Source organism: Bacillus sp. HMSC036E02, assembly GCF_001836235.1.
Lineage (GTDB): Bacteria > Bacillota > Bacilli > Bacillales > Bacillaceae_G > Bacillus_A > Bacillus_A cereus.
Map to the genome: position 1 here is coordinate 134,009 of NZ_KV827880.1, position 42,631 is coordinate 176,639.

Genomic DNA, 42,631 nt, shown 5'->3' on the forward strand with positions numbered 1-42,631 from the left:
CTAATGAGTGTGACAAATGTATGCTATGTCGATGAATATTTAACATATTATAGAATCTTATCCGAAGGAAATCTTTCTTCTAAATATAAAGATTACGAATTAAAAACAACTAAAGAACTAGAAGTATTCAATCGTATGAAAGACTGGGTACATAATAAATCTCAAGACTTCATTACGAAAGACCCTCAGTCACTTATTGAGATTCTTGAGACTTATTTATTCCCTTATACGGTTATCAATAATGCTTGTATATACATTAAAGAAAACTCTCAATTAAATAATGCCCAAGTCCAATTAATCAAAAAAGATATAAAGAAATATTGCCGTAAAATCTATTCAAAAAATGGAAAGCGTAGTAAAAAACTATATGCAATGCTTTGGTTTGTGCGAATTAAATTTCTGTTTTCTTAAACTGAAAATATAGTACTCATCTCTCTTTCCGTAAACAAATCAAATTTACAAATAGGACAAACGAAAAAGGTCCTAAAGAATAGAAAGGTTTTTTCTCATGAAAACAAATAAGATTCTTAAAAATGCCTCCTACCTATTTGTAGGAAATATTACTGTTCGATTTGTACTTGCTATCGCGACGATTCTCTTCGCAAGATACGTTTCTCCCAGTGAGTATGGGATGTTTACAACTGCATTAGCTGTTTCCGCTGTTATTTGTTATTTCACAGATGCAGGTTTGACACATACGTTTATGCGTGAAGGAACGAGAAAGGATGCAAATATTAGCGTACTAATCAGTAGTTATTTACGCATTCGTTTCGTATTAGCTGTCGTAATTTCTGTACTCTTCGCTATTTTTGCTCAGTTCTTCTATACTGATGCCTACTTACGCGCCATGGTATATTGGGTTGTACTACCAACAATGTTTGGAGCAACTTTACAAGGTGTTGGAATGGCTTACTTCCAAGTAACAGAACGTATGCAATTTACAGCGATTATTTCTGTACTACAAGGTGTAACAGCCGCAGCTGCGCTTCTACTAGGAATGTCGTTGAAATGGTCACTTATGACGGTCGCTGCTATGTATGGGATATCTAGTCTTGTAACAGGAGTCATCGCCTTCATAATGGTACTCCGCCATACGACAGTTCATAAGGGCTGGGACAAAGGGATTTTAGATCAACTGCTGATTTTCACAATCAATGGCATTATTATTATGCTTTTACCGCAGTTAGGCCCTATTATATTAGAAAAAGTTTCGACGTATGAGCAAGTTGGATTCTTTGGAGCTGCATCGAAAATACCTGCAGTCCTTTATCAAATACCTGGTGTAATTGCAGCAGCCTTCTACCCAAAATTATTTACTTTTGGAAATGAAAAGAATATTGATGAACATAGAAAACTATCTCAGTTTGAATTAAAACTAATGTCTTTCTTAGGGATGGGAATCTCCATTCCATTTATCGCTGATCCAAGTTTTTGGATTGTTACTTTATTAGGCGAAGAGTATGCGCCAGCTGGTGATGCTCTTGCCATTTTAGCCTTTATGGTCATTTTACAATCTATTAACTATCCACTTGCTGATAATTTAACGACCATTGGTCAACAATGGAAACGTGCAACAACAATGGGAATCGGACTAGCTGTTGCCATTATAAGTTACATCGTCTTAGGTAGTCAGTTCGGAATGATGGGAGCCGCTATTGCCGCTATCCTTACCGAGATTACGTTATTAATCGGATTCACTCTATTTGTTCGTAAAGGCTTCTCGTTACTATTTAAAGGGATTATATTCAATACCTTAGCCTTTATATTAAGCTATATTCTATACCGTACAATATTAATTACCTTACCGCCACTAATTGCTTTAACAATTACTGGTATATTATACGGTATTATCGGTCTTGCAATTGATCCACAAATACGAGGATTGATTTTAGGATTTATAAATAAAAAGCTGGCTCGAAAATAAATAAAAATAAAAACTTCAAATTAAATTTGAAGTTTTTATTTTTATCTTCTTCACTTAGAAAATGGGCTTTTTTTCAATCTATATCTTAAATTGACTTGCCTTTCTGGAATGATTATACTTGGAAACGAACAGCACTAGATGTAAAACACCTATTATTAAGGTAATTCATAGTTAATTTTTCATGTAAATATTAACTACAAACACCCTAAATTTACTATAAATTACACAAATAAACACTTTATTAATACTATTAAAAATCGACGATTCATACATAGTTTTTCTTCATCCTAAAAAGATAACCAGAGATGAAGAATGTGGCAATTGAATTTAAGGAGGCTTATTTATTTAATGACTTCAGAAGTAAATAAAAGAACATTTTTCACTAAAAGCACACTTATTATTATTCCATTATTAATAATATGTGCATTTGCTTTTCATTACTTTTTCCTAAAATCAGACAGTGTATTTTCTAGTACGGGAGATGCATTATCACAATTCAGTTTCTTTACATTCCTTTTACAACACGCATTTAAAGATGGAAATTTATTTTGGTCTTGGGATTATGGCTTAGGTGGAGATTTATTCGGAGAATTTAGTTATTACTATAGTACAGCACCATTTTTCTGGCTTACGCTTCTACTTCCTAAACTAAATTTTGACCAAATCTTTGAGCTGAAACTATATATGAGTGTTTTAAAAAGTACATTAGCTATGTTATTCATGTATGGTTCTTTACGTTATCACAATAAAACTATTTTTTCTTCTTTTATTTCTGCCATTATATATGGAGGATGTATAACTTTCATTCGCCATTCTTTATTATGGGATTTCATGGCAGATGCTATAGTGTTTTTACCTTTAGTAATATGGGGATTAGATAAATATATTTTAGAGCGAAAAAAAGGATTATTCCTGTTTGCAACAGCACTTATGCTTGCATCAAATTTCTATTTCGCTTTCATTACTAGTATTTTTATCTATATTTATGCCTTTTTCCAATATTTCGCTACACAGCAGAACAAAACAATTAAAACATTTATAATTTATTATATTAGAATTGCTTTTCTATATGTTTTATCACTAGGTTTATCTGCTGTTTGCTTTATACCATCTGTAAATGGTGTATTTAGTTCCGACCGACTCGCTACAAAATTTACTATACCGTTATTTTTTGAAGATACGTTTTATAAAAACTTAATGGAAAGTATCTTTTTCATTAATAATACAGAGGAGTATCAGCTTGCATTCCCTGTTTTCATCCTCTTCCTTATTACTAGCGCGCTTCTAATACGCAATAAACTTGTCACAAATAAATTACTCTTTACTGGGTTTATGTTAGTGCTATATATGCTTCCATATACGTATTCCGTATTTAATGGCTTTTCTGCCATGCAACACAGATGGTTTTACTTATTTGCATTTGTGGTTGCGCAAACTGTTGCCTACATTTTAGATTGGATGCTACTCCACAAAAAGAAGGTCAATTATTTAATAGGTCCTTTGCTAGCAACAGCATTATTTATTTACGCATTCTATAGAAAAGTAAATATAAACGCACAGCCACTACAAACGATTGATAACATTTTAATTTGCATTACTGTATTATCTATTATTACCATATTACTATGGCGCTATTTATCAAAAGTAGCCTTACAATGTTTCATTGTATTAAATGTACTCGTCAATGTAATATTTATTAATTACTTCTATTCAGATTTTGCTCTTAGTAAACATTTTAATCAAGCAGGCGTGACAAAAGAATCATTACACGGGCCAGGTCTTGATAATAAGGATGAAATTGACGCAATTCGTTATATACAAAATCAAGATAAAGATTTTTATCGAATTATCAATCCAAACAATAATTATAAAAATACGCCGATGTTGCAAGGTTATCATGGTACAAGTACTTATCAAAGCTTAGTCAATTATCATGTTCATGACTTTATGAAAAATAAGTATAATGTTTTCCAAGGATATGATAGCCCATCCATGTTCTTCCAGTTAGATAAACGATTATTCCTTGAGAACATGCTAGGGGTAAAATATTATATACTAAGTGAAGGTGCTAATAAAACCGAAATTCCTTATGGCTATACACATTTACAACAAGTAGGTCCTTACAACATTTATAAAAATGAATTTGCACTACCATTAGGCTATGTATACGAAGCTGGAATAAGTGATGAAGAATTTTCAAAACTTAATTTTGCCGAGAAAGATCAACTTTTATTAGATGCTGTAGTTGTAAATGATGTTGGAAGTCTCCCACTAAAACAATTTAATACAAAACAGCTAGATTCAAAACAAATTAAGATTAATCCAAATAAAATGAAGTGGGAAAATATAGAGAAAGAGAAAGATATACTCACTGTTCATGAAAATGGGCGTATAATAGTACCTATTGATAATAACGATATGTTAGGTGATCTTCTTGTTGAAATTAAAATTAGAAATATAAACAAGGAATCATTTGGGGTTACCGTGAATGACAAATCTATGATAAAAGGTAATGAGGATGGAGCTTATGCTTATCCTTTAGAAAGATTTGTTTACAACTTAGGAAAAGATGCGAAGCCAACCGAGCTAATCATCTCTATTCCTACTCCTGGTCAATATGAGTTGAAAGATTTACAAATCAACAGTACTAACTATCAGACTGTCCCGAAAAAAGTAAATACTATAAAAGAAAATAGTCTACAAAACATTTACTATGAAGGTAACTACTTAAAAGGTGATATTAATTCCACTAAAGATGGATTACTATATTTATCGGTACCATATAGTAAAGGATGGTCAATAAAAGTTGATGGTAAAGAAACGGAATTTATGAAGGCTAATTCCGCCTTTATTGGCGTTCCTATTTCCAAAGGGCAACATGTAGTTGAAATGAAATACGTCACACCTTATTTCAAAATGGGTCTCGTTATTTCTATCATTTCATTTATCATTTGCATCTCGCTTCTAGTTCTTGGAGATACGAAAAGATATTCAAAATTAAAAAATCGTTTTAAAAAAAGTTATTAAAATGAAGTGAAGTAAAAGTTGAAGATGATTGCTTCACTTTTACTTTATGCCCACTTTAAAATTACACCTAAGGAGGTCCTAACATGACCCTTTCAATAGTTGTACCATGCTACAATGAAGAAAAGGTGCTTCGATCCTTTTATTCAGAGACTTCTCTTGAAATTCATAAATTAACTACCGATTATGAATTTGTTTTTGTTAATGATGGTAGTAAAGATGATACTTTAAATATTTTACGTGATTTAGCTAGTTCAGATTCGTCAGTACACTACATATCATTTAGTCGAAACTTCGGAAAAGAAGCTGCAATGTTAGCTGGTTTAAAATATGCTACAGGCGATGCAATTGTTATTATGGATGCTGACTTACAACACCCTCCTACGTTAATAAAAGAACTGTTAGAAGGATATAACGACGGCTACGACCAAGTCATTGCAAAAAGAACAAGAACTGGTGATTCACCCGTTCGCTCTTTCGTCTCTCGTCTTTACTATAAAGTGATGAATAAATTTGTAGATATTGAATTAGTAGACGGTATTGGTGACTTTAGACTTTTAAGTCGAAGAGCAGTAGATTCTTTATTATCTTTAAGTGAATACAACCGATTTTCAAAAGGCTTATTTTCTTGGATCGGTTATAACGAATTAATCATTGAATATGAAAATGTATTACGTTCTGATGGAGAAAGTAAATGGACCTTCTCGAAATTATTAAATTACGGAATTGATGGTGTAATTTCATTTAATAATAAACCGTTACGTCTATCTATATATCTCGGATTACTAACAACCATTTTAGGACTTTTATACGTAATCACTACGTTCGTTCAAATCATCCTTGGTGGTGTGGAAGTTCCTGGTTACTTTACTCTCATTTCCGCTATACTATTTATTGGCGGTATTCAACTCATATTCCTAGGTGTTATTGGTGAATATATCGGTCGTATTTATTATGAAACAAAACGTAGACCGCATTTTATTGTAGCTGAAAAGAAAGTTAGTGAAGTTAAACAAAAGGCATAACCAAAAAGTTACTTCTGTAGGTAGAAGTAACTTTTTTATATACTAACATTTACAAACACTTCTTTTGAAAAAATATACATTTTGAAATGATGGCATTATATGAAAGAATTTAGTATCATGATTCAAGGTACTATTTCAAGTTGGACGGAGGATACTATGAGCTTATTAACAGTTGAAAAATTAGGACATACATTTGGTGATCGTACATTATTTAAAGATGTATCTATGCGATTATTAGCAGGTGAGCACGTTGGATTAGTTGGTGCAAACGGTGTTGGTAAATCAACATTCATGAATATCATTACTGGTCAGCTTATTCATGACCAAGGTCGTGTAGAATGGACACCGGGCACACATTACGGCTACTTAGATCAGCATACTGTTTTAACGCCTGGACGTACAATCCGTGACGTACTAGCGGATGCATTTTTACCGTTATTCGAAAAGGAAAAAGCTTTAAATGAAGTTACAGAAAAAATGGGAACTGCTACACCAGAAGAACTAGAAGAACTTCTTGAACAAATGGCAGAAATACAAGATGCACTTGAAGCAGGTGGTTTCTATTTACTAGATATGAAAATTGAAGAGGCTGCACGTGGTCTTGGAATTGATGCAATTGGTTTAGATCGTGATGTTTCAGCACTAAGTGGTGGACAACGTACAAAGGTATTGCTTGCAAAGCTATTACTTGAACAGCCAGAAGTGTTATTGCTTGATGAACCTACTAACTATTTAGACGTTGAACATATTCATTGGTTAACAAATTATTTAAAAGAATACCCACATGCATTCTTATTAATTTCTCATGATACGGAATTTATGAACAAATGTGTTGATGTTATTTTCCATCTAGAATTCACAAAAATGACACGCTATACAGCGACATATGAAAAATTCCTAGAACTAGCAGAAATCAATAAAAATCAACATATAAACGCTTATGAAAAGCAGCGCGAGTTTATCAAAAAGCAAGAAGACTTCATTGCAAAAAACAAGGCTCGTTATTCAACGACAGGTCGTGCAAAGAGTCGTCAAAAGCAACTTGATCGCATGGAACTTATTGATCGCCCAGAAACAGCAATTAAACCTGAATTCTCATTTAAAGAAAGTCGCGCAAGTAGTCGCTTCGTCTTTGAAGGTGAAAATGTAGAAATCGGATATACACATCCGCTACTACCAAAGCTATCAATGACGATCGAACGTGGTGAAAAAATTGCTATTGTTGGATGTAACGGTGTTGGTAAATCAACGTTACTAAAAACAATCTTAGGTAAAATTAAACCTTTAAGCGGTAAAACAAGTCTTGGGGACTTCTTAGAGCCTGCATACTTTGAACAAGAAGTTAAAGCTGACAATATAACACCAATTGATGATGTATGGAATACATTCCCTGGTTTAGACCAGCATCAAATTCGTGCGATGTTAGCAAAATGCGGTTTAAAAAATGAACATATTTCTCGCCCATTAAGTCAATTAAGTGGTGGAGAACAAGCAAAAGTTCGTTTATGTAAGCTAATGGGTGAGGAAAGTAACTGGTTACTATTTGATGAGCCGACAAACCATCTTGATGTTACAGCAAAAGCGGAACTTAAGAAGGCTATGAAAGCATATAAAGGAACAATCCTCCTTGTATGTCACGAACCGGACTTCTATGAAGATTGGATCACAAAAGTTTGGGATGTCGAAGAATGGTCTCAAAATAGTAAGTAGTCTTTAAGTAAAAACTCCTTGTGTAGACAAGGAGTTTTTACTTGTTTTTATTAAGAATTTTTTATATTGTAGTATCCTATAAGGCGTAATCGAAATTCTTTTAATTCCGGATACGCCTCTAAATTTGCTAACATACCTCTAATTACCGGAATTCTTGGATTAAGCAATCGTATTTCTGCCTCTAAAACATCTAACGTTACTAGCAACTCATCATCCTCTAATTGATCAGCTAAAGTGCGCTTAAATACAATAATCTCCTTTAAAAAATGTTCTTTAACTTGTTCCTTAATGAGCTCTGATTTACAAAGAAATTCTCCAAGCTTTTCTTCATGTAAAATAGGTTCTTCCGAAGATTCTACTAAGCCATCTACTAAATGATCTACTCTTTTTAAAATAAAAGCAGCGACATACGATAAATCAATTTCTGGTGCTTGTAAAATAATTAACTCTAAATAACCACGGCATATGCCTTCTACTATAATTACTAAATCCAATAAATATGGCATAATCTTTTCACCATAAATGGACAATAAACTATTCCGATAAAATGCATGAGACTCTAACTTCATCCGCATCATAAATTCTTCTACTTCTTTATTAAACGGAATTGCATTTTCTCTCGCATGCATAATAATAAATTCTTTATGTTTTTGTATATCATTAAACTGACAATGTAATTGTTTTGCAAATTTTTCACGTGGTAATAAAGACTCTTGTTCAATATCCAGCATTTTCTTTTGGATTTTGTCATAATAATATCGAAGTGTCGCTAATAAAAGCTCATCTTTCGATTTAAAATATAAGTAAAAAGCTCCCTTAGATATACCACTAGCTGTCACAATTTCCTGCACTGATGTCGCATTTACACCCTTAGTAGCAAATAACTTCATAGCCGATTCTATAATTAAACGCTCTTTTTCTTTCATATCTTCTCTCCTAAATTTAATCTCGCATCTTATTATAAATGTATTATACCATCCCTTTTTATTGACGATTGACCGAACGGTCAGTTATATTATGTATTAGACTGACCAGTTGGTCAATATAATACAAAGGGAGCGCAAACATGAACAAAATCATCAATTTCTCGTTAAAAAATAAGTTCGCAGTTTGGCTACTAACCATTATTGTTACTATTGCGGGGATCTACTCTGGACTCAATATGAAGCTGGAAACAATTCCTGATATTACAACACCGATTGTGACAGTAACTACGGTCTATCCTGGTGCTACACCAGAAGAAGTAGCTGATAAAGTTTCAAAGCCGATGGAAGAACAACTACAAAATTTAAGCGGTGTTAACGTTGTGAGTTCATCATCTTTTCAAAACGCATCTTCTATTCAAGTAGAATACGATTTTGACAAAAATATGGAAAAAGCAGAAACAGAAATTAAAGAAGCTCTCACAAATGTAAAACTCCCAGAAGGTGTTAAAGATCCTAAAGTTTCACGAGTAAACTTCAATGCTTTTCCCGTTATTTCGTTAAGCGTAGCAAGCAAGAATGAATCTTTAGCTACTTTAACTGAAAATGTAGAAAAAAATGTTGTACCGGGATTAAAAGGACTTGATGGTGTTGCATCTGTTCAAATTGCTGGTCAACAAGTAGATGAAGTACAGCTTGTCTTCAAGAAAGATAAAATGAAAGAACTAGGACTAAGTGAAGATACTGTAAAAAATGTGATTAAAGGATCGGATGTATCTTTACCACTTGGCTTATACACATTTAAAGACACGGAAAAATCAGTTGTTGTAGATGGCAATATTACAACGATTAAAGCATTAAAAGAACTTAAAATCCCAGCTATCCCTTCCTCACCTAACGGTCAAGGTAGTCAAAATGCTGGCGCTGGTGCGCAAACGCCACAAATGAATCCAGCCGCTATGAACGGGATTCCAACAGTTACATTAGATGAAATTGCTGACATTAAAGAAGTTGGGAAAGCAGAATCCATTTCTCGAACAAATGGAAAAGAAGCAATTGGAATTCAAATTGTGAAGGCCTCTGATGCAAATACAGTTGATGTTGTAAATGCAGTAAAAGATAAAGTAAAAGAACTTGAGAAAAAGTATAAAGACTTAGAGATTATTTCAACATTCGATCAAGGTGCACCTATTGAAAAATCAGTAGAAACAATGCTGAGCAAAGCAATTTTCGGTGCTATCTTTGCGATCGTTATTATTATGCTGTTCCTACGAAATATTCGAACAACGTTAATCTCTGTCGTTTCAATACCACTTTCTTTATTAATTGCTGTTTTAGTCATAAAGCAAATGGATATTACGCTTAACATTATGACACTTGGAGCAATGACCGTTGCTATAGGCCGCGTTGTCGATGACTCAATTGTTGTTATTGAAAATATTTACCGACGTATGTCGTTATCAGAAGAGAAATTGCGCGGAAAAGATTTAATTCGTGAAGCTACGAAAGAAATGTTTATCCCAATTATGTCTTCTACCATCGTAACAATTGCTGTATTTTTACCACTTGGACTAGTAAAAGGTATGATTGGTGAAATGTTCTTACCATTCGCCTTAACTATCGTCTTCGCTTTATTAGCATCATTACTAGTAGCAGTTACAATCGTACCGATGCTAGCTCATTCCTTATTTAAGAAAGAGAGCATGAGGGAAAAAGAAGTACATCATGAAGAAAAACCAAGTAAATTAGCAAATGGGTATAAACGCATACTTGCATGGGCTTTAAATCACAAAATTATTACATCAAGTATCGCTGTCCTTCTATTAGTTGGTAGTCTTGCACTTGTACCAGTTATCGGTGTAAGTTTCTTACCTTCTGAAGAAGAAAAAATGATTATCGCAACATACAACCCTGAACCAGGTCAAACGTTAGAAGACGTTGAAAAAATTGCAACAAAAGCTGAGAAGCACTTCCAAAATAATAAAGACGTCAAAACAATTCAATTCTCATTAGGTGGCGAAAACCCAATGAGTCCTGGTCAATCAAACCAAGCAATGTTCTTCGTGCAATATGATAACGACACGAAAAACTTTGAAAAAGAGAAAGAACAAGTCGTTAAAGATTTACAGAAGATGTCTGGCAAAGGTGAATGGAAAAACCAAGACTTCGGAGCAAGTGGCGGTAGTAACGAAATTAAACTATACGTTTACGGAGATAGCTCAGAAGACATTAAGCCTGTTGTAAAAAATATTCAAAATATCATGAAGAAAAATAAAGACTTAAAAGATATAGATTCTAGTATTGCAAAAACATATGCAGAGTACACTTTAGTCGCAGATCAAGAAAAGCTGAGTAAAATGGGCTTAACGGCTGCTCAAATTGGAATGGGACTTTCTAATCAACATGATCGCCCTGTTCTGACAACAATTAAAAAAGACGGTAAAGATATCAATGTATATGTAGAAGCTGAAAAACAAAATTATGAAACAATCGATGACTTAACAAATCGTAAAATTACAACACCACTTGGTAATGAAGTGGCTGTGAAAGATGTTATGACTGTAAAAGAAGGTGAAACTTCGAATACAGTGAAACACCGCGATGGCCGTGTTTATGCAGAAGTAAGTGCAAAACTAACATCTGATGACGTTTCAAAAGCATCTGCCGCTGTTCAAAAAGAAGTAGATAAAATGGATCTTCCTTCTGGCGTAGATGTTTCTATGGGCGGCGTTACAAAAGATATTGAAGAATCATTTAAGCAACTTGGCTTAGCGATGTTAGCTGCGATTGCCATTGTATACTTCGTTCTTGTCGTTACATTTGGCGGTGCCCTTGCACCATTCGCAATTTTATTCTCGCTACCATTTACAATTATCGGAGCTCTTGTTGCCTTACTAATCTCCGGTGAAACATTAAGTGTGTCTGCAATGATTGGTGCGCTTATGTTAATCGGTATCGTTGTAACAAACGCAATCGTGCTTATCGACCGCGTTATTCATAAAGAAAATGAAGGACTATCAACACGTGAAGCTTTATTAGAAGCTGGTGCAACACGCCTTCGTCCAATTTTAATGACTGCAATTGCAACAATCGGTGCTCTTATCCCGCTTGCATTAGGATTTGAAGGTAGTGGCTTAATTTCTAAAGGACTTGGTGTAACGGTAATTGGTGGATTAACAAGTTCAACGTTATTAACACTTCTTATTGTTCCAATCGTTTATGAAGTATTAAGCAAATTTAAAAAGAAAAAAACAAAATAACAAAAAATAACCTCGCTAACTGCGAGGTTATTTTTTATTTCCAAACAAGATTAGGAAATCACCATAGCCTTCTTTCTCTAATTCCTCTTTTGGAATAAATCGAAGAGCTGCGGAATTAATACAGTAACGAAGGCCATTTGGTCCTGGACCGTCTGGAAATACGTGCCCAAGATGTGAGTCTCCTTCTTTACTTCTCACTTCTGTACGTGTCATATTATGACTCACATCCATCTTTTCTTTCACACTTGCTGACATAACTGGTTTTGTAAAACTAGGCCATCCACATCCACTATCAAATTTGTCTAGAGAAGTAAATAGCGGCTCACCTGAAACGATGTCTACATAAAGACCTTCCTCTTTATGGTTCCAATACTCATTTCGAAATGGTGGTTCTGTACCATTTTCCTGCGTTACATAAAACTGCATCTCATTGAGTTTTTCTTTTAAATGAGCATTATCCTTTGGCCAATGTTGCTTAATAAAAGCATCTCGTCCTGAGCCTTTACGATATAACTCATAGCGGAATGTGTTTTTCTTATGATATCCTTGGTGATATTCTTCAGCTGGATAAAATGTAGCTGCTGGTAGTATTTTTGTCGCAATTGGTTTTGAAAAGCGCCCACTCTGCTCAAGTTCTTCTTTTGAGGCTTCTGCTTTTTTACGTTGTTCTTCATTATGATAAAAAATCACTGTTTCATAAGACTGTCCGCGGTCGTGGAATTGTCCTCCAATATCGGTCGGATCAATTTGTCTCCAATATATATTTAACAATTCCTCATACGACATTTTATTTGCATCAAATGTAATTTGTACCGCTTCATAATGTCCTGTTGTTTCTGAGCACACTTCTTTATACGTTGGGTCCTCTTTATGACCGCCTGTATAACCTGAAATAACCTGTATAATGCCCTCCATCTCTTCAAATGGAGAAACCATACACCAGAAACACCCTCCAGCAAATGTAGCTAACTCTACCTTTTCATTTACAGCCATTCTTTCACCCCTATTCTATGTTCTTCTTACAGTATGGCATAAGGAACATCATGTTATAAAAGAAAAAGCATCGAACATCGATGCTTTTTCTTACTTCACTTTATTTTTTCCAACATCCTTCTCCATTTCATCACTTGTCACGTCTAAAACATCTAGTAAGAAAATGAAGATTGGAATACCGATAATCAGTCCCCATACACCTAAGAAGTGCTCTGAGAAAATTAATACCATAAAAGTATAGAAAATCGGTAAATTTGTTTTTTGCGACATAAACTTCGGATTTAATACGTAACTTTCAAGCGCATGAATCACTGTTACGATAACTAAAATATAAACAACGTACATAATACCGCCAATATTGTAAGCAATCATACAAAGTGGGAATAACGAAATGATAACCCCCGCTACTGGAATTAATCCAAGCAAGAAAATCATTAATGCTAAACCTAATAATTGCGGGAATCCTAATATCCATAATGCGATAACTGAAAGAACACAGTTAACAACAGCAATTAAAAATTGTGCTTCGATTACCTTTCCAAATGAACGTGCAAATTTCTTTCCGAAGTACTCAATTTCAGTATAGAAAATTGCAAGCCTGCTTTCTTTAAACTTTGCAGTAAAACCAACAATACGAGATTTTTCTAATAAGAAAAACAAACTCAAAATTAAAGAAAGTAAAACCTGAAGGCCAAATTTACCAACATTCGTAATCGATTTATACAAAATGTCTACGCCTTGTCCTACATATTTAGAAAGCTCCATATGATTGACAGCATTAACTGCATACTTAATTAGTTCACTATCTGGTGGGTTTCTTAAAAATACATTGAATTGGTAAATCAGTTGTGAAATTTGTATCGTCAATACTGGTAAATATTTAAATAGCGTAATAGCAATTCCACCAATTAACATTACATATAGAAATGCTATAATAATTTTTCGATTAATAGGCATGAAATGATCTAATTTGCGGGAAATAAACTTTTGGAATCGATCCATTAAATACGTGAGAATAAACGTAATTAATATTAAATTCAACATACTTTGCAGCCCGTATAACACGAGAGCAAGTATTACTAATACGAGTAACCTCTGAAATCCTTTACTTTGAAACAGGTTTTTTATTTGCATAATCGACGAATACTCTCTCCTGTCCTATAAACTAAAACGTTACTAAGTAGATTTCTCTCTCTTTTCTACTTTTAATTATTCATTCATATTAAGATTTTTATAAACTCATTATATGCCTACCTTAACAGGTATACAGTAGCTTACTTCTTATTTTACAATACAATGACCTAATTCAAAACGTATTCTACATAGTATTAATGAAGATTTAAGGAAACTTACATTTTTTTAAATAGGTCTTACCACTACTGTAACATAAAAAGCAAGCTATCAGTAGAAATCTGTCCTACAAATAGCTTGCTTTTCTTGTTTTTTAAGTAAGTTTTACTATCCAATGAATGGTATGAACATTGGGATGACAACTACTGTTACAACCCCAACTACCGTTACAGCAATACTTGCCATTGCTGCCTCTACCTCACCCATTTCAATTCCTACCGCAACTCCTAATGCATGACCCGCTGTTCCAAGCGCTAAACCTTTTGCAATCGGATGTTTCACTCTAAATGTTTTTAAGAATAATGCTCCTAATGCGTATACGATAACTGCGTTGAAAATAACTGCAAACGATGTAATTGCTGGAATACCACCAATACTTTCTGAAATTGGTAACGCAATTGCTGTTGTTGCTGCTTGTGGTAGCATTGAATTCATTACTGCTGTATCTAAACCGATTGCTTTTGCAACAATGAACACGACAATTACTGAGCAAATAGATCCAACCACGATAGCTGATAAAATTTGCCACCAATATTTTTTCAACTTATCAACTTGTTTATAGAGTGGGATAGCAAATGCAATGGTTGCTGGCTCTAAGAAGAAACTAATCATTTTTCCGCCAGTATTATATTCTTCAAAAGTAAAGTTACCTACCTTTAGAAAGACAATCCCTAATACCATCGCTACGAATAATGGCGTAAATAGGAAGAACCCTTTTGAATGCTTGAATAATAATGTTCCGATTCCGTATGCGATTAATGAAACGACGATTCCGAAATATGGAGACATTGTGCTTGCCATGTTCATTACCTCCTAACAATATATAAATGCAATGGTTACGCAACCTTTCCGTGCTTGCGTCCTTTATTTACTACTTTCAATTCTTTTGTATCTTCTGTTTCTTTTTCATCTTTTCCTAAAATAAATTGTGCAAATAACCCTGTTACAGCGAGTAAAATAACTGTTGCTACAACAATTACAGTTAAAATTTGTACAAAGTATTGCCCCATTACACCAAGAGAATTAATAACTGAAATACCTGATGGGACGAATAAGAATCCAATAATACCTGTTAAAGCTGTTCCGAGTGATTCAACTTGCTCCAATTTAATAACTTTTAAACATAATAGACTAAATAAAATAACTAACCCAATTACCGATGAAGGCATTGGAATTGGTAAATGTGTTGCAATAATATTAGAAATTAACATAATAGCTGAGAATATGAATGCTTGTGATAAGAAACTATATACTTTTTTCGTACTCATTTTGGCCACCTCTTTCGATTTGGTACCTTTATTGTATAGGATACAAACGTATAAGTAAGCGTTTACATAACAGAACGTCAAATATACAGAATCAGTTACAAATATAAAAGGATGAAATACAAAAGCTGCTTCTTAAATACGAAGCAGCTTCTTGAGTTCTTTTGCATATGTACGGCTAACAGGTACTTTCGATCCTTCTTTCATGATTAAATTATAAGTAGAATTAAACCATGGCTGAATTTCAGTAATATGATTAATATTCGCAATAAAGCTACGGTGTACGCGCATGAAGCTTGCTTGTGGTAACTTCTTCTCTAAAATTACAAGTGTATCATGTGTTACATACGTTTCCCTCATTGTTTTTACTGTGACTTTCCCATCTACAAGCCCTACATATATAATATCTTCAATATTCACAAGTACGATTGATTCTTCAATTGGTAATGCTAATTTATGCATCTCTGCTGTTACATCTGTCCCCTTTATTTCGTGCTTCGTTTCTATTTGCGCTTGTTTTTGTTTTTTATACTTCTTTAATGTCTGCACAATACGCTCTTCATCAAATGGTTTTAAAATGTAGTCTAACGCATCTACTTCAAATGCTTGCAGCGCATATTGATCATAGGCAGTAGCAAATACAATTGCAGGTGGATTTTTCATCTTCTTTAATATATTCGCGATTTCAAATCCGTTATCATCGGATAATTGAATATCTAAAAACACAATATCTGGTCTACTTTGCATTAGTTCTTCTAATGCGTCTTCCACACAATCAGCCTCACCAATTATCTCAACTTCTTTCGTTCTCTCTAATAAATACTTTAGTTCATCACGTGCTAACATTTCATCGTCAACTACTAGTACTTTTAACAATCTGCTCTTCCTCCCCTACTTTTTTTGGAATAACAAAAGTAATCTCTGTCCCCTCATTTAATTCACTTTCGATATGAAGCATCGTTTCTTTTCCAAATAATCCAATAAGACGTTCATTAATATTATATAAAGCTGTTCCAGTCCCTTTCTTTGACGAAACTACCATCTTTCCTAATTGTTCTAAACGTTCTTCCTCAATTCCCTGTCCATTATCTTTTACTTCAAAGTGAACCATACCCTCTTTTTCAAAAACATGCACTTCCACTTCGCATACTGGTTGCTTCTTCGGAAAAGCATGTCGCAATGCATTTTCAACCAATAGTTGAAGAACAAATGGTGGTACTAAAGTTGTCTTTAGCTCATCCTGAATATACATCTTTACCTCATACTTATTTGGGAACCTTGCTTGTTCTAGTGATAAGTATGCCTGTACATGGTTTAATTCTTGTTCTAGTGGAATCAATAACTGACGTGCCCCTTGCAAATTACAACGGAAATATACGCTAAGCTGTAATAATAACTTCCTTGCTTTTTCTACATCTGTTCGGCATAAAGCTGATACTGTATTAATCGCATTAAATAAAAAGTGTGGGTTAATTTGCGCTTGTAATGCTTTTATCTCCGCATCTTGAAGTAATTTACTTTGCAACTCAGCTTCTCCTAACTCTAACTGCGTGGAGAATATTTTTGCTAACCCTTCTGCTAATTCCTCTTCCACACGACTTAACTGGTTAGGATTTTTGAAATAGAGTTTTAATGTCCCTATCGTATTTCCATGCGAAGTTAGTGGAATTACAATCGCCGCTTGCAAAGGGCAGCCTTCATGTTGACAATTAATAACCTCACGTGATTTCGCTTTCATTATTTTCCCTGTGTTTAACACTTCTTTCGACAAACCGGTTATTAAACTATGTGAAGGAATATGGTGATCTGATGCTAATCCAACATGAGCTAATATTTTCTCTGTATCTGTTAAGGATACCGCATCTGTTCCTGTAAAACGGTGAATAATTTGTGCCACATGCTTACATGATTCTTCTGTTAAGCCTTGGCGGAAATACGGTAACGTTTTATCTGCAATACGTAATACTTTATGAGTCTGAAGTGCCTTTGCATTCTCCTCCTGACGCAAAATAGCTTGTATCATAGAAAGTAAAATAAAACTTCCAAAACTATTTACAAGAATCATTGGTATCGCTATTGTTTTCACAACGCTAATTCCATCCTCTATAATTAATAAAATCATAAGCATTTCTAAAGATACGATAAAAACACTTAAAACTGCTGAAAATTTAGGAGTAATTGTACGATTATATTTTTTGAAAATATATCCGATATAACCAGTTATAATCCCAGCTAAAATAGAAGAGATTGCGCAGCTTAGCGCTGTCGTACCACCAAGCATATAACGATGAATACCAGCAATAAATCCTACTCCAACCCCTACGATAGGGCCACCAAGTAAGCCGCTAATACCGACACCCATAATACGCGTATTCGCAATTGTACTTGACGAAGAAACACCTTGTAACCAGTTTTCATTCATAATCGTATTTCCTGCTATTTCAATCCCAGTGTAATTGCTTACAATTGTAAATACCGAAAAAATACAAATAAGCTTCAGCTTATCTACATAGCCATCCTGTTTATGAAGGAGGCGTCTGAAAGTTTTAATATGAGAGAGTAAAAATCCTAAAATAACTATAAGTCCGACTCGTTCAATCATCATGAGTACTAAATTTAGCATCTTTGATTCATTCCTTTTTATTTAGTTAGTTTTATTATGGGAAAATAATGAAGTCAGCGTCAAGAAGAACGAAATATTTTTTGAAATATTTTACACATAATAACTTCCTCTTTATTTGACAATACAATAGAAGAGTGCTAAAAATAAAGTAATATAATACAGTCCTTTAACCCAACCCCGTGAGGTTGAGAAGGAAGTCGGAATATAATATACGTATGTTCTTTTTGGGGGATACGTATGCTTTTTTGGCCTTCTCATCATATCAGGTGAGAAGGCCTTTTGTTATTCTTCCATAGCGACTGTAGAAAATAAGGAGGAGTAATAATGAACGTCACTACTGATGTACAACAAATAACAGAGGAGACGAAAGCGAAAAGATATAAAACATTATTTGGTTCTGCGCTAGGATATGCAGCAGAAGGTTTAGATATGTTGCTATTATCTTTCGTACTTGTCTATATTTTAAAAGAGTTTCACTTAAGTCCTGTTGAAGGTGGAAACTTAACATTAGCTACCACAATAGGGATGTTAATTGGTTCTTATTTATTTGGATTTATTGCTGATTTATTTGGCCGTATTCGTACAATGGCCTTCACAATCTTACTGTTTTCACTAGCAACCGCACTCATTTATTTCGCAACAGACTACTGGCAATTATTAATTCTGCGCTTTTTAGTTGGAATGGGGGTTGGTGGTGAATTCGGAATCGGAATGGCCATTGTAACAGAAACATGGTCTAAAGAAATGCGCGCTAAAGCGACATCTGTTGTTGCACTTGGATGGCAATTTGGTGTACTGGTTGCTTCACTCCTTCCAGCATTTATTGTCCCGCACTTTGGATGGAGAGCCGTTTTCTTATTTGGATTAATTCCAGCTTTACTAGCTGTCTATGTCCGTAAAAGTTTAAGTGAACCGAAAATATGGGAGCAAAAACAACGCTACAAAAAGGAACTGTTGCAAAAAGAAGCTACAGGTAAATTAACAACTACTGAAGCAGAACAACTAAAACATATAAAAAAATTCCCACTTCGAAAGTTATTTGCCAATAAAAAAGTAACAATTACAACAATCGGTCTCATTATTATGTCGTTTATCCAAAACTTCGGATATTACGGAATCTTCACATGGATGCCCACTATTTTAGCAAATAAATATAACTATACATTAGCAAAAGCAAGTGGCTGGATGTTCATTTCTACCATCGGTATGCTAATTGGAATTGCAATCTTTGGTATTCTAGCTGATAAAATTGGTCGCCGTAAAACTTTTGCAATCTATTATATTGGCGGTACAGTATACTGTCTCATTTACTTCTTCTTATTCACAGATTCAACATTATTATTATGGGGAAGTGCATTGCTTGGATTTTTTGCAAATGGAATGATGGGAGGATTTGGGGCAATTTTAGCTGAAAACTATCCTGCTGAAGCTCGCTCTACCGCTGAAAACTTTATTTTCGGTACAGGACGTGGGTTAGCTGGATTTGGGCCTGTTATTATTGGCTTACTCGCTACAGGTGGCAACCTACTTGGAGCATTGTCCTTGATTTTTATCATCTACCCAATCGGGTTAATTACAATGCTACTATGTGTACCAGAAACAAAGGGAAAAGTATTAGATTAAACGTAAAAGAGGAAGCATCTCATTTAAGATGCTTCCTCTTTTACGTTTTTATTTATTTTGATTTACTAGCCTTCTGAAATAAGAATGCAGTTTTATCTTCTTCTTTTACAATACCTTGTTTTAATGCTAATTCTCCCGCAACTTTAGGTGCTAACCATAGCATTGGGAATAACAAAATTGATACCGGAACTGCCGTCACCACGATAAACGATTGTAGCGCATTAATACTTCCTTCACCCATATATAAAAGAATTGCTGCAACTGCGCCCATAATAAGCGACCAAAAAATTCGCAAACTAATTCTAGGATCTCCGTCTCCAGTCACTGCCATTGAAATGGAATACGCCATTGAATCTCCTGTTGTCACTACAAATAAAATTGTTAATAAAAGAAATGCTGGTCCAATAATATTAGAAAGTGGCAATTGTCCTGTAATTGCAATCATAGCTGCCGGCATACCAGATTCACTTAATGCGTCCGAGATAGACCCAGGATTCATCAACTCATAAAACACGCCTGATCCACCTAATATAGTAAACCAAAACGTTGTAATAATAGGTGCGATAATTCCAATTGCAACGATGATTTCTCGAATCGTTCTCCCTCTTGAAATTCGACTCACTAAAATTGCCATCATTGGTCCGTATCCAATAAACCATCCCCAGAAAAAGATTGTCCAAGATCCTAACCAACTTGTATCACCACGGTATGTGCTCATCGGTATAAACTCATTTACATAAAATCCAAACGAAGAAACAAACGAATCAATAATAAATCCACCTGGCCCAAATAGTAATATGAATGCCATTAATACAATTGCTAATCTAACATTTAAATTACTTATAATTTGAATCCCTTTATCAATACCTGTTACTGCCGATATGGTAGACACGGCCACCACACAAACAATAATTGCTAATTGAGTAGTAAACACATCAGAAATTCCAAATAATTCTTGTAATCCATAACTTGCTTGTAAACCTAAAAATCCAATTGGGCCAATTGTACCTGCAGCTACTGCAATAATTGCAGCTGCATCAATTATCGTTCCAAGCAGGCTCTTTCTTAATTTTTCCCCAAAAATAGGATATAAAAGCGTTCGAGGTTTTAGCGGCATATCTTTATGATAATGTCCATACATCATAACTACCGCACTAATTGTACCTAAAATCGTCCATGCTAAAAATCCCCAATGCATATAACTTTGTGCTAAAGCAGGCATGACTGCTTCTTTCGTTCCAGCAGATATACCATCATGTATTGGTGGCACCGTCATCAAATGATACATTGGCTCTGCTGCTGCCCAAAAAACGCCACCTCCGGCAAGTAATGTAGACATAATAATAGCAAGCCATTTTGCCGTACTAATCTCAGGTTTTTCTAATCCTCCAAGCTTAACTCTCCCATATTTGGAGAACGCCATACACATCGCAACAATAAATGTACCTAATAATAAAACTTGCCAGAAGGCACCGAAATATTTAATTGAAAAAGCGAAACTTTTATTAATCGCACTCTCTACATAATCCTTGTTCAAAAAAACTGCAATTACAAATAATAAAAGTGAACCACCACTAATAATAAATACAGGCCAATCAGTTTTTCGACTCTTCATCCTCATTTACACTTCCTCCTTCCTCAGCAATCTAAAAAAACAACTTTATTATGTTTTATTGTTTAAAACCAAAACACAATAATTATATATGCATAACATTTTATTGACTTCCCACATACTTATGTTGTCCCTAAAAATATGCCAAATCCCTTATTAAAAAGAAAGAATCTCTTCCTCTTACATAAAAAAGCAAAACAAAAGACCTTATATTTCTATAAGGTCTTCGAAACAGAAATTTGATTATAACATAAGGAACTCCTTGGTTCAAAAAGCCTCTTCCAAAAATAACCGAGAGTAAAGGCTTCCATTTGCTACATAACAGTAATTTAAAAAAATTATATTTCACAGAAAAAACCTACACTAAATATCATTTATGAAAGAAATTTGGCTTCAAAATTTCATTCGGATACGGTTTATGATAAATGTGGGTGGTAGCTGGAGATAATGGTGGAATAAGCCATACCCAATTACCTGTTACAACACGACCACAAGCAGCTTCTTGCTTCTCAAATTGCTGAAATTGTTGTGCAGCAGTATGGTGATCAACAATACTAACTCCTTGTTTTTTGAAGGAGTGTAGTACGGCAATATTCAACTCAATTAGCGCCTTATCTTTCCATAAGGTACCGTTTCTGGATGTATCTAAATCCATCATCTCCGCAACAGCCGGAAGTAAATTATAACGATCATGATCTGCTAAGTTGCGCGCCCCAATTTCTGTTCCCATATACCATCCATTGAACGGAGCGGCTGTATAAGAAATACCGCCAATTTCTAAACGCATATCTGAAATCATTGGAACACCATACCATTTTACTCCAAGTGATGAAATAGGGTATTCTGGGTGTTCAATTGGCACTTCTTTTACTTCTTCTCTCGGAATTTCTTTATATATAGGCGCTTTTCCATCTATAGAAAACACAAGTGGCAATACATCGTAATTCGTACCTTCTCCTTGCCAACCAAGCTCCTGACAAAAGTCCGTAAATGTAGCGGAATGAGCATCACCAATCACTCCCGTTTCTGTTTTATATCCTGCATATCGAATCAATTGGTGATTATAAATTCTTATATTATTTTCCTCACCTTGATATTGTTTAAAAATCGTAATGGTTGGTTTAACTTTCCCGTCGTTCGTTGCATATTTAATATGATGAATTAATGCATTATATACACCCTCTTCATCATTTACTTCGCGCGCATCTAATATGTGCATCTTACTCCAAAATAGTCTCCCAATACATCTATTACTGTTACGCCATGCCATTCGTGAACCATGAACAAGTTCTTCAAATGTATGCTCATATGTCCCTGTCTTCTCTATCTCAATTTGAATTTCTTTTATACGTTCTTCTATCAATTGTTCTTTATGAAGCTCCTTATAACAAATCGTAATAAAATTACTTGCTTCCTCTATTAATTGTTTCGTTTTACTCATAAACAATCTCCTTCTATTTCAACAAAACCCTGCTACTTTACAGTATAAGCAAAAAGGATAGGAGTCACAAATGAAAGTGAGAGTGTTACTTTTATCGTAATATTTTTCAGAAAATTAATGGAATTACTATTGACTTATATGGAAAATGGGTGTATTTTTGACTCAGGTAAAGTATTTTTACCTAGACCAACTTTTTAAGTCGAAAGGAGGGAATGTTATGTCTTCATTTCAATTGCCAAAGCTTTCATATGACTATGATGAACTAGAGCCACATATTGATAGCAATACACTTGCCATTCATCATGGAAAGCACCATGCGACATACGTAAACAATTTAAATGCTACTTTAGAAAATTATACTGAATTACATAATAAATCTTTAGAAGAATTGCTATGTAATTTAGATGCTTTACCGAAGGAAATTGTTACAGCTGTACGAAATAACGGTGGTGGTCACTATTGTCATAGTCTTTTTTGGGAAGTGATGAGCCCACGAGGTGGCGGTGAGCCTAATGGAGACGTTGCAAAAGTAATTGATTATTATTTCAATACCTTTGACAACTTAAAAGATCAACTTTCCAAAGCAGCTATTAGTCGTTTTGGAAGTGGTTATGGATGGCTTGTTCTTGACGGTGAGGAACTCTCTGTTATGAGTACACCAAATCAAGATACGCCTTTGCAAGAAGGGAAAATCCCCTTACTCGTAATTGATGTATGGGAACATGCTTATTATTTAAAGTATCAAAATAGGCGCCCAGAGTTTGTTACCAACTGGTGGCATACAGTAAACTGGGACCAAGTAAACGAGAAGTATTTACAAGCAATTCAATCACAAAAACATTAGTCGTACGTATAAGGTAAATTTGGTAATGTAAAATCAGTATTGTCGAAATCCTCCAGAATCCCCCGGATTGCCACCGGGGGATTTATGATTACTTCATTGTATTTATATAATGTTTTAAAATATTTTTTATTTCTAGTTTCAGCTCTCGGAACAAAAATCCGAATTCACGAGCCTTTCCATTATGTAACGTACAGTTAGTTACCTCATTATAAGGAGCTATATTTCCCCCAGCTTTCTGAATGAGTGCTTTTATTCCTGTCTTCTCTTCTATGAAATGAATAATTTCTTCCATAGAAACTACTCCGTTACTACAGGCGTTAATTGGTCCTCTCACATTTGCCATTCCGCACCAAGCTAGAAACTCTCCTGCCTCTTTTTCATGTATAAATGACAAAGTTCCATCTACATGATCCACAACGATAGGTTTTTGGTTCACAATACATTCAACGTAAAATTGTAGCCTTTTCGTATAATCATTTTCTCCAATAACAACTGGAAAACGCACTGCAACGACTGGGAATGTTGCATGTTGAAATACAACGGCTTCAGCTAATCTCTTTCCTTCACCATAATTGAAGTCATTCCTATCTCCATACGCGATTGCATACTCGTACGGATTAAAGTCTTCTTCTGATAAGCTTAGGGCAGGTTCATAGACGGCCATTGAAGATGTCATAACATATTTCTTCGTTTTCCCTCGTAACACTTCACATATTACCTTCGCTGCATTCGAGCTATAGCATAAATTATCGTATACAATATCATAACTTTTATCTTCTAGACGCTCTGCTAGTTGTTTTTCATCTTCCCTATCTACAATAAGTCTTTTTACTCTACTGCCAAAAGAATCTTCCGTAATTCCTCTCGTCGCAATCGTTACATCGTGCCCCTCTTGCAAAAGTGCTTCTACTAAATGTTTACCAAAAAATCTTGTTCCCCCTAGCACCAATACTTTTTTCAACTTCATCATCCCCACTTTAGCAAATTGTAAAATACTACCTCTCTATTATAAGTGCTAACATATAAAAAGCATGGAATTCGTTTAACGATTCCATGCCTTTATACAGATAATATATTAACGTACTCGATATTTATAAATACAATAACAGAAGTATAAAATAGAAATTACAGATACATAAACCCATAATTCATATACGAATCCCTCTCCCCACACTCCCATAAAATAAAAGAGTGAAGGTAAAGTCAATGTTACCCATGATTGTACGAAGGCAATCCTTCCAAGATATTGATTAATGTTCTTCTTTTGTGTATTTAATACAAAGAATAAATACCAAAGTAATGCCCACATAAACCACGTTAACGCATTAACAACATCATGGAATTGAACAAATGAAACAACCATATAGAATAAGGCAATAATTGCTACCCAAATACAAAACCATCCTAGGCCACTACTATCCATTCCTTTTATAAAAGTAACACCTACATATAAATAAGTTAATCCAAATAAGAAAGTAGCCGCATATGAATACACTGTCCAATTGCTTTGGTCAGAAATCATAATCAAATAAAACGGAATAATAATTTGTAGTGCACCCACAAATAAATTAAAAACACCCGCACTTTTCATCTCTGCTTTCCCTAATATAACAAGACTATTTAAAAATAAAGCTGCCCCTGAAAGTAATAATCCTACATAACCCATATATATTCGTGTGAAAATCTTTACCTTTCACACTTTTAACCTCCCCACACTATAAAATGATACTTATATTATTTTTCTTCCCATTTAAAACTACATACATAATTTTTTATCTAAATAAGTCAGACCTCCTACCTCAAAAAAGGAGTGAACTTAAAACGCTTTCAATAATAAATAATCCTATCAAAACATGAACTAGGATTCCTTGATTATAAACGGACTCTAGCAATGATACAAGTGTTGGAATACATTTCAATAATACGCTTTCAATTCCCATAAAAAATTAATAAAATAATACATTACTCTATCTCATTCTACTACCTTCTAGCATAAGATATTGTAAAATCATATCATTTAAAACAGCGAACGTTCTTTTCTAGGTTCGCTAATAAACTTAGTAGAAAATGAATATAAAAAATGACCTCTTGCTTTTATGCAAAGGTCATTTTTTATATTCATCATTAAACTTCTAAATAGCCATTTTTATTATTTGATTGCCATTTCCAAGAGTCAGCACACATTTCTTCTAATCCGCGTGTTGCCTCCCAGCCTAATTCACGCTTTGCTTTCGATGCATCAGCAAAACATACTGCCACATCACCTGGGCGACGCTCTGTAATTTTATAAGGAACTTTCTTGCCCGAAACTTTTTCAAACGCTTCAACCATCTCTAGTACACTATAGCCCATGCCTGTGCCCAGGTTATAAGCATCTACTCCTGTTGTACTCAGTACTTTCTCAAGCGCCTTTACGTGACCATTTGCTAAGTCCACAACATGGATGTAATCACGGACTCCTGTTCCATCTTTCGTTGGATAGTCATTTCCGAATACGCTTAATTCTTTTAACTTACCTACCGCTACTTGCGTTACATATGGCATTAAGTTATTTGGGATTCCATTTGGATCTTCTCCGATACGCCCACTTTCGTGTGCACCAAATGGATTGAAATAGCGAAGTAATGCGATACTCCATTCTGCATCTGCAAATGCTACATCACGCATAATTTGCTCAATCATTAATTTCGTTTGACCATATGGATTTGTTGCACTTAATGGAAACTCCTCGGTAATCGGTGACGTTTCCGGGATACCATATACAGTTGCAGATGAACTAAAGATTATCTTCTTTACATTATGTTTCTGCATTACTTCACATAGCACTAACGTGCTTGTAATGTTGTTATGATAATATGTTAATGGAATCGCTACTGACTCCCCTACAGCTTTAAATCCTGCAAAGTGAATAACTGCTTCAATTGAATTTTCTTCAAAAATTGCGTCAAGCGCTTCGCGATTTAAAACATCTTCTTTATAAAACTTAAATTGTTTTCCTGTTATTTCTTTTACTCGATTTATAGATTCTACCGAGCTATTCGAAAGATTATCCACTACTATAACTTCGTAACCGCTATTTAGTAATTCTACACATGTATGACTACCAATATATCCTGCTCCACCTGTTACAAGTATTGCCATAATTATAGTCCTCCATATTTCATTCATTATAAACTTCTCAAAGTATATCACATATTTCTTATCCTATGTTTAACATGCGAACACAGAAACTTACATTTTATCCCATAATAATTTTATAACATATACGATTCTAATCAGGTAATAAAAAAATGCCACATAATTTTTATTATGTGGCATTTTTTTATTAAATTACGTAACAATATACACTTAGAAAATGCGCAAGACTACCTAATAATACAAAAACATGAAAAATTTCATGATGCCCCATATATTTAAACTCTAACCATTTTGGCTTTGTTCCATAAATAAATCCACCAATTGTATAAAAAATGCCACCAAGTACTAAGAAAATAATGCCTCCTGTACTTAAATTCTCAGCTAACGGTGCAAAGAATAAAACAATTAACCAACCCATCGTAATATAAATTGCTGTCGATAACCACCTTGGACAATTAAACCAAAACATTTTAAATACAATGCCACAAATCGCAGTTGCATAGACTAAACAAAATAATAGCAAACCACTTGCTGAATTTAATGTAATTAAGCAAAAGGGTGCATATGTACCTGCAATTAATATAAAAATCATAGAATGATCTAGCTTCCTAAAGAAGTATATAACACGTTCATTGGCCACAACACTATGATATACAGCTGACGCTGTATAAAGGACCATCATTCCAATACCAAACAAAATAACAGCTGTAATTGCAGCAAATGATGGCATCTTGATAGAAACTTTCACAAGCATAGCTAATAACGCAATAAATGATAATATCGCTCCACCTAAGTGAGTAAATGCATTAACTGGTTCCCTTACATAAGTATTCATAATAACACCCCTCATATAATTACATGTAGTTTTGATAACTACATGTAATTATATACACATTTCTTTTTAAGGTCAACATTTACAATTCATTTGTTTCGTAATACCATATTTAAAGATATATTAAACATTAAGTTCCACTAAGTTATAAAAGTGAGGGATTCTACGTGGAAAATATAAATGAATTACTTAAGACATTACATTTAGAAAAAAACATTAAACTTGAGGATATTCCAAATGTTGACTTATATGTAGACCAAGTTGTCCAACTATTTGAGAATACTTATGCAGATACAACGAGAACTGATGATGAAAAAGTATTAACAAAAACGATGATTAATAATTACGCAAAAGGGAAACTATTCATCCCTATCAAAAATAAAAAGTATTCAAAAGAGCATATGATTTTAATTAGCCTAATTTATCAATTAAAGGGAGCTCTCTCCATTAACGACATAAAAAGTTCATTAGAAACTATAAATGACTCCTTATTAAATGATGATTCATTCGAATTAAATACGTTATACAAAAATTATCTTGCTCTTACTGAAAGCAATGTCGAAAGCTTTAAACAAGACGTAAATAACCGTGTTACAGAAGTAAATGAGATTTCTTCCTTAGAAGATACAAAGCTAGAAAAATTTCTACTACTAACATCCTTCGTGACTATGAGTAATATGTATAGACGTTTAGCGGAGCAACTAGTGGATGATTTAAAAGAATCATAAATAAAAAACTATCCACCTATTAAAGTGGATAGTTTTTTATTTACTTAATTGCTTCATGAACTTTTAGTTGTTTCCCTTTAATCGTTGTAGTCTTCATGACTTTCAAGACAAGTGGTCCTTTTCCATTTAATATTTCAACATAAGAAACATTATCTTGTATCGTAATAATACCTATATCTTCTGCTGTAACACCTTTAATTTTAGCAATTGTACCGACGAAATCTACCGCCCTAATTTTCTTTTTCTTCCCGCCATTAAAGTACAGCTTCATAATGCCTTTGTTGATATCTGCATTTTTATCTTTCTTTATAATTGGTTTAGCATGTATCTTTTCTTCAAATGCAGCTTTCTCTTTCATAACTTCTTCTTTTGAAGGTCCAATTGCCTTTGGAATTTCAAATCCAATATACTCCTCAATCTCTTCTAAAAATCTATTTTCATATGGCGTTATAAATGTAATAGCTTTTCCACTATTTCCAGCTCGTCCCGTTCTTCCAGTACGATGTACGTAGCTTTCTTTTTCAAGTGGAATATCATAATTAATAACATGTGTAATATTATCAATATCAATTCCTCTCGCAGCTACATCTGTTGCTACTAAATAACGGAATTTTCCTTTTCTAAAATCATCCATGACTTCAAAACGATCTTCTTGTACCATACCACCATGTATTTTGTCACAAGGATAGTTAGCTCGTTTTAATTGTCTATATACATGATCTACATTTTCTTGTGTACGACAGAAAATAATACAGCTATCAGGATTCTCAATCGTTGTTACATCTTTAAGTAGTGAAAGCTTCTCGTCTTCTATCACCTCAAAAAGAGTATGTTCAATTTTATCCGTCGTAATCCCAGCTGCTTTAATTTCAATATGAATTGGTGAATTCATATATGTACGAGACAATTTCTCAACATCTTCTGGAAGTGTTGCTGAAAATAACATCGTCATTCTTTTTGTAGGTAATTCATCAATAATTGCCTCTACTTGATCGATAAAGCCCATATTTAGCATCTCATCTGCTTCATCAATAACTAAATACTTCAAACACTCTAAAGAAAGGGTACCCTTCTCAATATGATCCAACACACGACCAGGAGTACCAACTACAATATGTGTCTTTTGCTTTAATTCTAATTTTTGACGTGCAAATGGAGATTTCCCATAAACTGCCGCAGCCTTAATCCTTTTGAATCGACCTATATTTGTAATATCTTCTTTTACCTGTACCGCAAGCTCTCTCGTTGGTGTTAAAACTAATGCTTGTGGTTTATTCTCTTCCCACTCCACCATTTCACAAAGTGGAATACCAAATGAAGCTGTTTTTCCACTTCCAGTCTGGGACTTCACAACAAGATCCTTCTTTTCTAATGCAACTGGAATAACCTCACCTTGTACTTCTGTTGGATGATTATATCCTAACCCAGTAAGTGCCCTTACGATTTCCGTACTTAGTTTATAATCAGAAAAACTTTTTTTACTCATATATTAACCTCATTTTATTTTGTATTATTTTCTTTTTTATCTTTTGTATACATTACTATCACCCTACTTATTATACTTGAAACCTCATATAAAAAGGTGGATCATGCCAGATTCATCTTTTTATATAGAAATAAACCTTATCATTTCATATAATGTTCAACTACTTGATAACATCTTTTGCTCGTATTGTTAGCATTAACCTTTTCATAGTATCCTACATCCACTCCAAAAAAATAAAAAGAATACATACAACCTTGTATAATTATCTTAATTTTTCAACCTTTTTTCATAAACGAACAATAAAAATAAAAAAACGTTTTAAATTCGTTTTTAACGTTGTTTTTCAGATATAAAATCTACTTTTTCAAAAAATGTTAAGAAATCCTTTGACTTCTTAATAAAAATAATGTAAATTATCCTATGGACGAACATTTTTGATTAATAAAAATAAAATATTCGTATTTTAGGGGTGTAAATGATGGAAAACGTATTCGACTATGAAGATATTCAATTAATTCCTGCAAAATGTATTGTAAATAGCCGCTCTGAATGTGATACAACTGTCACTTTAGGAAAACATAAATTTAAATTACCTGTCGTACCTGCAAATATGCAAACGATTATTGATGAAAGAATTGCAACTTATTTAGCTGAGAACAACTACTTTTATATCATGCATCGTTTCCAACCAGAGAAACGAATCTCATTCATTAGAGATATGCAATCACGTGGATTAATCGCTTCTATCAGCGTTGGTGTAAAAGAGGGCGAATATGAATTTGTACAACAATTAGCTGCTGAGCAACTGACACCTGAATATATCACGATTGATATCGCACACGGTCATTCTAATGCTGTGATTAACATGATTCAACATATTAAAAAACATTTACCAGAGAGCTTCGTTATCGCTGGAAACGTTGGAACTCCAGAAGCGGTAAGAGAATTAGAAAATGCTGGTGCCGATGCAACAAAAGTTGGTATTGGACCTGGTAAAGTTTGTATTACTAAAATTAAAACAGGCTTCGGAACTGGTGGTTGGCAGCTAGCTGCACTTCGCTGGTGTGCAAAAGCTGCAAGTAAGCCAATTATCGCTGATGGTGGTATTCGTACACACGGCGACGTAGCTAAATCTATACGATTTGGGGCAACTATGGTCATGATCGGTTCTCTATTCGCTGGTCACGAAGAGTCTCCAGGGGAAACAATTGAAAGAGATGGCAAACTTTATAAAGAATACTTCGGTTCTGCTTCTGAATTCCAAAAGGGTGAGAAGAAAAACGTTGAAGGTAAGAAAATGTTCGTTGAGCATAAAGGTTCTTTAGAAGATACGTTAATCGAAATGGAACAAGATCTTCAATCTTCTATCTCTTACGCTGGTGGTACAAAATTAGATGCTATTCGTACTGTAGATTATGTTGTCGTGAAAAACTCGATTTTCAATGGTGACAAAGTATATTAATTCTTAAATTAACTTGAACCTTTCCGTAAATCGTTACTAGAAATACTACAAAAAAGGCAGCACACACTGCATCCACTGCAGTAGCTCAAATGATTAAAGAGGAAGTACAACCTGCTATTGATCGCTGGTGGTACAATGAAACATGCCGGAGTAGATATGTCAAAACCAGATGCAATCCGTAAAGCTGTTTCTTACGTTGGTTCATTAATTGATAAATTAGAGCATTCTTATCAAGTATAAAAAATAAGCCCTCGCTTTATGAGGGCTTATTTCATATTTACTTCCCAAACCGTTTGCGATATCCACATTTCCTGCAAAGTTCTTCAACCGCAACTCTTTTCGAAAATCCATCGACAATGTTTGTTGCTCTTTCACCTTCAATAATGTTAGAAAATGAATCATTATTAATATTCCCAAGGTTAATAATCCCTTCACCATCTAAACAACAAGGAATAACTGTTCCATTCGCTAAAATACCCGCTTGATTACGAAGTCCATGACAGAATCCTTTCCCATCATCCTCTTCTTCATGTAATGCTGGCCACTGGAATTCATAGTCTTGATTAATAAAGACACGTTCTGCAATTTTTATACCTTTTCCTGGTGTAAGCTTCTCTTCAATTTGATAAGATAGATCAAATTCATTTTCAATTATAGATAATAACTCTCTATTTTTCTGGATTTCAGCATTCGTTTTATTATCCTGAGTTAAATTCCATAACCTTAACGATACAATTAAATCTGATTGACTTGTCGCTTCCCTAATGAAGGAAAGTATACTCCTTACATAGCCCTCTTTATCTTGCGAACCTGGATGTCCATCAAAACTATGCAGTGAAAAATTCATTTGTCTTAACGCAGGCTTATTTAACAGCCTATGTCTTCTCTTATTAATTAACGTTCCGTTCGTTGTAATATTAACTTTAAACCCTTTTTCATGACTTAAGTCTAATAGTTGATCTATTTTCGGGTGGAGCAACGGCTCACCCTTCACGTGCAAATAAATGTAGTCTGTGTGAGGTTTAATTTGGTCTAATCTTTTAGCAAAATCCTCCACAGAAATGAATTGCTTCTGCCTTTCCGTCGGCGGACAAAAGCTACACGCAAGATTACATACACTCGTAATCTCCAAGTAAAACTTCTTAAACTTCTTCACCTTTAATTCCTCACTTCTCTAACTACTTATACTTTTTCCTCTTCATATTACAGCATATTTTTATGGAAATAGAAACATACTTATTTTAGGAAATCTACATACCATCTAATAATATTTAAAAGACCATCGGTAATTTTTGTCCAATGGTCTTTTTATCCTTTTATATGCAAAGAATAAATTTATTTATGATACGGTTCATCGTAACTATTCTAAATAAGGTTATTTTTTATTATTTTCATAATTAAATTTAACAAAAAAGGTAGTGCCTTCCGATCCTGTTTGAATTTCTATTTTTGCATTATGGCGGGCAGCAATGGCATAACATACACCTAACCCCAATCCAGTTCCATTATCTTTGGTCGTGTAAAACGGCGTACCCAGTTTCTCTAATACTTCAGGCCTGATACCTTTTCCTTGATCCCGCACTGCAAGCACCACACAATTTTGACCTTCCTTGTAAGTGCTAATGGTTAGAACTTTCCCTGTATTCATCGCTTCTAAGCCATTACGATATAGATTCATTAATAATTGCCGTATTTCATTACGATTTAAAAGTAATTCTGGAATGTCATTTGTATCGACTTGAATATATTTATTTTGATTGTACGTATCAATCTTTATTAAAGGAATAATATCGTGGATAATTGAATTTAAATCTAACATCTGCAAATCCGATTTCCTTGTATTACCCATTGAGAGAAATTCAGTAATAATAGAATTGGCACGGTTAAGTTCTTCAATCATTAAATGAAAGTACTTATTATGTTTCTCATAGGTATTCTCTTCTTTTAATAACTGTAAAAATCCTAGTACTGTTGTCATTGGATTTCTAATTTCATGGCTGATACCTGCTGCCATTTGCCCTATTAAATCTATGTTGGATAATCTTTTCAATTCCTGTTCATATTTCTTTTTTTCCGTTATGTTTTTAAAAATACAACAAATACCATCATCATACGGGTATGCAATAACTTCGTGCCAATATTCATCTGCAGTAGAAAGAAATTCGAAATGAACTGTAGTTCGCTCTGACATCGCACGATGAAATTCCTTATACATAACTGTGTCGATTTCACTCGGGAAAACATCCCATATATTCTTTCCTAATACATCTTTTGCTGTTTTTCTTTTAGGAAAATATTGGTGCTTATTTACGTACGTAAATTCCCATTTATTATTTAAAATAAAAAATCCATCCGTAATACATTCAATCACACTTGTAACTTTTTCATTAGCAGCAGCTAGCTCTCTCGTTCGCTCTTCCACTATGCTTTCTAGTTGATCCATATATGACAAATTCGAAAACGTAGGGGCTGTGGCATCAACGATAGATTTTGCTAGTTGAAGTTGAGAATGATCATAATTGTGAGCTTTTCCTTCTTTGCCAACGACGATTACCCCTAATACTTCTCCAATTGAAACCAATGGAATCATCAATAGACCCTTACTATCTATATTTTTTGTTTGAATAACTTCTTGAATCTTGGCTTCATAGCTTTTCTCTGTCCAATCCGCTTCTGTCCAATGACAGCCCTTACTTAATTTCGTTGTTTTAATTGTTGTTTTATCTAGCGGATCTAGAAGATGGGCAGTCATATTTTTACTCTCTAAAATCTGTTCTAGGTAAAAAAAGCATTTATCAAAACTCTCCTGTATCGAGGAACACATTGATAAATCACGTGTAACATTTAGTAACAGCTGCTTCTCAGCAATAAGGTTTTCCTTTTGTTTTAAATTATTTGTGTTTTGAATTGCAACCGCAGCCATATTTACATAAGCTTCAACACTTTGAATTTCTGAATCTGTTAAATTCATCGGAATTCCATAATCAAATAAAAAAACTAGACCAAATAACTCTTGCCCAAATGAGATAGGCAGAGCTAATAAGGACTTAATTTTGAATGCATTAACCGGTCTCGGATCTGGTCGATGATCCTTTGAGGTATCAGGAATATAGATGGTTTTTTTCGTTTCAATAACCTCTTTTGCCAGTAAGTCTATTTCAGGATCAATTACTTGAGTATCGAGCGTTACGCCATTTATAGTCTCTGGTTTTCCTGCAAACCCTCTAAATGTTCCATCTTCCTGGGGTAAATAAATTCCAACAGCATCGCACCTAACAATTTCCTCTGATATCGCCATTGTCACACGCTGCAATACGTCACGTAGTTCTAATTTCGTATTTATTATTTTTGTTATATTTGCGAGTCTAGAATATCTCGTCTGATCACTTACCATTCACATAGCCTCCAATTATAGGCATAATAAAATAAATATGATAATATCAGTGTTTTACATAGAATACATTACTTATGATACGGTTCTCCACGATTAATCCGAAACGCTCTATACACTTGCTCAAGCAACACTAATCGCATTAATTGGTGTGGCAATGTCATCTTTGAAAAAGAAAGTGATTCATTTGAACGCTTCATCACCTCTGAGCTTAGTCCCAGTGATCCACCAATTACAAATGCGACTTTACTCTTTCCGTATGTAGCAAGGCGATCTAGACTTACCGCAAATTCTTCTGATGACTTTTGCTTTCCTTCTATAGCTAATGCAATCACATGCGTGTCATCAGAAATTTTATCGAGTATACGTATACCTTCTTTTTCCTTTACAATTAACATTTCTGCTTCACTTAAATTTTCTGGCGCCTTTTCATCAGGTAATTCAATTACTTCTACTTTTGCGTATGCAGATAATCGTTTTAAGTATTCTGCTATACCTTGTTTCAAATATTTTTCTTTTAATTTCCCAATTGAAATAATCGAGATATTCACACGTATCCTCCACCTTACAAACATGTTATCCACAAAACTTATCCACATATCCACAAATACTACCCACATATTGTGTGGGAATCTGTGTTCGATACAACATATGTCGCCTCATTTTGACAAAATTCACATGTTTTTTTCTCTTTTCCTGAGTTATCCACATTGTTGATAACTGGTGCAACTTCACACTCATCCACAATAATATCTAACGCTAATTCAACATGTTCTAAACAACAAGGTAAATTCATTTTCTACACCTCACTTTTCTACAATAGAAAACAGGAGGTAGGCCCTCCTGTTTTTAATACTTTTGAATGCCTAATTTCACTGTTGTTGTTACTCTTTTTGTACCACGATAAAACGTAAGAGTCATTTTATCATTAATTTCCTTATCATATAAGGCCGTACGGAATCCAATAATATCGCGAATCGGTTTTCCATCTACTGCCACAATAACATCATGTTCTCTTAAACCAGCATCCGCACCTGGCGAAGGACTTTTCACATCCAAAATACAAACGCCCTCTGTTACAGTACCTGGTAAATGTAATGTTTTTGACCAATAATAGTTTGGGATTTCATTTAATGACCTAAGTTCAATCCCAACATACGGTCTTCTTACTTTTCCATACTTCTCAAGTTCATTCATAATTGGAACAGCTCTAGTCACCGGAATAGCAAGGCCGATTCCTTCTACTTCTTTTGCAGCAATTTTCATTGAATTAATACCAATTAATTGTCCTGCTGCATTTACAAGCGCACCACCACTATTCCCCGGATTAATCGCTGCATCTGTTTGTAACACTTCTACTTGCCAATCATAATGTCCATCTTGATCTAAATCTACAGGGACAATACGTTCATTAGCTGAAATAATACCTTGTGTAACTGTTCCAGAAAATTGCAGTCCAAGTGGGTTTCCAATCGCAATAACTGGTTCTCCTCTGCGAACAGTATTAGAATCGCCAATTTCAATTATTTTTTTCACATGCTTTGCATCTATTTCTAATACAGCTAAATCTGTGACTACATCGGTTCCTAATACTTTTCCAGGAACCTTCTTACCATCACTTAGACTTACTTCAATACGATTCGCTCCAGCTACAACATGATTATTCGTTACAATATAAGCTTTACCATCTGTCTTTTTATAAATTACTCCTGATCCTGTACCGGCCTCTGAATCTGCCTCTGAAAAATTATCTCGTTGAATGTTAATAACACCCACAACAGCTTCAGATGCACGATCAACAGCATCTACAAAGCTAATCTGTTTAATCCCTTGAGCTTCAGCCATATTACTTCCGCTTGCTTCAGCTTGCGGAAGCGTATCAGCAGAATTCGAAAATAAAGGCGCTCCAAACGCAAATAAAGAAGCTCCTACAATTGTTCCCGCTATACTCGAAAGAACTATACCTTTGTGCTTCTTTTTTCCTGCACGTTTCATACGATAACTTTCTTCATCAATAAAGGACATATTTGTTCACCTATCTTCCTGAAAACAACTATATTCACCTTTATTGTTTACTAAAATGAAGAATTATACGTATTGAATTTTTGTAGGCATTTTTGGATCTGTATCGTGAATTTCAAATGATTCACCCACTCCAAATCCTTTTTCCTCTAGTACTTGTGATACTGACATACGCGCTAGTTCTTTCATGTTATTATCTAAGCTTAAATGGGCTAAATAAATATGCTTTGTCTCATCTGTAATTACATCTGCCATCGCTAATGCAGCATCCTCATTACAAACATGCCCAACGTCACTTAAAATACGTCGTTTAATGCTCCATGGATAACGTCCCATACGAAGCATTTCTACATCATGATTACTTTCAAATACGAAAGCATTAGCTCCCTTAATAACGCCCTTCATACGGTCACTTACGTATCCCGTATCTGTAATAAGCGCTAATTTCCTATTATTGTTATGGAAAGCATAAAACATCGGTTCTGCCGCATCATGAGAAACTCCAAATGACTCGACTTCAATATCACCAAATGTTTTCACATCACCAACTGAGAAAATAAACTTTTGTTCAGTTGGGATATTTCCTATTAAATGTTCCATTGCATTCCATGTTTTCTCATTTGCATAAACAGGTAAATCATATTTACGTGCCAATACACCTAATCCTTTAATATGATCACTATGCTCATGCGTTACAAGAATACCTGATACATCATTTATATTTAGTTCTGCTTGTTTAAATAAAGCCTCTGTTGCTTTACCACTTAAACCTGCGTCGACTAGTAATTTTTTTTCATCGGTTCCTACGTATAGCATATTTCCTGTACTTCCACTTGCAAGTACGCTAAAATGCAACCCCATTCTTTCTCACTCCAGTATGTTCATCAACCACTTGATTTTCCTTTTCTCCTAATTCCATAACTTGTCCTTCAATTGCATTCACAAAGAAGTCCTGCTTCTGCTCCGTTTTTAAATTCCACGTTGGAGCAAGTACTTGGTTATTAGAAGTAGATGCGGTAAGAGTGGCATAACCAATTTGCGCTTCTTTAACATGCGTATTTCCATGAATTTTATTTTTTAAATACAAATTTTCTAAAGCTGTTTGAGCCGTAATAATTTCTTGCTCTTTCGTTTTTTCACCTTCGCCCATTTCTTTTAAATCAGTTAGCATTGTCTGCGTATATGAAACAAGTTCATTTTTTTCATTTAATTCCACAACAATCATCGCCTGATTATTATAGAAAATAGGCTTATCTTTATATTTTTGGAAGAAATAAATTTTAGAGTCTTTCACCGCTCCAAATTCATATTTTTGTCCATCCAATACATAGTTCTTCAAAAATTCATTATACTTATCTTTTGATAATGATTTCGTATTTAAAAAAGGCTCTTTTAGCTTACTTTCTATCTTGTACATATTTTGTATATGCACCGTTTGATTTTTCAAAGACTGTATATCTTCTTCTTTAAAGGCTTTATTTTCCGCTCTAATAAATGACTCTTTTTTCGGTTCTTTAGGGATATTTCCCATCGTAATTTTATTTGCTTTTAATTCTTGATCTATCTTTGTTTCTGCAATAAGCTCCAATTGATTACTATCTTGCTTTTGAATGAATTGGAAAATGAGAAAGAGGTCCAAAACAAAAAAGGTCACAATAAATATGGTTTTAATCCGATCCCAATCCATTTAGTCCTCCCTCACTCCACTCATAGATTTTCTGTTTACCTGTTTCATCTTCAACAAGCTTTACATACCAAATTGGTTGTAGTCGAACCACTTGCCCATCTAGTGATAACTTGTATCCAATGCCAATATCCTTAATTACTTGTTTCTTTATCTCTGGATTATTTTCTAGGGATGCTATTACAACATGCCCTGACGGAAGAGTAACCTTCTGTTCTATACCTTTAGTATTTAAAGACAGCAACGGTCTTTCATATTCCATTACTTCTTCTGATCCCCATACTTGTCTTAATTCCGCTAATCCATCTGCATTGAATACTGGATATCCATCTTCATTTAAGCGAAATACTGTCTCTCCTTTATTCATATAGTCCAAACGATATGAATCCAAACTCCCACTGTGACCACTTACAAATTCAAAGCTTTTTTGTAAAAGCATTAAATTATCTATCGTTTTCTCAGTTAAGACAGAAGAGTTTTTATACTTTAGCATGTGACGATCGTTTTCAATTTCCATGGATCTAATACCATCTGTAAATGTTTCTTTCGACATCTCGGTAATCGGACTTAAATAACGAGGATCACTAAACAGAGCATTCTTAAACGTATCAACTGCTAAATTAGATGAAATATATGTTATATTGCTTAACTCTGTCGTTCCATCTGGTAAAAATAATTTTTTCATATCATTGAGTTGATAATCAAAATAAGGTTTTGCTGATACTATAAATTGATTTTGGGCATTTACAATATCTTTTAAATACAAGCCACTTAATTTTGCCTCGTATATTTTAAAGTTATCACCATCAGAAACAAAGTTAATTTTAATTTCTTGATCCTTACTTCTAGAAGGATCAAGGAGAATACGATTAAAGTGTTTAGGCTTATCTGTACTTTTCTCTTTCATGTTAAACATGGATTTAACTGCATCAAATGGGATATCGGTAGGGAAAACAAGTTCAACTTTCCCTTCACCATGCACATATGAAAGGAAATCACCCTTAGTGATTGATATCTCTCTAAAATCATGTAGTTCCCCTACTTCCAGGGGCTTATAGATTGATTCTATATCTGCCTCTCTTCTGCTCCCATAATGATTTTTATCTTTATGCACGATGATAGAAGTAGGACGGACAACATCGGAAATTTTAGTTTGGTTCATTCCTTCATTCCCCTGTACAAATTTCGCGTTTTGCATGGATGTAGAATCTGGCACATACGTCCATAGATTAAAAGTAAGAAATAGGCTAATTACAACTAGGTTAATTAAAACTATTGTTTTAAAGTTTTCCATACTCATTCCCAATCGTCCTCTTCATCTGCTGCCATTGGTAACGTGAAATAAATAGTTGTCCCTTTTCCTTCTTCACTCTTCGCCCAAATAGAGCCACCATGTGCCTCAATCATTTCTTTTGCAATTGCTAATCCAAGTCCCGTACCACCCATTTGTCTTGAACGAGCTTTATCTACGCGATAAAAACGTTCAAAGATTTTATCAACGTTTTCTTTTGGAATACCCATTCCTTGGTCACTTACACTAATTTCTAATAAATCACCGCGATCACGTAAACGATATGTTACTGTTCCACCTTCTGGTGAATACTTTAATGCGTTAGAAATAATGTTATACAGCACTTGAGTAATTTTGTCAGTATCCATATCAATAAATCTAGATTTCTTAGAGAAAGATCGTTTGAAACTTACATTTTGCTCTTTAGACATTTCAAAGCGATCAATAATATTATTAAAGAAATCAGTAAAGTCGACCCATTCTTTCATTAAACGATGCTCTGTACTATCCAATTTAGATAGCTGTAACAACGCATTTACAAGTCTAATCATTCTTTCTGTTTCTTCTTGTGTAACCGTTAAAAATTGTGGTGCAATATTTGGATCCTGCCATGCTCCATCTGTAAGTGCCTCTAAATAACTGCGCATCGTCGTTAATGGCGTCCTTAATTCATGAGAGACATTTGCCACAAACTCACGGCGTTCCCGTTCTATACGTTCCTGCTCTGTTACATCATATAGTACAGCAATTAAGCCGTTTGCCTTCCCTGTTTCTTTTTGAATAACAGAGAAACTAGCACGTAAAATATATGGTTCATTTCTCGTACTAAAATCTAATAAAACAGAATCTGGCTCTTCATATAAATGATCGAGCGTAAATTCTTCCTGTATCCCTAATACCTCTAAAACAGATTGATCGAGCGCTGTTTCACGAGAAACATTTAACATCTTTTCCGCAGGGTCATTTAGTAAAATAATATCCCCTTTTCGATCAGTAGCAATTACTCCATCTGTCATATGTGATAAAACAGATGATAATTTACGCCTTTCACTTTCTGTAGAAGAACGAGCTTGTTGTAATTTTTTCGATAAATTATTGAAGGATAATGCCAGTTGTCCAATTTCATCATGGCTATGCACTTTTACTTTTCTGGAATAATTTCCTTTTGCCATTTCGATTGCTTGTCTCCGCATATCTGAAATTGGTCTTGTAATTGTTTGAGCCAACAAAATCCCAAGTACGGCCGTTACTAATAAAGCAATTACTGTTCCCGTAGCAAAAATTTGATTTATATCCTTCATTTGTTTATATACATCTTCCATAGATGCCACAATGTAAATAACACCAAGCGCATCCTTACCGTTATCATCTAGAATCGGAGTAAGCATAACTTGAACACGATGACCTGTACTACCATCCTTCTCAATTTTCACTTCTGGCTTTTTTTGTACTAACACTCGCTGAACAGCTATATCAGTTGATGTTCGATTCACCTTATTCTGCTTTGATTCATCTGAAATAGCCAGTAACTTTCTGTGCGAATCAAATACACTTACCTCTTGTATAACTTTCTTCTGATCAGAGGCAAATTTTCGAATTGACGTTTTAATCGTTTCATCTGTTGACTCTGTTTCTGCTTTTGTATAACTTTTTTTAAACTCTTGCTTCAAATTATATGATAATAAGTTTGTTTGCTGCGTTAAAGAATCCCTAAAACCTTGTACTAAGCTCTTCTCTAATTCCCTTACGAAATATACTCCAATAACTTGCATCGCTATTAATATTAATAGCATATATATAAGCACAAATTTTAAATGAATAGATTGAAAAAAACCAACTTTCTTCATATACTATTCCTGCTCTGGGTCACGCAAGTAATACCCTACTCCACGTCTAGTTACAATTAAAGTAGGATGGCTTGGATTATCTTCAATTTTTTCACGCAAACGACGTACTGTAACGTCTACTGTGCGCACATCTCCAAAATAGTCATAACCCCAAACTGTTTGTAATAAATGTTCGCGTGTCATAACTTGTCCTAAATGTTTCGCTAAATAATGTAGCAACTCAAATTCACGATGTGTAAGCTCGATATTTTCCTCGCGCTTCGTTACACTATATGCATTTGGATTAATCACAATTGGTCCAATAACCATTTCTGTATTTTCTTCTTTTTCCGCAGCACCACCTTGTTGATGGCGGCGTAAATTCGCCTTCACACGAGCAAGTAATTCCCTTGTACTAAATGGCTTCGTTACATAATCATCTGCCCCAAGCTCAAGCCCTAATACTTTATCAATCTCAGAGTCCTTTGCTGTAAGCATAATAATCGGCATTTCTGAGCTTTTACGTATTTCACGGCAAACCTCTAAGCCGTCTTTACCTGGTAGCATAATATCTAATAAAACCATATCTGGTTGCTCTTCATTAGCCTTTTCAATTGCTTCATCACCATCATGTGCCATTACTATTTCAAAACCTTCTTTTTCTAAGTTAAACTTCAAAATATCTGCAATCGGCTTTTCATCATCAACTACTAAAATTTTCTTTCCCATCATCGTCTATTTCCTCCTTATAAAAATATGGTCAATAATCCCTAAACATATTGATGTTTACATAGTATGTCCTATATGACCGCATCCTTTGTTTAAGTATTTTCTCCTCTATTCTCATAGACTCATGTATGATCCACTTTTACACGGCATCTTATACGATCTATAGAAAAACCTCTAGCTTCAACTGCTAGAGGCTCCTCGTTCTATTTTAAAATAACTACTCAGTTTTGTAAAATTACATAAATAAAAAGGATATTAAGTGGGCCCACTTAATATCCTGAGAGTGGCTCGGGACGGAATCGAACCGCCGACACGAGGATTTTCAGTCCTCTGCTCTACCGACTGAGCTACCGAGCCAAAACTATATATAAAACCACTAATGGTGGTATAAACAAAAGTGGCGGTCCCGACCGGGGTCGAACCGG

General features: G+C 34.3%; 34 protein-coding genes, 1 tRNA gene and 1 pseudogene (1 of these 36 only partly in view). 11 read left to right on the forward strand and 25 right to left on the reverse strand.

Annotated elements, in window-relative coordinates:
- The 5 genes from HMPREF2590_RS26780 to HMPREF2590_RS26800 form a co-directional block, all read left to right on the forward strand.
- Positions 1-411, forward strand: the final stretch of a protein-coding gene (locus HMPREF2590_RS26780; RefSeq protein WP_000970526.1) for a glycosyltransferase family 2 protein. Its footprint begins 570 nt before the window's first position; the window shows 411 of its 981 coding nt (coding positions 571-981); its start codon lies off the left edge, out of view; the stop codon is at positions 409-411.
- A 97-nt stretch (positions 412-508) separates the two neighbouring features.
- Positions 509-1,924, forward strand: coding sequence for an oligosaccharide flippase family protein (locus HMPREF2590_RS26785; protein ID WP_000856154.1), 1,416 nt, complete (start codon positions 509-511; stop codon positions 1,922-1,924).
- Positions 1,925-2,272: 348 nt separating this feature from the next.
- On the forward strand, positions 2,273-4,951 hold the full coding sequence (locus HMPREF2590_RS26790; protein ID WP_000200232.1) for a YfhO family protein: 2,679 nt from the start codon (positions 2,273-2,275) through the stop codon (positions 4,949-4,951).
- 83 nt (positions 4,952-5,034) lie between these two features.
- A complete protein-coding gene (locus HMPREF2590_RS26795) occupies positions 5,035-5,973 on the forward strand; it encodes a glycosyltransferase family 2 protein (protein ID WP_000175833.1) in 939 nt (312 codons plus the stop codon).
- Positions 5,974-6,129: 156 nt separating this feature from the next.
- Entirely contained in the window at positions 6,130-7,683 is a 1,554-nt protein-coding gene (locus tag HMPREF2590_RS26800; RefSeq protein WP_000055410.1) for an ABC-F family ATP-binding cassette domain-containing protein, read from the forward strand.
- A 50-nt stretch (positions 7,684-7,733) separates the two neighbouring features.
- On the opposite strand, the gene HMPREF2590_RS26805 is transcribed toward HMPREF2590_RS26800, so the two are convergent.
- The gene (locus HMPREF2590_RS26805) at positions 7,734-8,609 is read right to left on the reverse strand and encodes a TetR/AcrR family transcriptional regulator (RefSeq protein ID WP_000659639.1); all 876 of its coding nucleotides are present in this window, start codon (positions 8,607-8,609) and stop codon (positions 7,734-7,736) included.
- Positions 8,610-8,749: 140 nt separating this feature from the next.
- On the opposite strand from HMPREF2590_RS26805, the gene HMPREF2590_RS26810 reads away from it, so the two are divergent.
- Positions 8,750-11,866: an efflux RND transporter permease subunit gene (locus HMPREF2590_RS26810; RefSeq protein WP_001033500.1), complete on the forward strand. Its 3,117-nt coding sequence runs from the start codon at positions 8,750-8,752 to the stop codon at positions 11,864-11,866.
- Positions 11,867-11,893: 27 nt separating this feature from the next.
- Here HMPREF2590_RS26810 and msrB read toward each other — a convergent pair whose 3' ends face one another.
- From msrB to lytS, 6 genes are all read right to left on the reverse strand, one after another.
- Positions 11,894-12,859: a peptide-methionine (R)-S-oxide reductase MsrB gene (gene msrB / locus HMPREF2590_RS26815; protein WP_000290177.1), complete on the reverse strand. Its 966-nt coding sequence runs from the start codon at positions 12,857-12,859 to the stop codon at positions 11,894-11,896.
- Positions 12,860-12,949: 90 nt separating this feature from the next.
- Entirely contained in the window at positions 12,950-13,993 is a 1,044-nt protein-coding gene (locus HMPREF2590_RS26820) for an AI-2E family transporter (protein WP_001166010.1), read from the reverse strand.
- 324 nt (positions 13,994-14,317) lie between these two features.
- Complete coding sequence (lrgB, locus tag HMPREF2590_RS26825; protein WP_000168857.1) at positions 14,318-15,010, reverse strand: antiholin-like protein LrgB; 693 nt, start codon at positions 15,008-15,010, stop codon at positions 14,318-14,320.
- 35 nt (positions 15,011-15,045) lie between these two features.
- The gene (gene lrgA / locus HMPREF2590_RS26830; RefSeq protein ID WP_000104901.1) at positions 15,046-15,477 is read right to left on the reverse strand and encodes an antiholin-like murein hydrolase modulator LrgA; all 432 of its coding nucleotides are present in this window, start codon (positions 15,475-15,477) and stop codon (positions 15,046-15,048) included.
- Positions 15,478-15,609: 132 nt separating this feature from the next.
- On the reverse strand, positions 15,610-16,350 hold the full coding sequence (locus HMPREF2590_RS26835) for a LytR/AlgR family response regulator transcription factor (protein WP_000921840.1): 741 nt from the start codon (positions 16,348-16,350) through the stop codon (positions 15,610-15,612).
- Positions 16,328-18,097: a two-component system sensor histidine kinase LytS gene (gene lytS, locus HMPREF2590_RS26840; protein ID WP_000933591.1), complete on the reverse strand. Its 1,770-nt coding sequence runs from the start codon at positions 18,095-18,097 to the stop codon at positions 16,328-16,330. The genes HMPREF2590_RS26835 and lytS overlap by 23 nt, the downstream gene beginning before the upstream one ends.
- Positions 18,098-18,421: 324 nt before the next feature.
- Here lytS and HMPREF2590_RS26845 point away from each other — a divergent pair, with 324 nt between their 5' ends.
- Entirely contained in the window at positions 18,422-19,720 is a 1,299-nt protein-coding gene (locus tag HMPREF2590_RS26845) for an MFS transporter (RefSeq protein ID WP_001103408.1), read from the forward strand.
- Between the two features lie 52 nt (positions 19,721-19,772).
- Here the strand turns inward: HMPREF2590_RS26845 and HMPREF2590_RS26850 are convergent, their stop codons facing one another.
- Both HMPREF2590_RS26850 and HMPREF2590_RS26855 read right to left on the reverse strand, forming a co-directional pair.
- Positions 19,773-21,341 carry a BCCT family transporter gene (locus HMPREF2590_RS26850; protein WP_001242442.1) on the reverse strand — a complete coding sequence of 523 codons (1,569 nt, stop codon included), beginning with the start codon at positions 21,339-21,341 and terminating at the stop codon, positions 19,773-19,775.
- Positions 21,342-21,702: 361 nt separating this feature from the next.
- Positions 21,703-22,773, reverse strand: coding sequence for a nitric oxide synthase oxygenase (locus HMPREF2590_RS26855; protein ID WP_000047623.1), 1,071 nt, complete (start codon positions 22,771-22,773; stop codon positions 21,703-21,705).
- A gap of 217 nt (positions 22,774-22,990) precedes the next feature.
- Between HMPREF2590_RS26855 and sodA the strand changes: the two genes are divergently transcribed.
- A complete protein-coding gene (gene sodA / locus HMPREF2590_RS26860) occupies positions 22,991-23,617 on the forward strand; it encodes a superoxide dismutase [Mn] (protein WP_000094035.1) in 627 nt (208 codons plus the stop codon).
- An 88-nt stretch (positions 23,618-23,705) separates the two neighbouring features.
- On the opposite strand, the gene HMPREF2590_RS26865 is transcribed toward sodA, so the two are convergent.
- From HMPREF2590_RS26865 to trhA, 4 genes are all read right to left on the reverse strand, one after another.
- The gene (locus HMPREF2590_RS26865; RefSeq protein ID WP_043327923.1) at positions 23,706-24,587 is read right to left on the reverse strand and encodes an NAD-dependent epimerase/dehydratase family protein; all 882 of its coding nucleotides are present in this window, start codon (positions 24,585-24,587) and stop codon (positions 23,706-23,708) included.
- A gap of 105 nt (positions 24,588-24,692) precedes the next feature.
- The gene (locus tag HMPREF2590_RS26870) at positions 24,693-25,283 is read right to left on the reverse strand and encodes an AmiS/UreI family transporter (RefSeq protein WP_000542569.1); all 591 of its coding nucleotides are present in this window, start codon (positions 25,281-25,283) and stop codon (positions 24,693-24,695) included.
- A 458-nt stretch (positions 25,284-25,741) separates the two neighbouring features.
- The gene (gene galE / locus HMPREF2590_RS26875; protein WP_000996548.1) at positions 25,742-26,758 is read right to left on the reverse strand and encodes a UDP-glucose 4-epimerase GalE; all 1,017 of its coding nucleotides are present in this window, start codon (positions 26,756-26,758) and stop codon (positions 25,742-25,744) included.
- A 184-nt stretch (positions 26,759-26,942) separates the two neighbouring features.
- Positions 26,943-27,590 (reverse strand): PAQR family membrane homeostasis protein TrhA, encoded by a 648-nt coding sequence (gene trhA / locus HMPREF2590_RS26880; RefSeq protein WP_001099728.1) that lies wholly within the window; start codon positions 27,588-27,590, stop codon positions 26,943-26,945.
- 164 nt (positions 27,591-27,754) lie between these two features.
- On the opposite strand from trhA, the gene HMPREF2590_RS26885 reads away from it, so the two are divergent.
- Positions 27,755-28,315, forward strand: coding sequence for a DUF1836 domain-containing protein (locus HMPREF2590_RS26885; RefSeq protein WP_000427884.1), 561 nt, complete (start codon positions 27,755-27,757; stop codon positions 28,313-28,315).
- Positions 28,316-28,355: 40 nt separating this feature from the next.
- On the opposite strand, the gene HMPREF2590_RS26890 is transcribed toward HMPREF2590_RS26885, so the two are convergent.
- Complete coding sequence (locus tag HMPREF2590_RS26890) at positions 28,356-29,801, reverse strand: DEAD/DEAH box helicase (RefSeq protein ID WP_000039354.1); 1,446 nt, start codon at positions 29,799-29,801, stop codon at positions 28,356-28,358.
- 478 nt (positions 29,802-30,279) lie between these two features.
- Between HMPREF2590_RS26890 and guaC the strand changes: the two genes are divergently transcribed.
- Entirely contained in the window at positions 30,280-31,263 is a 984-nt protein-coding gene (gene guaC / locus HMPREF2590_RS26895; RefSeq protein WP_000432449.1) for a GMP reductase, read from the forward strand.
- Positions 31,264-31,310: 47 nt separating this feature from the next.
- Positions 31,311-31,503 (forward strand): annotated as a pseudogene (locus HMPREF2590_RS31325) (oligoendopeptidase F); the annotation flags it as partial.
- Between the two features lie 37 nt (positions 31,504-31,540).
- Here the strand turns inward: HMPREF2590_RS31325 and HMPREF2590_RS26905 are convergent.
- The 11 genes from HMPREF2590_RS26905 to HMPREF2590_RS26955 form a co-directional block, all read right to left on the reverse strand.
- Positions 31,541-32,419 (reverse strand): radical SAM/SPASM domain-containing protein, encoded by an 879-nt coding sequence (locus tag HMPREF2590_RS26905; RefSeq protein WP_000713633.1) that lies wholly within the window; start codon positions 32,417-32,419, stop codon positions 31,541-31,543.
- Between the two features lie 219 nt (positions 32,420-32,638).
- Entirely contained in the window at positions 32,639-34,657 is a 2,019-nt protein-coding gene (locus tag HMPREF2590_RS26910; protein WP_000253110.1) for a GAF domain-containing sensor histidine kinase, read from the reverse strand.
- Between the two features lie 68 nt (positions 34,658-34,725).
- A complete protein-coding gene (rlmH, locus tag HMPREF2590_RS26915; protein WP_001027003.1) occupies positions 34,726-35,205 on the reverse strand; it encodes a 23S rRNA (pseudouridine(1915)-N(3))-methyltransferase RlmH in 480 nt (159 codons plus the stop codon).
- Between the two features lie 59 nt (positions 35,206-35,264).
- Positions 35,265-35,450 (reverse strand): CxxH/CxxC protein, encoded by a 186-nt coding sequence (locus HMPREF2590_RS26920; protein ID WP_001052831.1) that lies wholly within the window; start codon positions 35,448-35,450, stop codon positions 35,265-35,267.
- A gap of 53 nt (positions 35,451-35,503) precedes the next feature.
- On the reverse strand, positions 35,504-36,679 hold the full coding sequence (locus tag HMPREF2590_RS26925) for a S1C family serine protease (protein WP_000008041.1): 1,176 nt from the start codon (positions 36,677-36,679) through the stop codon (positions 35,504-35,506).
- Positions 36,680-36,742: 63 nt separating this feature from the next.
- On the reverse strand, positions 36,743-37,537 hold the full coding sequence (locus tag HMPREF2590_RS26930; RefSeq protein WP_000522837.1) for an MBL fold metallo-hydrolase: 795 nt from the start codon (positions 37,535-37,537) through the stop codon (positions 36,743-36,745).
- On the reverse strand, positions 37,521-38,363 hold the full coding sequence (locus HMPREF2590_RS26935; RefSeq protein ID WP_000383740.1) for a two-component system regulatory protein YycI: 843 nt from the start codon (positions 38,361-38,363) through the stop codon (positions 37,521-37,523). Before HMPREF2590_RS26935 ends, HMPREF2590_RS26930 begins: the two co-directional genes overlap by 17 nt.
- Entirely contained in the window at positions 38,344-39,660 is a 1,317-nt protein-coding gene (locus HMPREF2590_RS26940; protein ID WP_000061563.1) for a YycH family regulatory protein, read from the reverse strand. The genes HMPREF2590_RS26935 and HMPREF2590_RS26940 overlap by 20 nt, the downstream gene beginning before the upstream one ends.
- Positions 39,657-41,498 (reverse strand): cell wall metabolism sensor histidine kinase WalK, encoded by a 1,842-nt coding sequence (gene walK, locus HMPREF2590_RS26945; RefSeq protein ID WP_000755367.1) that lies wholly within the window; start codon positions 41,496-41,498, stop codon positions 39,657-39,659. The genes HMPREF2590_RS26940 and walK overlap by 4 nt, the downstream gene beginning before the upstream one ends.
- Before the next feature lie 3 nt (positions 41,499-41,501).
- A complete protein-coding gene (walR, locus tag HMPREF2590_RS26950; RefSeq protein WP_000971865.1) occupies positions 41,502-42,209 on the reverse strand; it encodes a cell wall metabolism DNA-binding response regulator WalR in 708 nt (235 codons plus the stop codon).
- Between the two features lie 281 nt (positions 42,210-42,490).
- Positions 42,491-42,563, reverse strand: a tRNA-Phe gene (locus tag HMPREF2590_RS26955).
- Positions 42,564-42,631: the final 68 nt, after the last annotated feature.

What these genes read in the sequence shown, in the direction of transcription:
- HMPREF2590_RS26785 (WP_000856154.1), top strand. Translation starts at nt 509, where the DNA reads ATGAAAACAAATAAGATTCTTAAAAATGCCTCCTACCTATTTGTAGGA.
- HMPREF2590_RS26790 (WP_000200232.1), top strand. Translation starts at nt 2,273, where the DNA reads ATGACTTCAGAAGTAAATAAAAGAACATTTTTCACTAAAAGCACACTT.
- HMPREF2590_RS26795 (WP_000175833.1), top strand. Translation starts at nt 5,035, where the DNA reads ATGACCCTTTCAATAGTTGTACCATGCTACAATGAAGAAAAGGTGCTT.
- HMPREF2590_RS26800 (WP_000055410.1), top strand. Translation starts at nt 6,130, where the DNA reads ATGAGCTTATTAACAGTTGAAAAATTAGGACATACATTTGGTGATCGT.
- HMPREF2590_RS26805 (WP_000659639.1), bottom strand. Translation starts at nt 8,609, where the DNA reads ATGAAAGAAAAAGAGCGTTTAATTATAGAATCGGCTATGAAGTTATTT.
- HMPREF2590_RS26810 (WP_001033500.1), top strand. Translation starts at nt 8,750, where the DNA reads ATGAACAAAATCATCAATTTCTCGTTAAAAAATAAGTTCGCAGTTTGG.
- msrB (WP_000290177.1), bottom strand. Translation starts at nt 12,859, where the DNA reads ATGGCTGTAAATGAAAAGGTAGAGTTAGCTACATTTGCTGGAGGGTGT.
- HMPREF2590_RS26820 (WP_001166010.1), bottom strand. Translation starts at nt 13,993, where the DNA reads ATGCAAATAAAAAACCTGTTTCAAAGTAAAGGATTTCAGAGGTTACTC.
- lrgB (WP_000168857.1), bottom strand. Translation starts at nt 15,010, where the DNA reads ATGGCAAGCACAATGTCTCCATATTTCGGAATCGTCGTTTCATTAATC.
- lrgA (WP_000104901.1), bottom strand. Translation starts at nt 15,477, where the DNA reads ATGAGTACGAAAAAAGTATATAGTTTCTTATCACAAGCATTCATATTC.
- lytS (WP_000933591.1), bottom strand. Translation starts at nt 18,097, where the DNA reads ATGCTAAATTTAGTACTCATGATGATTGAACGAGTCGGACTTATAGTT.
- HMPREF2590_RS26845 (WP_001103408.1), top strand. Translation starts at nt 18,422, where the DNA reads ATGAACGTCACTACTGATGTACAACAAATAACAGAGGAGACGAAAGCG.
- HMPREF2590_RS26850 (WP_001242442.1), bottom strand. Translation starts at nt 21,341, where the DNA reads ATGAGGATGAAGAGTCGAAAAACTGATTGGCCTGTATTTATTATTAGT.
- HMPREF2590_RS26855 (WP_000047623.1), bottom strand. Translation starts at nt 22,773, where the DNA reads ATGAGTAAAACGAAACAATTAATAGAGGAAGCAAGTAATTTTATTACG.
- sodA (WP_000094035.1), top strand. Translation starts at nt 22,991, where the DNA reads ATGTCTTCATTTCAATTGCCAAAGCTTTCATATGACTATGATGAACTA.
- HMPREF2590_RS26865 (WP_043327923.1), bottom strand. Translation starts at nt 24,587, where the DNA reads ATGATGAAGTTGAAAAAAGTATTGGTGCTAGGGGGAACAAGATTTTTT.
- HMPREF2590_RS26870 (WP_000542569.1), bottom strand. Translation starts at nt 25,283, where the DNA reads ATGGGTTATGTAGGATTATTACTTTCAGGGGCAGCTTTATTTTTAAAT.
- galE (WP_000996548.1), bottom strand. Translation starts at nt 26,758, where the DNA reads ATGGCAATACTTGTAACAGGTGGAGCAGGATATATTGGTAGTCATACA.
- trhA (WP_001099728.1), bottom strand. Translation starts at nt 27,590, where the DNA reads ATGAATACTTATGTAAGGGAACCAGTTAATGCATTTACTCACTTAGGT.
- HMPREF2590_RS26890 (WP_000039354.1), bottom strand. Translation starts at nt 29,801, where the DNA reads ATGAGTAAAAAAAGTTTTTCTGATTATAAACTAAGTACGGAAATCGTA.
- guaC (WP_000432449.1), top strand. Translation starts at nt 30,280, where the DNA reads ATGGAAAACGTATTCGACTATGAAGATATTCAATTAATTCCTGCAAAA.
- HMPREF2590_RS26910 (WP_000253110.1), bottom strand. Translation starts at nt 34,657, where the DNA reads ATGGTAAGTGATCAGACGAGATATTCTAGACTCGCAAATATAACAAAA.
- HMPREF2590_RS26920 (WP_001052831.1), bottom strand. Translation starts at nt 35,450, where the DNA reads ATGAATTTACCTTGTTGTTTAGAACATGTTGAATTAGCGTTAGATATT.
- HMPREF2590_RS26925 (WP_000008041.1), bottom strand. Translation starts at nt 36,679, where the DNA reads ATGTCCTTTATTGATGAAGAAAGTTATCGTATGAAACGTGCAGGAAAA.
- HMPREF2590_RS26930 (WP_000522837.1), bottom strand. Translation starts at nt 37,537, where the DNA reads ATGGGGTTGCATTTTAGCGTACTTGCAAGTGGAAGTACAGGAAATATG.
- HMPREF2590_RS26935 (WP_000383740.1), bottom strand. Translation starts at nt 38,363, where the DNA reads ATGGATTGGGATCGGATTAAAACCATATTTATTGTGACCTTTTTTGTT.
- HMPREF2590_RS26940 (WP_000061563.1), bottom strand. Translation starts at nt 39,660, where the DNA reads ATGAGTATGGAAAACTTTAAAACAATAGTTTTAATTAACCTAGTTGTA.
- walK (WP_000755367.1), bottom strand. Translation starts at nt 41,498, where the DNA reads ATGAAGAAAGTTGGTTTTTTTCAATCTATTCATTTAAAATTTGTGCTT.
- walR (WP_000971865.1), bottom strand. Translation starts at nt 42,209, where the DNA reads ATGATGGGAAAGAAAATTTTAGTAGTTGATGATGAAAAGCCGATTGCA.